Annotated in this window: 49 protein-coding genes (2 of these 49 running past the window's edge); 13 read left to right on the forward strand and 36 right to left on the reverse strand. The window is 60.8% G+C overall.

The features are described 5' to 3' along the window. The 13 genes from rpoS to tilS form a co-directional block, all read right to left on the reverse strand. Positions 1-840, reverse strand: partial view of an RNA polymerase sigma factor RpoS gene (gene rpoS, locus AAE484_RS11320; RefSeq protein ID WP_341938502.1) — the 5' portion only. It extends 174 nt beyond the left edge of the window; 840 of the gene's 1,014 nt are visible here — the first part of the coding sequence; the start codon lies at positions 838-840; its stop codon lies off the left edge, out of view. A gap of 83 nt (positions 841-923) precedes the next feature. After that, positions 924-1,601: a peptidoglycan DD-metalloendopeptidase family protein gene (locus AAE484_RS11325; RefSeq protein WP_341938503.1), complete on the reverse strand. Its 678-nt coding sequence runs from the start codon at positions 1,599-1,601 to the stop codon at positions 924-926. A 301-nt stretch (positions 1,602-1,902) separates the two neighbouring features. Then, on the reverse strand, positions 1,903-2,856 hold the full coding sequence (locus tag AAE484_RS11330) for a DUF368 domain-containing protein (protein WP_341938504.1): 954 nt from the start codon (positions 2,854-2,856) through the stop codon (positions 1,903-1,905). Positions 2,857-2,875: 19 nt separating this feature from the next. Further along, the gene (locus tag AAE484_RS11335) at positions 2,876-3,520 is read right to left on the reverse strand and encodes a protein-L-isoaspartate(D-aspartate) O-methyltransferase (protein ID WP_341938556.1); all 645 of its coding nucleotides are present in this window, start codon (positions 3,518-3,520) and stop codon (positions 2,876-2,878) included. Between the two features lie 111 nt (positions 3,521-3,631). Further along, positions 3,632-4,618 (reverse strand): tRNA pseudouridine(13) synthase TruD, encoded by a 987-nt coding sequence (truD, locus tag AAE484_RS11340; RefSeq protein ID WP_341938505.1) that lies wholly within the window; start codon positions 4,616-4,618, stop codon positions 3,632-3,634. Between the two features lie 79 nt (positions 4,619-4,697). Next, positions 4,698-5,651, reverse strand: coding sequence for a YheT family hydrolase (locus AAE484_RS11345; RefSeq protein WP_341938506.1), 954 nt, complete (start codon positions 5,649-5,651; stop codon positions 4,698-4,700). Positions 5,652-5,706: 55 nt separating this feature from the next. Beyond that, positions 5,707-6,186, reverse strand: coding sequence for a 2-C-methyl-D-erythritol 2,4-cyclodiphosphate synthase (ispF, locus tag AAE484_RS11350; RefSeq protein ID WP_341938507.1), 480 nt, complete (start codon positions 6,184-6,186; stop codon positions 5,707-5,709). Then, positions 6,186-6,914, reverse strand: coding sequence for a 2-C-methyl-D-erythritol 4-phosphate cytidylyltransferase (gene ispD, locus AAE484_RS11355; protein WP_341938508.1), 729 nt, complete (start codon positions 6,912-6,914; stop codon positions 6,186-6,188). The genes ispF and ispD overlap by 1 nt, the downstream gene beginning before the upstream one ends. 9 nt (positions 6,915-6,923) lie before the next feature. Next, on the reverse strand, positions 6,924-7,208 hold the full coding sequence (gene ftsB / locus AAE484_RS11360; protein ID WP_341938509.1) for a cell division protein FtsB: 285 nt from the start codon (positions 7,206-7,208) through the stop codon (positions 6,924-6,926). Positions 7,209-7,371: 163 nt separating this feature from the next. Next, entirely contained in the window at positions 7,372-8,661 is a 1,290-nt protein-coding gene (gene eno / locus AAE484_RS11365) for a phosphopyruvate hydratase (protein ID WP_341938510.1), read from the reverse strand. A gap of 75 nt (positions 8,662-8,736) precedes the next feature. Next, positions 8,737-9,585, reverse strand: coding sequence for a 3-deoxy-8-phosphooctulonate synthase (gene kdsA, locus AAE484_RS11370; RefSeq protein ID WP_445928855.1), 849 nt, complete (start codon positions 9,583-9,585; stop codon positions 8,737-8,739). A gap of 63 nt (positions 9,586-9,648) precedes the next feature. Continuing rightward, the gene (locus AAE484_RS11375; protein WP_341938512.1) at positions 9,649-11,286 is read right to left on the reverse strand and encodes a CTP synthase; all 1,638 of its coding nucleotides are present in this window, start codon (positions 11,284-11,286) and stop codon (positions 9,649-9,651) included. 122 nt (positions 11,287-11,408) lie between these two features. After that, a complete protein-coding gene (gene tilS, locus AAE484_RS11380; RefSeq protein ID WP_341938513.1) occupies positions 11,409-12,791 on the reverse strand; it encodes a tRNA lysidine(34) synthetase TilS in 1,383 nt (460 codons plus the stop codon). Positions 12,792-12,964: 173 nt separating this feature from the next. Between tilS and AAE484_RS11385 the strand changes: the two genes are divergently transcribed. Continuing rightward, a complete protein-coding gene (locus AAE484_RS11385; RefSeq protein ID WP_341938514.1) occupies positions 12,965-14,908 on the forward strand; it encodes a S9 family peptidase in 1,944 nt (647 codons plus the stop codon). Next, on the forward strand, positions 14,905-15,414 hold the full coding sequence (gene greB / locus AAE484_RS11390) for a transcription elongation factor GreB (RefSeq protein WP_341938515.1): 510 nt from the start codon (positions 14,905-14,907) through the stop codon (positions 15,412-15,414). The genes AAE484_RS11385 and greB overlap by 4 nt, the downstream gene beginning before the upstream one ends. A 4-nt stretch (positions 15,415-15,418) precedes the next feature. Here greB and mazG read toward each other — a convergent pair whose 3' ends face one another. From mazG to cysM, 4 genes are all read right to left on the reverse strand, one after another. Continuing rightward, on the reverse strand, positions 15,419-16,222 hold the full coding sequence (gene mazG, locus AAE484_RS11395; RefSeq protein WP_341938516.1) for a nucleoside triphosphate pyrophosphohydrolase: 804 nt from the start codon (positions 16,220-16,222) through the stop codon (positions 15,419-15,421). A 15-nt stretch (positions 16,223-16,237) separates the two neighbouring features. Beyond that, the gene (gene relA / locus AAE484_RS11400; RefSeq protein ID WP_341938517.1) at positions 16,238-18,481 is read right to left on the reverse strand and encodes a GTP diphosphokinase; all 2,244 of its coding nucleotides are present in this window, start codon (positions 18,479-18,481) and stop codon (positions 16,238-16,240) included. A gap of 82 nt (positions 18,482-18,563) precedes the next feature. Continuing rightward, a complete protein-coding gene (rlmD, locus tag AAE484_RS11405; RefSeq protein WP_341938518.1) occupies positions 18,564-19,973 on the reverse strand; it encodes a 23S rRNA (uracil(1939)-C(5))-methyltransferase RlmD in 1,410 nt (469 codons plus the stop codon). Next, positions 19,970-20,869, reverse strand: a complete 900-nt coding sequence (gene cysM, locus AAE484_RS11410) for a cysteine synthase CysM (protein WP_445928854.1) — start codon at positions 20,867-20,869, stop codon at positions 19,970-19,972. The genes rlmD and cysM overlap by 4 nt, the downstream gene beginning before the upstream one ends. A 184-nt stretch (positions 20,870-21,053) precedes the next feature. Between cysM and AAE484_RS11415 the strand changes: the two genes are divergently transcribed. Together AAE484_RS11415 and AAE484_RS11420 are read left to right on the forward strand one after the other, a co-directional pair. After that, the gene (locus AAE484_RS11415; protein WP_341938519.1) at positions 21,054-23,852 is read left to right on the forward strand and encodes a response regulator; all 2,799 of its coding nucleotides are present in this window, start codon (positions 21,054-21,056) and stop codon (positions 23,850-23,852) included. Positions 23,853-24,039: 187 nt separating this feature from the next. Further along, positions 24,040-25,671 carry a sodium:solute symporter gene (locus AAE484_RS11420; RefSeq protein WP_341938520.1) on the forward strand — a complete coding sequence of 544 codons (1,632 nt, stop codon included), beginning with the start codon at positions 24,040-24,042 and terminating at the stop codon, positions 25,669-25,671. A 750-nt stretch (positions 25,672-26,421) separates the two neighbouring features. On the opposite strand, the gene AAE484_RS11425 is transcribed toward AAE484_RS11420, so the two are convergent. The 9 genes from AAE484_RS11425 to AAE484_RS11465 all read right to left on the reverse strand — a co-directional run bounded on the left by AAE484_RS11425 (position 26,422) and on the right by AAE484_RS11465 (position 36,894). After that, the gene (locus tag AAE484_RS11425) at positions 26,422-28,605 is read right to left on the reverse strand and encodes a galactose-1-epimerase (protein ID WP_341938521.1); all 2,184 of its coding nucleotides are present in this window, start codon (positions 28,603-28,605) and stop codon (positions 26,422-26,424) included. Positions 28,606-28,717: 112 nt separating this feature from the next. Next, on the reverse strand, positions 28,718-29,449 hold the full coding sequence (gene recO, locus AAE484_RS11430; protein WP_341938522.1) for a DNA repair protein RecO: 732 nt from the start codon (positions 29,447-29,449) through the stop codon (positions 28,718-28,720). A gap of 23 nt (positions 29,450-29,472) precedes the next feature. Beyond that, entirely contained in the window at positions 29,473-30,393 is a 921-nt protein-coding gene (era, locus tag AAE484_RS11435) for a GTPase Era (RefSeq protein WP_341938523.1), read from the reverse strand. Continuing rightward, the gene (gene rnc, locus AAE484_RS11440; RefSeq protein WP_341938524.1) at positions 30,390-31,103 is read right to left on the reverse strand and encodes a ribonuclease III; all 714 of its coding nucleotides are present in this window, start codon (positions 31,101-31,103) and stop codon (positions 30,390-30,392) included. Before rnc ends, era begins: the two co-directional genes overlap by 4 nt. Next, positions 31,103-31,507: a DUF4845 domain-containing protein gene (locus tag AAE484_RS11445; RefSeq protein WP_341938525.1), complete on the reverse strand. Its 405-nt coding sequence runs from the start codon at positions 31,505-31,507 to the stop codon at positions 31,103-31,105. The genes rnc and AAE484_RS11445 overlap by 1 nt, the downstream gene beginning before the upstream one ends. A 33-nt stretch (positions 31,508-31,540) precedes the next feature. Further along, complete coding sequence (gene lepB / locus AAE484_RS11450; protein ID WP_341938526.1) at positions 31,541-32,419, reverse strand: signal peptidase I; 879 nt, start codon at positions 32,417-32,419, stop codon at positions 31,541-31,543. A 10-nt stretch (positions 32,420-32,429) separates the two neighbouring features. After that, the gene (gene lepA / locus AAE484_RS11455) at positions 32,430-34,229 is read right to left on the reverse strand and encodes a translation elongation factor 4 (protein ID WP_341938527.1); all 1,800 of its coding nucleotides are present in this window, start codon (positions 34,227-34,229) and stop codon (positions 32,430-32,432) included. Positions 34,230-34,397: 168 nt separating this feature from the next. Continuing rightward, on the reverse strand, positions 34,398-35,774 hold the full coding sequence (locus tag AAE484_RS11460; RefSeq protein ID WP_341938528.1) for a DegQ family serine endoprotease: 1,377 nt from the start codon (positions 35,772-35,774) through the stop codon (positions 34,398-34,400). A gap of 205 nt (positions 35,775-35,979) precedes the next feature. After that, entirely contained in the window at positions 35,980-36,894 is a 915-nt protein-coding gene (locus AAE484_RS11465) for a flagellar protein MotY (RefSeq protein WP_341938529.1), read from the reverse strand. A 136-nt stretch (positions 36,895-37,030) separates the two neighbouring features. Between AAE484_RS11465 and pyrC the strand changes: the two genes are divergently transcribed. Further along, a complete protein-coding gene (pyrC, locus tag AAE484_RS11470; protein WP_341938530.1) occupies positions 37,031-38,074 on the forward strand; it encodes a dihydroorotase in 1,044 nt (347 codons plus the stop codon). A 47-nt stretch (positions 38,075-38,121) separates the two neighbouring features. Then, entirely contained in the window at positions 38,122-38,748 is a 627-nt protein-coding gene (gene rnt, locus AAE484_RS11475) for a ribonuclease T (RefSeq protein ID WP_341938558.1), read from the forward strand. A 115-nt stretch (positions 38,749-38,863) separates the two neighbouring features. Here rnt and AAE484_RS11480 read toward each other — a convergent pair whose 3' ends face one another. Continuing rightward, positions 38,864-38,995: a hypothetical protein gene (locus AAE484_RS11480; RefSeq protein WP_341938531.1), complete on the reverse strand. Its 132-nt coding sequence runs from the start codon at positions 38,993-38,995 to the stop codon at positions 38,864-38,866. Positions 38,996-39,266: 271 nt separating this feature from the next. Between AAE484_RS11480 and AAE484_RS11485 the strand changes: the two genes are divergently transcribed. Beyond that, positions 39,267-40,088 carry a universal stress protein gene (locus AAE484_RS11485; protein ID WP_341938532.1) on the forward strand — a complete coding sequence of 274 codons (822 nt, stop codon included), beginning with the start codon at positions 39,267-39,269 and terminating at the stop codon, positions 40,086-40,088. Between the two features lie 24 nt (positions 40,089-40,112). On the opposite strand, the gene AAE484_RS11490 is transcribed toward AAE484_RS11485, so the two are convergent. After that, positions 40,113-40,778, reverse strand: a complete 666-nt coding sequence (locus tag AAE484_RS11490) for a hypothetical protein (RefSeq protein ID WP_341938533.1) — start codon at positions 40,776-40,778, stop codon at positions 40,113-40,115. A gap of 13 nt (positions 40,779-40,791) precedes the next feature. Then, the gene (gene purL / locus AAE484_RS11495; RefSeq protein ID WP_341938534.1) at positions 40,792-44,664 is read right to left on the reverse strand and encodes a phosphoribosylformylglycinamidine synthase; all 3,873 of its coding nucleotides are present in this window, start codon (positions 44,662-44,664) and stop codon (positions 40,792-40,794) included. A gap of 333 nt (positions 44,665-44,997) precedes the next feature. Between purL and mltF the strand changes: the two genes are divergently transcribed. Together mltF and AAE484_RS11505 are read left to right on the forward strand one after the other, a co-directional pair. Then, positions 44,998-46,467: a membrane-bound lytic murein transglycosylase MltF gene (gene mltF / locus AAE484_RS11500; protein WP_341938535.1), complete on the forward strand. Its 1,470-nt coding sequence runs from the start codon at positions 44,998-45,000 to the stop codon at positions 46,465-46,467. Between the two features lie 60 nt (positions 46,468-46,527). Beyond that, positions 46,528-47,160, forward strand: coding sequence for an IMPACT family protein (locus AAE484_RS11505; protein ID WP_341938536.1), 633 nt, complete (start codon positions 46,528-46,530; stop codon positions 47,158-47,160). Positions 47,161-47,207: 47 nt separating this feature from the next. On the opposite strand, the gene AAE484_RS11510 is transcribed toward AAE484_RS11505, so the two are convergent. From AAE484_RS11510 to AAE484_RS11530, 5 genes are all read right to left on the reverse strand, one after another. After that, positions 47,208-47,375, reverse strand: coding sequence for a rubredoxin (locus AAE484_RS11510; RefSeq protein WP_341938537.1), 168 nt, complete (start codon positions 47,373-47,375; stop codon positions 47,208-47,210). Next, positions 47,375-48,607: an MFS transporter gene (locus tag AAE484_RS11515; protein WP_341938538.1), complete on the reverse strand. Its 1,233-nt coding sequence runs from the start codon at positions 48,605-48,607 to the stop codon at positions 47,375-47,377. The genes AAE484_RS11510 and AAE484_RS11515 overlap by 1 nt, the downstream gene beginning before the upstream one ends. 17 nt (positions 48,608-48,624) lie before the next feature. Further along, positions 48,625-50,052: a sodium/proline symporter gene (locus AAE484_RS11520; protein ID WP_341938539.1), complete on the reverse strand. Its 1,428-nt coding sequence runs from the start codon at positions 50,050-50,052 to the stop codon at positions 48,625-48,627. A 116-nt stretch (positions 50,053-50,168) separates the two neighbouring features. Further along, entirely contained in the window at positions 50,169-50,969 is an 801-nt protein-coding gene (locus tag AAE484_RS11525; protein ID WP_341938540.1) for a MipA/OmpV family protein, read from the reverse strand. Positions 50,970-51,017: 48 nt separating this feature from the next. Continuing rightward, on the reverse strand, positions 51,018-52,217 hold the full coding sequence (locus AAE484_RS11530) for an MFS transporter (RefSeq protein ID WP_341938541.1): 1,200 nt from the start codon (positions 52,215-52,217) through the stop codon (positions 51,018-51,020). Positions 52,218-52,406: 189 nt separating this feature from the next. Between AAE484_RS11530 and AAE484_RS11535 the strand changes: the two genes are divergently transcribed. Both AAE484_RS11535 and thpD read left to right on the forward strand, forming a co-directional pair. Continuing rightward, positions 52,407-54,212 (forward strand): ABCB family ABC transporter ATP-binding protein/permease, encoded by a 1,806-nt coding sequence (locus AAE484_RS11535; RefSeq protein WP_341938542.1) that lies wholly within the window; start codon positions 52,407-52,409, stop codon positions 54,210-54,212. Between the two features lie 109 nt (positions 54,213-54,321). Beyond that, positions 54,322-55,317 (forward strand): ectoine hydroxylase, encoded by a 996-nt coding sequence (gene thpD, locus AAE484_RS11540; RefSeq protein WP_341938543.1) that lies wholly within the window; start codon positions 54,322-54,324, stop codon positions 55,315-55,317. A gap of 66 nt (positions 55,318-55,383) precedes the next feature. On the opposite strand, the gene AAE484_RS11545 is transcribed toward thpD, so the two are convergent. Together AAE484_RS11545 and AAE484_RS11550 are read right to left on the reverse strand one after the other, a co-directional pair. Next, the gene (locus tag AAE484_RS11545; RefSeq protein WP_341938544.1) at positions 55,384-55,617 is read right to left on the reverse strand and encodes a DUF5062 family protein; all 234 of its coding nucleotides are present in this window, start codon (positions 55,615-55,617) and stop codon (positions 55,384-55,386) included. 47 nt (positions 55,618-55,664) lie between these two features. Continuing rightward, positions 55,665-56,105, reverse strand: coding sequence for a DUF6491 family protein (locus AAE484_RS11550; RefSeq protein ID WP_341938545.1), 441 nt, complete (start codon positions 56,103-56,105; stop codon positions 55,665-55,667). Positions 56,106-56,386: 281 nt separating this feature from the next. Here AAE484_RS11550 and AAE484_RS11555 point away from each other — a divergent pair, with 281 nt between their 5' ends. Continuing rightward, the gene (locus tag AAE484_RS11555) at positions 56,387-57,076 is read left to right on the forward strand and encodes a substrate-binding periplasmic protein (RefSeq protein WP_341938546.1); all 690 of its coding nucleotides are present in this window, start codon (positions 56,387-56,389) and stop codon (positions 57,074-57,076) included. A 122-nt stretch (positions 57,077-57,198) separates the two neighbouring features. After that, positions 57,199-57,671 carry the 5' end (the start) of a hypothetical protein gene (locus AAE484_RS11560; protein WP_341938547.1) on the forward strand. Its footprint extends 1,237 nt past the window's final position, so only the first 473 of its 1,710 coding nucleotides appear in the window; it begins with the start codon at positions 57,199-57,201; its stop codon lies beyond the right edge, outside the window.

The raw sequence follows: 57,671 nt of genomic DNA on the forward strand, positions 1-57,671 counted from the left end.
CACTTCGCTCTGCTTCTCGCTCAAGTCATCCAGCCAATGATCGAGACTGGCGTTCAGGTCACCGTCCTGCATGAGAAAGGCCGGATCCGAATTCTGGATGTCGGGGATGGTATCCACCACCGCGCGATCTGAGGAGTTGCCAATGGGACTGTCGACCGAAGTCACCCGCTCGTTCAGGCCCAGCATCCGCTCGACATCCGCCACCGGCTTTTGCAGCATAGTGGCAATCTCATCGGACGTGGGCTCGTGGTCCAGCTTCTGGGTCAGCTCACGCGCCGCGCGCAGATAGATATTCAGCTCTTTCACCACATGGATCGGCAGCCGGATGGTGCGGGTCTGGTTCATGATGGCCCGCTCAATGGTCTGCCGGATCCACCAGGTTGCGTAGGTCGAAAAGCGGAAGCCGCGCTCCGGATCGAACTTCTCCACCGCGCGAATCAGCCCCAGGTTGCCCTCTTCGATCAGATCGAGCAGCGCCAGGCCACGATTCACATAGCGCCGGGAGATCTTGACCACCAGGCGCAGATTGCTCTCGATCATACGCTTGCGAGCGGCGGCATCGCCGCGCAACGCCTTGCGGGAGAAGTACACTTCCTCCTCCGCGCTGAGCAGTGGCGAAAAACCGATTTCGTTCAGGTAAAGCTGAGTCGCATCGAGACTCTTCGTGAAAGGTTCGTCGAGATTCTGGGTCTTTTCGGGTTTTCGGGATTTGGCGGCTGTCGCCGTGTTGGTAGGTGTGTCGTCTTCGGCCAAGACGATTGTGTCGTCGTTAAAGTCAATCTCGTGAACAGCGGCCGCAGCCTCACGTTCCAGGTTGCTGTCCCTTATATCCATAGTCATAAATCACCCCTTGCTCTCTAATCGGCCGGAGCGCCACCCCTATGGCACCGTCGACCTTACCCAAGTTATCTTTCTTTGCGCAATCAGCGTTTGGGCAAATACCCTATCGGGTCAACAGGTTTTCCATCGCGCCGAATCTCAAAGTGAAGCTTTGCTTTATCGGTGCCACTTGAACCCATCTCGGCAATTGTCTGTCCGACTTTAACCACATCCCCTTCTGAAACCTTCAGACGGTGGTTGTGGGCATAGGCGCTCAAGTAAGTCTCGTTATGCTTGATGATCACCAAATTGCCATACCCACGCAAGCCACTTCCGGCATAGACGACATGTCCGGCTGCGGCCGCCTCTACAGAGTCCCCCAATTTGCCGGCGATATCAATACCCTGATTCAAACCGGTACTGGCACCAAAGGCACTCAGGACCCGGCCCCGTACCGGCCATTGCCAGTCGGGTGGCCCCCCGACGAGGCTGGGAGGCGAGGACTCACGCTTCGAAGGTGTTGTATTTTTAGAACGCCTTGGGGCCTTCTGATTCTCAGCAGAAGACGCGGTCGTCTCTTGTGTACGGCTCTGGGGCTTTTTCCGGGGTGTGCTTTCGGTCTTGCTCGCGCTTTTACTCGCGCTCATATTGCCGACATCAACCTGTAACACCTGGCCCGGGTAGATGGTAAACGGTGGCTCGATGTCGTTGTACCGGGCGAGTTTTCGATGATCGACGTCGTAGCGCCAGGCAATGGAATAGAGGGTTTCCCCCGGACTCACGTGATGTTGATTCAGCTTGCGACTGGGGGGTTGGTCTCGGTCCTGCACCTGGGCGGGCTGGGAGGAGCAGGCACACAAAGCACACAGAGCGATCAATATATAAATCACTTGTCGGCCGGGGGTGAGTCGGTGAGAGGGGCTCGCCCACATAAACTTGCTCACGAATTCAGTGACCAGAATCACTCTTGTTTATTTACTTTGGCAATTACCGCCGGAAACTTATTAGAAAAAGCTCTAAAATGTGACGCATATCACCCAAATCAGGTGATATGGCTGGCACCAAAACAGGCATTGGCCTTTTTTAAAGACCCGCGTCTGTCGCCCGGCTTGTATTCAGCTTATCGCGACTGGCCCAATATTCCAATCCCAACACCAACGACAGCCCCAGCAGCATCAGCAGGATCACCCAGAGTGTTTGCGGATCCGAGCCCGTCGCCTCGGCATAGGCAAAAGGCAGCAGATTCTCCTGTACCAGAGGTACCGCCTCTCCGTGGCGATTGATGAAGGTTTCCAGGGTGTGTTTCCAGGGCCAGACAATATTGAGCGACCCCACCAGAAAGCCGGTCAGCACCGCGAGGGTCACCGAATGGAAGTGGTGCAGGAGCCAACTCAACAAGTGTGAAAACAGCAACAGTCCAAGTACACAACCCGAGAAAAAACTCATAAGGATCAGAACGTTAAGGTCAGAGACTGCCTGTAGAACCACCGGATACATGCCCATCAGCAGGAGCAGGAAACTGCCGGACACGCCCGGCAGAATCATGGCGCAGATGGCAATACTGCCGGCGATAAAGACCATCCACCAGACCGCCGGCAGCTGTACCGGCTTACCCACCGATATGGCCAGAGCCACCAGCGTACCGATGATCAGGGCGATCCAGATCGCGGGGGAGCGCAGTGGCAATTGCCGACCGATGTAAATAATAGACGCGATGATCAAACCGAAGAAAAAGCCCCAGACCAGTACCGGGTGGTATTCGAGGGCATAGCTGACGACATTGGCCAGCGAGAAGACACTGAACAACACCCCGCCAAAGACGGTCAGGAGGAAGGTGCCATTGACGTGCCGCCAGAAGGCGCCGAACCCCTCCCGATACCAGATGCCGAGGGCGCCGGGCGTGAAGCGCTTGAGTGAATCGAGCAGTTCTTCGTAGATGCCGGAAATGAAGGCGATGGTGCCGCCGGAGACGCCCGGCACCACGTCGGCGGCGCCCATGGCCATGCCCTTCAACCAGAGGAGGAGAGTCTGTCGCAACGGTGAGTCCTTATCCTGTTTAGCGGCTGGTACCTGACATCAAAGGCACGAATCTGACCGGCTCCAACACCTGGGTCACGAATTTGTCACTGTCGCCGTCGCGCACAATGAGGTTCAGGTCCTGCTGCTGATCCCCTACGGGAATCACCAGCACCCCGTTGGGCGCCAACTGATCGAGCAGTACCTGGGGGACGAACCGGGGGGCCGCGGTACTGAGAATACCGTCAAAGGGGCCGTACTCCGGCCAGCCAAAGCCGCCATCGGCATACTTCAGGTGCACGTTGCGCGCGCCCAGCTTGCGCAGGCGCTCCCGCGCCTTGTCCTGTAACGGCTTGATGCGCTCCACACTGTAAACCTCATCCACCAGTTGCGCCAGGATGCTGGTCTGGTAACCGGACCCGGTGCCCACTTCCAGGACTTTGTGCAGCCGGCCGCCGGCCGCGCCGAGCAGGATCTCGGTCATCCGGGCGACGATATAGGGCTGTGAGAGCGTCTGACCATAGCCGATCGGCAGCGCCGTGTCCTCGTAGGCGCGGTGAGACAGGGCTTCATCGAGAAACCAGTGGCGCGGTGTGTTGCGAATGGCATCGAGCACGTGCAGATTGCTCACACCCTTGTCGGCCAGGCGTTGCACCAGACGCTCTCGAGTGCGCTGGGAGGTCATCCCCACCCCTTCCAAAGTCAGACTTGTCACTTCTCTTCCCCAGTGTTAAAGCCATCAGATATAGCCATTACTATACCATATCGACCGGGCTCTCTTCCTCTGCAGGAGCGGCTATTGAGCGATTGTTTCGGCGTCACTCGTCGATAACCCGGACAACTCCCGCAAAACCGCCGTGGCGAAAGTGCCGGGCGGCAGGCTGAAACGCAGCCAGAGGTCCTGCCCCTCCCACTCCCAGGCCAGCCCTTCCGGGCGAAGCCGCAGCGCTCGCCGCTCCTGATTGAGCCCCACATGCTCTAGCCCGGCACACCATTGCTGCCAGGGCGCCAGGACCGTAGCCTCCCGCTCCAGCGCTTCGCCGGACACCAGAGGACGACCCCGTCCCCAGAGCGGACCACTGGCCTCCTCGAGCGGCTCCCCCGGCAGTGGCTCCTGCCAGTCACCCCGGACCACACGCTCGGCGAGCACCTGATTGAACAGCCAGGAGCGGGCGGCAGACATGGCCATGGCCCGTTGCTGGCGGTCGCGAATGCGTTGGTTGTCCACCAGCCAGGCCTGGGCCCGGGTGAGATTGCCCGCTTCCCGGCCAAAACGCTGCTCGCCAAAATAATTCGGTAACCCGTAAGTGGAGAGGGTTTGCAGGCGGGTCTCCAGTGTGGCCAGGCCGTCGGCCTCCAGCGGCGTCACCGAGCGCAGGCGGATGGCAAAGTGATTGGCCCGGTGCTGCCCCCGGCGCAGTTTGCGGTTGTGGCGGGTGACCTTGAGCAGCGTCAGGCTCTCGCTATCGAGTGCCGACCAATCCGGTTCCGGACCTTTCGGTCGATAGAGGCTGAACCACTGGGAGGTCACCGCACGCCGATCCTTCATGCCGCAATAGCCCACATCCCGGATTGAAATACCCGCCAGCCGGCCCAACTGCCCGGCCACCCAGGCGGTATTGTCACCGCGTTTGCGCACCTGCACCAGCCAGTGCTCCCCCTCTCCATCCGGGGTAAACCCCAGATCCTCATCGACCTGAAAATCTTCAGGTTCGGTGCGAAATCCGGCACTCACCGGGGGCGGCCCCCAGGCGCGGGGGAAATTCAGATCGAAATCGGACACAGAGTCTCCAGCAGGTTGGGAATTCGGGGTAAAGTGTTCATGAGCAGGGGTTGAATGCGCCGTGATCAAAGCGCGGCTCTCAGCCCAGATGGCTGAGAAAACGATCTTCCAGCCACCAGCGATTCGGACCGCCCCAGAAGCCGACATGGCCCCCGGTTCGGGGCGCCTCAAAATGCAGATGGTCGCTACTGGCCGCCTGAGCCCGGGGATAGCAACTGGCATTGAAAAACGGATCATTGCCTGCGGTCACCAGCAGGGTCGGGACCCGGATACCGTCGAGAAAATACCGGCCGCTGCAGCGGGCATAGTAATCCGCCGCGTCGCGAAAACCATTGAGTGGTGCTGTGTAGTGCTCATCGAGCTGCCACAGGGTGGAGAGCGAAGCGAGTTTATCCAGGTCGTAATGGTCCGGAAACTGCGTCGCCTTGGCTTTCAAACGCCGCTTCATCGAGCGGACAAAATGCTTGTGATAGAGCCAGTTGACCGGGCGCTCCAGCTCGCGCACGCAGGCGAGCAGATCGATGGGTACCGAGGCTGTGGCGGCGGCTTCGACGCCCCGCTCCCGCGCCTGTTCGCCCTGCTCGCCCAGCCACTTCAGGGTCACATTGCCACCCAGCGAAAAGCCTCCCAGACGCAGGCGGCGCGAGCAATGGGTTCCGGCCCAGCGAATCACCTGGTCCAGATCATCGCTGCATCCAGAGTGATAAATTGCCGGTGTCCGGTTCAGCGTCGGTCCGCAGCTGCGCAGATTCCAGGCGAGCACCGACCAGCCCTGTGCCAGACCAACCCGGGCCATCCCCAGGATATAGCCACTGCGCGCACTGCCTTCCAGGCCGTGAGAGAGAATCAACACGGGAGCCTCCGGATCCCGCGCCCGGTAGAGCTCGGCATGCAGCGAATCGCCATCGGGCAACTCGATCTCCACCGGCTCGCCGGTCAGTTGCGGCCGGCGCAGGTAGCGCGGCACCAGCGTCTGCAGGTGCCCACCAGGCAACCAGAAGGGGGCGCGGTAATCGGACACTTCTAACGGCAAAAGGCCAGTCTCCTTGAGTCAGCTCTCATAATTACTTGCCCCCGGGACAGGGCCCTCACGCTCGCGCCGGGGACAACAGCACCACCGCCTGAGCGGCAATGCCCTCCTCCCGCCCGGTAAAGCCGAGCCGCTCGCTCGTGGTCGCTTTGACATTCACCTGGTTGAACTCACACTCCAGGTCGTCGGCGATGCGTTCGCGCATGGGGGTAATGTAGGGCGCCATTTTTGGCGCCTGGGCGATCACCGTCATGTCCGCGTTACTCAGCTGCCAGCCCAGATTCTTGACCCGGGCGTACACCATGCGCAGGAGCGCCCGACTGTCGGCGTTGTGAAACTGGGGATCGGTATCGGGAAAGTGTCGGCCAATGTCCCCCTCCCCGACCGCGCCCAGGAGCGCATCGCACAGCGCATGCAGCAGCACATCGCCATCGGAGTGAGCCACCAGCCCCCGAGTGTGGGGAATCACCACACCGCCAATCACGATTTTGTCGCCCGCCCCGAAGGCGTGCACATCAAAGCCCTGCCCGATCCGCATCAAGAATGCTCCTGTCGCTGTATAATCATTTCGGCCAGGGGGAGATCTTCCGGCCGCGTGACCTTCATATTGTCGGTTCGGCCTTCCACCACCAGCGGTCGATAACCGGCAAGCTCCAGTGCCGAGGCTTCATCGGTGATGGTTTCCCCCTGACCCAGAGCGCGCGCCAGACACTGATGCAGCAACTGATAGCGGAACAGTTGCGGCGTCTGCGCCTGCCACAGGCCCTGCCGGTCGCGGGTGGCCAGAATTTCCCCCGAGCCATCGACCTGTTTGAGCGTGTCACCCACCGGGACGGCCAGAATGCCGCCCACCGAATGTTGGCGGGTGTGCCGACACAGGCTGGTTATCATGCCGAGGGTGATACAGGGACGGGCCGCATCGTGCACCAGAATCCAGTCATCGGCTCTGGCCTGCAGGGTGAGGTAGTTGAGGGCGTTGAGCACCGATCGACTGCGCTCGCTGCCGCCATCGACCACGGCAATACGCGGGTTTTTACTCAGCGGCAACCGCTCCCAGTGCGAATCCTCGGGACTGATGGCCAGCACCAGACCGGCGAGATCGGGCAACTGCAACAACCGCTCGAGCGTGTGTTCCAACAGTGTTTTACCGTTCAGGGGCAGGTACTGCTTGGGCAGATCCGCCCGCATACGGGTGCCAATACCGGCCGCCGGGACCACCACCCAGTAACGACCACCCGCTACCGGGCGTGATTGTGGTTTTGCCATGGCGCTTGATTATCTCCTTCGCTGTGGTTCGACCACCATAAAGAAGGTCTCGCCTTCCTCGATCATGCCCAGGTCTTCCCGCGCTCGTTCTTCAATACTGTCCAGACCGTCCTTGAGGGCATTGACCTCGACCGCCAAAACCCGATTGCGCTCCTGCAACTGGTCATTGCGCTGTTGCTGCTCGGAAATCTCCCGCTCCAGACGCGCCACATCCGCCCAGCTGCCCTCGGCAATCCAGAGACGATATTGGAGCGCAGTGAACAGGACCAGCAGTGCGATCAATAACCATTTCATGGCGTCGCGGCTCTTTTTGACAGAATTGGCGGACAGTGTGCGCAGAGTTTACACCAAACCGGGGCCCGTGTTCAGCCTTCCACCAGGCATAAAAAAAGGCGCATCTCCCGGGAGATGCGCCCTCTTCTGGATTCAGAATCCGCTAATGCTCAGTGGAGCCTTCTCAGGATTTGAATTCCGCCCGGCCGCGGTAAGGCGCCGAGCCATTCAGTTCCGCTTCGATGCGCAGCAGGCGATTGTACTTGGCCACCCGGTCGGAACGGCACAGTGAGCCGGTCTTGATCTGACCGGCCGCCGTGGCCACGGCCAGGTCGGCAATGGTGGTGTCTTCGGTCTCACCGGAGCGGTGGGAGATGACCGCCGTGTAGCCGGCGTCCTGGGCCATCTTGATGGCATCCAGTGTCTCGCTCAGCGAACCAATCTGGTTGAACTTGATCAGGATGGAGTTGCCCACGCCCTTCTCGATGCCCTCTTTGAGGATCTTGGTGTTGGTGACAAACAGGTCGTCGCCCACCAGCTGGATCTTGTTCCCCAGAATCTTGGTCTGATACGCCCAGCCTTCCCAATCGCTTTCATCCAGACCGTCTTCGATGGAGATGATCGGGTAGCGGTTGCAGAGCTCGGCCAGGAAATCGGAGAATTCTTCGGCGTTGTACGTTTTGCCTTCACCGGACAGGTTGTACTTGCCGTCCTTATAGAACTCGGAGGCGGCGCAGTCCAGAGCCAGGGTCACATCGGTGCCCAGTTTGTAGCCGGCCTTCTCCACGGCCGTGGCGATCACTTCCAGAGCGCCTTCGTTGGAGGGCAGATCCGGGGCAAAACCACCCTCGTCGCCCACGGCTGTGCTCAGGCCTTTTTCGTTCAGCACTTTCTTCAGGGCGTGGAAGATTTCCGCACCGGTGCGCAGCGCTTCAGAGAAACTCTTGGCGCCGACCGGCTGGATCATGAATTCCTGGATATCGACATTGTTATCGGCGTGCTCACCACCATTGAGGATGTTCATCATGGGCACGGGCATGGAGTAGTTGCCAGTGCTGCCGTTGATGTCGGCAATGTGCTGATACAGCGGCACGTTCTTGGCAATCGCCGCCGCTTTGGCGGCAGCCAGAGAAACGGCCAGGATGGCGTTGGCGCCCAGGTTGGTCTTGTTCTCGGTTCCGTCCGCTTCCAGCATGGCCTTGTCCAGCGCTCGCTGATCGGTGGCATCTTTGCCCAGCAGCACATCACGGATGGTGGTGTTGATGTTATCGACCGCTTTGAGCACACCCTTGCCCAGGTAGCGGGATTTGTCGCCGTCGCGCAGCTCGAGCGCTTCGCGCGAACCGGTGGAGGCACCCGAGGGCGCACAGGCGGAACCGATGGCGCCGCTTTCCAGAATGACCTCGGCGCTGACGGTCGGGTTGCCCCGACTGTCCAGAACTTCAAAGGCTTTGATATCGACAATCTTGCTCATGCGTAAATCGCTCCGTTTGCGTCTGAAAGTAAATAGAAAACAGAAAGTCTGTAAACGTTATGCAACTTGAAAAAGCTACTGAATATCCAAAGGGGGAAGCTGTTTTATCACATCGTCCACCGCCTTGATCTGGGCCAGGAACGGCTCCAGTTTGTCCAGCGGCAGAGCACTGGGACCGTCGCACTTGGCGTTGTCCGGGTCCGGGTGCGCTTCCAGGAACAGGCCCGCGAGCCCCACGGCCATGCCCGCGCGCGCCAACTCGGCCACCTGGTGGCGGCGGCCTCCGGAGGCTTCGCCCAGCGGGTCGCGGCATTGCAGCGCGTGGGTAGCGTCAAAAATAATCGGGGCACCGCCACTGACCTCGCGCATGGTGCGAAAGCCGAGCATGTCCACCACCAGATTGTCGTAGCCGAAGTTACTGCCGCGCTCGCACAGAATAATCTGGTCGTTGCCGCACTCCCGGAACTTTTCCACGATGTTTTTCATCTGCCCCGGGCTCAGGAACTGGGGCTTTTTGATATTGACCACCGCCCCGGTTCTGGCCATGGCCTGAACCAGGTCTGTCTGACGGGCGAGAAACGCCGGCAGCTGGATCACATCGCACACTTCGGCGACCGGCTGGCACTGATATTGTTCGTGCACGTCGGTAATCACCGGCACGCCGAACGTCTGTTTGATCTCACTGAAAATCTTCAGACCCTCTTCCATGCCGGGGCCACGAAACGAGTGGATGGAGGAGCGGTTGGCCTTGTCGAAAGACGCCTTGAACACATAGGGGATGCCCAATTTCTCGGTCACGTTGACGTAGGCTTCAGCCACACGCATCGCCATATCCCGGGATTCCAGCACGTTCATGCCCCCGAACAGCGTGAAGGGGCGCTGGTTGCCGACACTCAAAGACCCTACTTTGATCTCTCGATCCATCACAATTCTCTCTTGTTTCAATACTGGCTCTTCTTTCAATACTGGCTCTTTCAATACGGGTTTTTAGCCTTGGGACGTCGATTTCTGCCCGGCCAGTGCCGCGCTGACAAAACTGGTGAACAGCGGATGCCCATCGCGCGGCGTGGACGTAAATTCAGGGTGGAACTGACAGGCGACAAACCAGGGATGATCCGGCAGCTCCACGACTTCAACCAGGGTATCGTCCGAGGACCAGCCACCGATGCGCAGACCCGCCTGCTGGAGGCGATCCACGTAGTTGTTGTTGACCTCGTAGCGATGCCGGTGGCGCTCGACAATCACATCCTTACCGTAAATCTCCCGGGTTTTGGAGCCGGCCACCAGCCGGCTCTCCTGCCCGCCCAGGCGCATGGTGCCACCCAGATCCGAGGCCTCGTCGCGTTTCTCGCGCCGACCGCTGGTATCCACCCACTCGGTGATCAGGCCGATCACCGGGTCCGAGGTATGCTTGTCGAATTCGGTACTGTTGGCGTGTTTGAGGCCCAGCACATTGCGCGCGAACTCAATGACCACCGACTGCATGCCAAGGCAGATGCCCAGATAGGGCACCTTGTTCTCCCGGGCATAACGCACGGCCATCAACTTGCCTTCGACGCCGCGATTGCCAAAGCCGCCGGGCACCAGCACCGCGTCCGCTTCGCGCAGGGGCGCATCGCCCTCCTGCTCAATGCGCTCGGCATCGATGTACAGCATGTTCACTTTGGTGCGGGTGTGGATGCCGGCATGGATCAGTGACTCGATCAACGATTTGTAGGCATCCAGAAGCTCCATGTATTTGCCCACCATGGCAATGGTTATTTCGTGCTCGGGGTGCAGCTTGTTGTCCACCACCCGATCCCACTCGCTCAGGTCGGCCGGGCCACAGTCGAGTTCAAACTGCTCGACGATGATATCGTCCAGCCCGAATTCATGCAGCATGCGCGGAATGGCGTAGATGGTGCCGGCATCCGGCAGCGGTACCACCGCGTGCTCGTCCACGTTGGTGAACAGAGCAATTTTGCGACGCGAATCCGCGTCCACTTCCCGCTCGGAGCGGCACAGCAGAATATTGGGCTGCAGGCCGATCGAACGCAGCTCCTTGACCGAGTGCTGGGTGGGCTTGGTTTTGGTCTCGCCGGCGGTGGCGATGTAGGGCACCAGCGTCAAGTGCATGAGCAGGGAATTCTTGGGGCCCATCTCGACTTTGAGTTGGCGCACCGCTTCGAGAAACGGTTGGGATTCGATATCGCCCACGGTACCGCCAATTTCCACCAGCGCCACATCGGCATCGCGCCCGCCTTCGAGAATGCGGCGTTTGATTTCATCGGTGATATGGGGGATGACCTGCACGGTGCCGCCCAGGTAATCACCACGGCGCTCTTTGCGCAATACGGTTTCGTACACACGACCCGTGGTGAAGTTGTTGCGGCGGGTCATCTTCGAGCGGATGAAGCGCTCATAGTGGCCCAGGTCCAGGTCGGTTTCCGCCCCGTCCTCGGTCACAAACACTTCGCCGTGCTGAAAGGGACTCATGGTGCCCGGATCCACATTGATGTAGGGATCGAGCTTCATGATGGTGACGTTCACGCCCCGAGATTCGAGAATAGCCGCCAGCGAAGCCGAGGCAATACCCTTGCCCAGAGACGAAACCACACCACCGGTTACGAATATATATCGCGTCATGTAAAACCTTGTTCAGTACAATCGAGGGACAGACAAATACCGGGGCTGAGCGCAGTGACACTGCGAAGGTATTTCTCTTCAGGACGGGGCGCCAGAGTACCAGAAAGCCCCCCATGCCTCAATCAAAAACTTCCCGGGGGCCGCCAGATCAGGCGGTGGCCCGGCTCCTCTCCACCGGCTCCAAAGCCCTGGCAGACCCACAGATCCCCGACCGCCACCAGGACATCGCCCCGGTAAACCAGAGGCACCTGCGACCGCCACCAGGGCTCCAGGTCATGCTCCTGAAGCAGCTTTTTGAGCGCTTGCGAGTGCGCCCGCCCGACCGGCTGGCACCGCTCACCCCCTTCGCGCCAACGGACTGTCAACGCCCCCAGACCCGGCCGCAGGATCGGCAGGCCCGGCCCGGCCGCCGAACCGGCCGCCCGTTCAACCTCCAGCCTTCCCCCGTCGGGCAGACTCAGGGCCTCGCCCCGGTCGGGGGTAAAGGCAAGGCCAGTGCGGGGCCGGCTGTCGGACCCCGGATCGAACCACCGGGAACTGAGCAGATACAGCCCCGAGCGAAACCGATGCAGCTCCAGCGCCTCCCACTGCACCCGGGCCCGGCTGTCCTCCCGCCCCCTGATCAGCTGCTGGTCGATCTGTTTCAGGTGTTCCCGGCCGGGCACGGGAAGCGACTTCGAGCGCAGCCAGTGGCGCAACAGGTTGTGTCGACGCGGCGGCGACAGCTCCCTCAGACGGGTGATATCCAGCACCGGTGCCAGGGTCGGACGGGAACTGACCGCCAGACACAAAGCCTGCTCCAGATCTTCCCCGGCCAGTTCCCCGAGCAACTGCTCCGATTCGGCGCACAAACGGGCCGACTCACCCCAGGCCCGGGCCAGACCGGGCCAGCGCTGGCGCAACCGGGGCATCACTTGTGCCCGCAGGAAATTCCGGTCAAATCGCTCATCGGTATTACTGTCATCCTCGACCCAGTGCAGATGATGGGCACGGGCATAGTCCTCCAGTTGAGCCCGGGTCACTCCCAGGAAGGGCCGATGCAAACGACCCCGGCCCAGAGCCCGGGAGTCGGCCATGGCCGCCAGACCGCGTGGCCCCGAGCCGCGCATCAGACGCAACAACAGGGTCTCCGCCTGATCATCCGCGTGGTGCGCGGCCAGCAGACAATGGCCGGCCGGCAGGGTCTGCTCGAAGACCCGATAGCGCGCTTCCCGCGCGGCGTCTTCCAGCCCCCGGCCTCGAGGCTCGACCTTCACCCCCACCGACTCCAGGGGCACCCCCAGATCGGCGCAGAGCGCTTCACAGGAGGCCAGCCAGTGATCGGCGTGCTCCGACAGGCCGTGATGCACATGCAGGGCCCTGATCGATGCCGGGGGCTGCGCCTGAAGCATTGCCTGTACCGTCACCAAGGCATGCAACAGCACCGTGGAATCCAGACCACCACTGAGCGCCACCCAGTAACAGGGTGCGGGCGGCAGCTTTGAGAACGCATCGGCCAGCGGCATAACTCGGTCACTTTTAAACGGATAACAGCCAGCAGACAATCAGCGGACGATTGATAAAACCCGCCGGTTCACTGACAATGAATGAAAGCCGAGATTGTCCCCGCTTCGCCGGGCGTTGTCCACGTTCGGCCGGGCACAACCTCTACCCACGACCAACCAACGACAGGATTCTCATGGCCACCACCGCCGCTTATGGCAGCTGGCGCTCGCCCATCAGCGCCCAATCCCTCACTCAGGGAAACGTTCGTCTGAGCGAACCCCGCATTGATGGAGAGAGTCTCTATTGGCTCGAGTCCCGGCCCAGCGAAAAAGGCCGCAATGCGCTGGTTCAGCTGGACCCGGACGGCGAGCGCCGCGACCGGCTCGCCGCCCCGCACAGTGTGCGCACCCGGGCGCACGAATATGGGGGCGGCAGCTACATCGTGCACGAGGGCGTCATCTACCTGGTGCTCGACAGTGATCAGCGCCTCTATCGGTTGGTGGAAGACACCCTGGAGCCGCTGAGCGACGAGGGCCCCTACCGCTACGCCGACCTCTGTGTTGACGCCCGGCGCAACCGGCTGCTGTGCGTGCGCGAGGATCATACCGATCCATCGAAGGAAGAGCGCAGCGAAATCGTCGCCCTGGCCCTGGATGGCTCCGGTGAAACCAGCGTGCTGATCAGTGGTGCCGACTTTTACAGCAACCCGCGCCTGAGCCCGGACGGGACTCAACTGAGCTGCCTGAGCTGGAACCATCCCAACATGCCCTGGGATGGCACCCACTGCCATCTCGCCGATCTGACTGAAGGCGGCGACATCGATCAGATCACCACCATCGCCGGCGGTCAGGGCGAATCCATTTTTCAGCCTCAGTGGTCCCCCGACGGGCAGCTGTATTTTGTCTCGGATCGCAACAACTGGTGGAACCTCTACCGCTGGCAGGACAACGAAGCCGAAGCGCTCTGTTATCTGGAGGCCGAGTTTGCCACTCCCCAGTGGGTGTTCGGCATGTCCACCTACGATTTTCTGGGCCCCAACACCCTGCTGTGCACCTACAGCCACGACGGCCAATGGCAACTGGCGCGCCTGGATCTCTCCCACGGCACCCTGACCGATATCGACACCGGCCTGACGGAGATAGCGTCAATCCAGTGCACCCAGGGCCGAGGGCTGTTTCTGGGCGCCAATTCCCACCAGAGCACCGGCCTCTGGGCCTTCCGGCCCGACGCCGAGGAAGCCCTGGTCGAGCTGGCGCGCTCCGCCGACAAGGATCCCGCCAGCCGCTACCTGTCCAACCCCGAGCCCATCACCTTTGAAACCAGTGATGGCGAGGAAGCCCACGGCTTTTACTACGCACCGCACAACCCCAACTACCAGGCCCCGGAGGGAGAGTTGCCGCCGTTGCTGGTAACCTGCCACGGAGGGCCCACCGGCGCCACGCAAACGGCACTCAATCTGAAGATCCAGTTCTGGACCAGCCGCGGTTTTGCGGTGCTCGACGTCAATTACCGGGGCAGCACCGGCTATGGCCGCCGCTACCGGGACCGGCTCAAGAGCAACTGGGGCATCACCGATGTGATCGATGTCTGCAGCGGTGCCGAGTACCTGGGTCAGCAGGGCCTGGCCGACCCCGAACGATGCGCCATCCGCGGCAGCAGTGCCGGCGGCTACACCGTGCTTGCGGCGCTCACCTTCCGCGATACCTTTCAGGCGGGTGCCAGTCTGTACGGCGTCGGCGACCTGGAAGCGTTGGCCCGGGACACCCACAAATTCGAGTCCCGCTACCTTGATACCCTGGTGGGCCCCTATCCCGAAGAACAGAGCCGCTACCGGGAGCGCTCACCCATTCAGCACATCGAGCAGCTGCAGTGCCCGGTGATTTTCCTCCAGGGGGAGGAAGACAGGATTGTGCCCCCCAACCAGGCTCAGGCCATGGTCGACGCCCTCACCCAAAAGGGCATTCCCAACGCCCTGGTGCTCTTCCCCGAGGAAGGGCACGGCTTCCGTCAGGGACCCAATATTGAGCGGGCCCTGGAGGCCGAGCTGTATTTCTACAGCCGGGTGTTCGGTTTTGAAGCCGCCGACGAGATCGAGCCGCTGACTATCGCCAACATTGACGGAGATTCAACGGCATGAGCCGATGGCGCCCGCCCAGACCCAAGAGCTCACCCTATATCACGCCCGCCGGTGCCCGGCGCCTGAAAGAAGAGCTGGTACAACTGTGGAAAGTGGAGCGCCCCCAGGTCACGCAGGTGGTCCACGAGGCGGCCAAGAACGGCGATCGCTCGGAAAACGGAGATTACATTTATGGTAAAAAGCGCCTGCGGGAAATCGACAGTCGTGTGCGCTTTTTAACCAAGCGCCTGGAGAGTGTCACCATTGTCGATCGCCTGCCCGAGAACCGCGACCAGGTCTTTTTTGGGGCCTGGGTGACGGTCGAAGATGAGGCGGGAGAGGAACACACTTACCAACTGGTCGGTCCGGATGAATTCGACCTGAGCCGCGGGCAGATGAGTGTGGACTCCCCCCTGGCCCGACAGCTGCTGGGCAAGCGCATTGACGATGAAATCACCCTGCGCACCCCCGAGGAGGGAGAGCAGCTCTATTGGGTCACCGGCATCGAATACCGACCTTACGAGTAGGGCCCTAAGGACTTTTTTCGGTCCGCTTCGCGTCTTCCCAGTAGCCATCCAGTTGCGCCAGCGAATGCTCCGCGAGTTGTTCGCCCGCTTGGCGTTCCACGTACCGAAACCGCCGCTCGAACTTTCGGCTGGCGCCGCGCAGGGCGGCTTCGGGGTCCAGCTTTAAGTGCCGGGCGACATTGGCCACCGCAAACAACAGATCGCCCAGCTCTTCCTGCTGCGCCTCTCTGTCGCCACTCGCCAGTGTCTCTTCCAGCTCTTTCAGCTCCTCGTGCACCTTGGCCACCGGGCCCTCGACGCCCGGCCAGTCAAAACCGACCCCGGCCGCCCGTTTCTGCAATTTGGCGGCGCGACTCAGCGCCGGCAGGTTGAGCGGGACATCGTCCAGCGCGCCGACGGCCCCTTTGTCCGCCCGCTCTTGCTGTTTGATGGCTTCCCACCGGACTTTGACTTCGTCCGGCACCGACCCCTGATCTTCCACCCGGCTCTCCAGGGTCCCATCGGGAAACACGTGGGGATGTCGACGCAGCAGCTTTTCCACCAGACCGTCCACGATACTGTGAAAATCAAAGCGTTCATCTTCCCTGCCCAGCTGACTGTAGAAAATTACCTGGAACAGCAGGTCGCCCAGCTCTTCGCGTAGGTGATCAAGGTCGCCGCGCTCGATCGCATCCACCACTTCGTAGGCCTCCTCCAGTGTGGAGGGGGCAATGCTGGCGTAGGACTGCTTCAGATCCCAGGGACAACCGGAGCCCGGCTCGCGCAAGCGGGCCATGAGATAAAGCAGATCTTCGGTGCTGTAGGGCATGGTCGACTCCCGTCGTTAGTGCTTGCGTCGGGCCGAAGCAATGTTGGGCAACTGATTGAGTCGGGTCAGTATCCGGCTCAGCTCGTCGATACTGCGTATTTCCGCCGTCACCTGCATATCCACGGTATTTTTGCGCTTGTCTGACAGGGTCTGCATGGCGCTGATATTGATGCGCTCACTGTCGAGCATGGTGGTGATATCGCGCAACAGACCGTAGCGGTCGTAGGCTTCAATGATGATGTCCACCGAGTAAGCACTCTGGGGAGTACCACCCCAGGAGACTTTGAGAATACGCTGGGGCTCATCGGCCTGTAACTGCAGGATATTGCTGCAATCCTGCCGGTGGATGGAGACCCCCTTGCCCAGGGTGATATAACCGGTGATGGCATCGCCCGGCACCGGATTACAGCAGTTGGCGATCTGGGTCAGCAGGTTGCCCACGCCCTCAATGTAAAGGTCCGAGTCTTTTTTGTGCCGGGCCGACTTGGCCTTGAACGGAATCTTGGGCTCTTCCGGGCGGGTGGTGTGCACCAGCCGCTGGGCGGCGTTGAGCACATGCCCCACGCCAATATCACTGGCCCCGACCGCCGCGTAGAGGTCGTCCAGGCTGTGCATGTTGAGCTTCCGCGCCAGCTCCTCGAAATCCAGATCCAGCAGCGCCAGGCGCTTGAACTCCCGATCCAGCAGGGCCTGCCCCTCGGCGATGTTCTGATCGCGCGCCTGCACCTTGAACCAGTGCTGGACCTTGGCCCGGGCGCGGGTGGTGTTGACGTAACCGAGCGCGGGCGAGAGCCAGTCGCGACTCGGGGCCTCGCGCTTACCGGTCAGGATTTCCACCTGGTCGGCCGTGTTCAGATGATAGTTGAGCGGCACAATGCGGTTGTTCACCTTGGCGCCGCGGCAGCGATGACCCACGTCGGTATGAATCCGGTAGGCAAAATCCAGCGGCGTGGCGGTTTTGGGAAGGTCCACCACGTGGCCCTCCGGGGTGAAGACATAGATACGATCCTGATCGACCGTCCGCAGTCCTTCACTGAGCGGCTGGCCATCGCCGCCCAGCTCATCGTGCCACTCGAGCACCTGACGGAGCCAGGCAATTTTCTGCTCGTAGCTGTCCTCGCTCGCCTGGGTATCGGTGCCCTTGTAGCGCCAGTGCGCACAGACGCCCAGCTCGGCCTCGTCGTGCATGGCAAAGGTGCGGATCTGGATTTCCAGCACCTTGTTTTCCGGCCCGATCACCGCCGTGTGCAGCGAGCGATAGCCGTTCTCCTTGGGCGAGGCGATATAGTCGTCAAATTCGTGGGGAATGTTGCGCCAGAGGCTATGGACGATGCCCAGCACGGTGTAGCACTCGCGTACCGTGGGCACGAGAATCCGAACGGCGCGAATATCGTACACCTGGGAAAAGCTGATGCCCTTGCGCTGCATTTTGCGCCAGATGCTGTAAATATGCTTGGCGCGGCCGGAGACGTCGCCCTTGATGTCGGCTGTTTCAAGCTCGCCCCGCAACAGCGTCAGGACATTGTCGATGTACTCCTGGCGTGCCAGGCGACGCTCGTCCAGAAGTTTGGCAATGCGTTTGTAGTCCAGCGGTTCAAGGTAGCGGAAGGCCAGATCCTCCAGCTCCCACTTGATATGCCCGATGCCCAACCGGTGCGCCAGCGGCGCGTAGACATCCGCCACCTCCCGGGCAACCTGGCGCCGCCGCTGGGAGCCGGCATCCTTGGCCGCACGGATGGCACAGGTCCGCTCCGCCAGTTTGATCAGGGCCACGCGCACGTCATCCACCATGGCCACCAGCATCTTGCGGATATTCTCCGCCTGCTCCTCGGACTGGCGACCAAAAACCCGCTCATCGCCATCGCCGCGCTGATAGCTGATCGCGGCCATGCGCAGCACACCCTTGATCAATTTGGCCACGGTCTCGCCAAAGTGCTTCTCCACCTCGGCCAGGCGCAACTTGTCTTCGCGCACGGCCCGGTAAAGAATCGCGGCGACCAGGGTATCCTGGTCCAGTTGCAGGTCGGCCAGCAGTTCGGCCATATCCAGACCGATGGTCAGACAACTGCTGTACTCGCCCCAGCCGTAATCCACGCTGGCGGGAACCCGGTCGGCCTCAGTGCTCAGTTCACAGGCCCGGCGCAGTTGCGTGGCACTCTCGACCGAGCGCTCGGCCGCACCGCCCAGACGCTGAATCCAGGCGTCAATATCGATATTGCCGTCTTCGGCAATGGGATGGTCTTCTCGGACTTTTACCATCGGTCTTGTTCACCCTTGGAGCTGGCACGGTCAAACGCCGGCACTCCATCCTTCTGCTCTGTGGTTAACGGCGCATCTGTGGTTAACGACGAATAAATAGCGCCATGGATTCCATATGTTCGGTGTGGGGGAACATATCCAGCACCCCCAGAGATTGCAAGTGGTATCCGGCCGCTGCCAGCTCGGCCGCATCCCGCGCCAGCGTCGCCGGGTTGCAGGACACGTAGACCACCCGGGAAGGGGACAGTTGCCCCACACCGCGAATGAGTTCGCGGGCGCCATCCCTGGGAGGATCCAGCAACAGCGCATCCACCCGACCCAGCGAGCGCTTGAACCGCTTGAGATCTGTATTGTTCAGATCCGCCGCCTCAAACCGGGCCTCCGTGAGCCCGTTGGCCCGCGCATTGTCCCGCGCACGCTCGACCATCGCCTGGCTGCCCTCCAGGCCCAATACCTGGGCACCGCGGCGCGCCAAGGGTAGCGTGAAGTTGCCGATGCCGCAAAACAGATCCAGCACCGTTTCGCCGGGCCCGACGGCGAGCCAGTCCATCGCCTGCTGAACCATACGCCGATTCACGGACGGATTCACTTGCGTAAAGTCGCCGGGATGAGACGCCAGGGTCAGCGCCTCCTCGGGCAATTCTCCATTCAACTCCCCGGACAGATCCGCAGGTAAACAATAGCTCAACCGCGGGTCGACCGGCCGGCCGGAGGAATCCAGCAACGCCGACGCCGCGCCGGGCTGGCGCCAGACCACGCACCCCTGGCCCGCTTCCAGCTGGCGCAGGCGGTCCTGATCGGCCGGGCTCAGCGGTTTTACCTCGCGCAGCACCAGAGCAGGCCCCGGTGCGCCCGTCATGGCCTCTACATGGGTGATGGCACCGCGGGTTTCAAGGGTCGTCAACCACTGCTTCAGCGGTGCCAGCAGTCGATTGAGCTCGGGGGCCAGAACGGTGCAGTGATCGATCGGGGTCAGCTCCCGTCGGCGTTTGCGCCGAAAACCGAGGATGACCTCACCGCTGCGCTCATACCAGACGCCCAGACGGGCCCGGTGACGGTAGCCTTCGCTGTCAGAGGCAATGGGGGCTACCAGATGCCCGGGCTGCAGCCTGGCGGTGCGTTGCAGCTGCTCCAGGAGGCTGGTCTGCTTGGCCTGCAGCTGGGCTTCCGGTGTCAGGTGCTGCAGCTGACAGCCGCCACACTCGTGGTAGTGACGGCAGGGAGGCGTCTGACGATCGGAGGCGGCGTTGTGATACTCCAGCGCTTCACCTTCGGCGTAGCGACTCTGGTTGCCCAGCAGCCGGACCCTGACCTGCTCTTGCGGGAGCGCGCCCTCGACAAACAGGGTCTTGCCCTCCCAGCGGGCAATTCCCCGGCCGTCGTGGCTCAGGCGCTCAATCTCGAACAGTCCGGGCAGGTCTCTCGCGGTAAAAGGCGCGGCGCGCGGGCGGCTTCCCGGACGGGACCTCCCTCCCCTGGGACGGCGGCTCATGGGCGGAACACGCCCGAGGAAAGGTAGCGGTCGCCCCGGTCACAGACGATGGCGACAATCACCGCGTTGCTCACCTCGCGGCTCAACTGCAAGGCTGCGGCCACAGATCCACCGGAGGAAACCCCGGCAAAGATGCCCTCCTCCCGGGCCAGGGCCCGCATGGTCTCTTCCGCCAACTCCTGGGGCATACCGACAATGCGATCCACCCGCGAATCGTCGTAGATTTTGGGCAGGTAGGCCTCGGGCCAGCGCCGGATACCGGGGATACTGGCGCCCTCTTCGGGCTGCAGGCCGACAATCTCAATATCGGCATTGCGCTCCTTGAAGTAGCGCGAGCAGCCCATGATGGTGCCGGTGGTTCCCATGGAGCTGATGAAGTGGGTGATGCGCCCGTCGGTCTGCTGCCAGATTTCCGGAGCGGTGGTTTCGTAGTGGGCCTGGGGGTTGGCCTGATTGGCAAACTGATCGAGCACGCGCCCTTTCCCCTCTGATTCCATCCGCAACGCCAGGTCGCGGGCGCCCTCCATGCCCTCGCTTTTGGTGACCAGGATCAGTTCGGCGCCGTAGGCGGCCATGGCGTCCTTGCGCTCCTGGGTGCTGCTCTCGGGCATGATCAGCACCATTCTGTAGCCCTTGATGGCGGCCACCATGGCCAGCGCGATGCCAGTGTTGCCACTGGTGGCTTCGATCAGGGTGTCGCCGGGTGCGATCAGACCCTGGGCCTCCGCCTGCTGGATCATCCAGAGCGCCGGCCGGTCCTTGACCGACCCGGCGGGGTTATTACCCTCGAGTTTGACCAACACCTGGTTGGAGGTTTTCCCGGGCAGGCGCTGCAGGCGCACCAGCGGGGTATTGCCAACACAGGTTTCTATCGTGGGGAAAGGGGATGACACCATAATCGAACACGCCGGAAAGAAAATGAAGCGGGACAACAGCGGCTCTCTTTCCAGGTATCCAGGGACCGGAGTCCACCCAAAAGCCGCAATTGCCAGGGACCGCAAAAGCCCTCTATTCTACCGCCGAATATGCTAAGGTGAAACCGAATCTGTACACGGACCCCGTAAGACGAAACCCGACCCAATGAGAATAACCGACCTCAAGACGCAGATCTGGCGCCTGGTGCTCTTCCCTGCCCTGGGCGCCACCCTGATCATGGCGGCGACGCTGACCTACCTCTATCTCGGACAACTCAACAAATTTGTCAGCCAGCGCGGCGGCGCCTTGAGTGAAAAGCTGGCCGAGCTGAGCCACGAGACGCTGGCCCGCGAGGATTCGGCCCTGCTGCGATCGATTCTGGACGCCTCCCTGGAGGAGCCCTACATACGGGCAGTGGAGTTGCACCTCAGGGACACCGACGAGACCTTCCACAGCGGCCCGCGAATGCTGCCGCTGGTCAATCCCGAGCCCGTCGATCTAAGCCGACCACAACAGCGCGAAACACCGAAATCCATCCGCTTCGCCCACCCGATTCCCGCCGACGAAGGAGAGCCTTCTCCCGGCTGGATTGAAGTGGAATTGTTGTTATCACCCTTTCTGGTCCTGCGCTACCAGACACTGCTGATCACCCTGGTGCTCGCCGGTCTTTGCCTGGCGCTGTCCGCCTGGTTCGCCACCCGCCTCTATCGCCGGCTCACCGCGCCGCTGGATGAGATCAAGCGCAACATTGAGGCGATGGCGAGAGGACAGATGGATCAGCGGCTACCGGCCATGGAAAGCCGCGAACTGAACGAACTGGCGCTGGCGGTCAACGAGACCGCCGAGTCCGTGGAGCAGGCGCACCGGGATATGCAGGTGCACATCGACCAATCCACCGAAGATCTGCGCGAAACCCTGGAAACCATCGAAATCCAGAACATTGAGCTGAACATGGCGCGCAAGGAGGCGCTGGAGGCCAGCCGCATCAAGTCGGAGTTCCTCGCCAACACCAGCCACGAGATCCGCACGCCGCTCAACGGCATACTCGGCTTCACCAATCTGGCCCTGAAAACCGACCTGGACGAACAACAGCGCGAATACCTGCAGACCATCCGGGACTCCTCCCAGAATCTGCTGACCGTGATCAACGATATCCTGGACTTTTCCAAAATCGAGTCCGGCAAGTTGACCCTGGACTATGTGCCCCTGCCCCTGCGTAAGGTGGTGGAAGAAGCGGTGCACATTCTCGCTCCCGACGCCCACGAGAAGCACCTGCAGCTGGTAACGCTGCTGGACGACGACCTGCCGCTCAACCTGTTGGGCGACCCGCTGCGCTTCAAGCAGGTGCTGACTAACCTGGTCAGCAACGCCATCAAATTCAGCCAGCAGGGCACGATTGTGGTTCACGCCGCCCTGCTAAGCCGCCAGGAAACCCAGCTGACCCTGAAGATCAGTGTCAGCGACAACGGCATCGGCCTGACCCAGGAACAGAAAGAGCGGCTGTTCAGCGCCTTCAACCAGGCCGACACCTCCAGCTCCCGGGAATACGGCGGCACCGGCCTGGGGCTGGTGATCTGCAAAGGGCTGGTGGAGCGCATGGGCGGTGATATCGGCGTGGAAAGCCAGCCCGAGCAGGGAGCGCGCTTCTGGTTTACCGCCCGTCTGGGGATCAACAAGAACCTGCCCGACTCCCCGGCGGAGCGACTGCTGCTGGGCCACCGGGTGATGGTCTGCAGCGATAATCCCCCCTCCTGCCGACAGTTGGAGAAGTTGATTCAACTCTGGCAGGCCGACACCGACGCCGTGCCGAGTATCCACGATGTTTTCCCCGCTCTGCGCAAGGCCCGTGAGGCCAAAGAGCCCTTCTCGCTGGTGTTACTCGACATCGCCCCGGATGAGCGCAAGCTGCAGCCCCCGCTGCTGGAAAAAATCGCCCGGCAGTTGCGCGAGGAATTCGACTGTAAGCTGGTGGCCTGTTGCACCCCCGCCCATCAGCGCCTGTTTCGGCGCGACGGCGACCCGCCGTCCACCGTTTTTGTCAACAAACCCATTGCCCACGACACCCTGCTCGAAGCGCTGGCGCGGCAGATGGGTATTCCCATGGACAGCGGCACCACCGTGCCCGCCAGCCCCCGGGTGAGCGAAGCGCCTCCGGCCGCGCGCATTCTGGTAGTGGACGACAACCCGGCCAACCTGCAGCTGGCCAGTGAACTGCTGCGCGGACTGCACACCGAAGTGCTGTCGGCCAGCAGCGGGCGTGAAGCTCTTGAGCTGTGCGAGCAGCAGACGTTCGACCTGATTTTCATGGATATCCAGATGCCCGGCATGGACGGCATCGAGACCACCCGGCGACTGCGTTCCGAGCAGAGCGGACAGCGGACCCCGATCATCGCTCTGACCGCCCACTCCATGACCGAGCAGAAATCCGAACTCTTGATCGCGGGCATGGACGACTGCGTCAGCAAGCCGGTGAGCGAAGCCCAGCTTGCGCACATCATCAACCGCTGGGTCCACTTGAGCGGACGCAAAAGCGTGGAGGGCCTGCCGGTAGGCGCCCCCACCCAACCCCGAATGCCGGCGATCGAGCTGGAAGAGGACGAGCGTCCCAGCCCGGTGGATATTCCGCTGAGTCTGAAACTGGCCAATAATAAACCCGCCCTGGCGCGCGACATGCTGGTCATGTTGCTGCAGAACCTGGGCACCGAGCGCGACGAGATCAACACCGCCTTCGAACAGGGTGACTATGAGCACCTTGAAGAGCTGGTCCATCGACTGTACGGCAGCTGCTGCTACTGCGGGGTCCCCCGGCTCAAGCGCATCAGCGGGCTGCTCGACAAGATCCTGCAGGCGCGGCAGTATGACCAGGTGCGCGGCCCGGTGACGGCACTCAATAACGAGGTGGACGAAATCCTTCAATGGGGCTTTCAACGGGACATCAGCGCCCTGTTTCAGGTGTCTGATTAGCCGAATCCCCGGTATTTGAGTGCCTGGGTGATTCTCATAGCCGCCAAGTAAGTGTTATGATAATACTTTAAAACACGCCAGCTACCGCGGCCAGCCCCTGCGCAGCACCATCCTTACGCGCAGGAGCCGTCTGTGGGCTGATCATTCATAATGCTAAACTCACCAAAAACCAGGGTGGTAAATAACAATGATCCCATTCAGTGGTCTCGACTGGGCGGTTCTCGCTCTGTTCTTCGTCATCTTACTCGGGGTCGTCGTCTGGTCCTTCATGGAGAAGGAAAAAGACACGGCCGATTACTTTCTCGCGGGTCGCAATGCGGGCTGGTTGGTAATCGGCGCCTCAATATTCGCCTCCAATATCGGTTCCGAACACCTGGTCGGCCTCTCCGGCGCCGGCGCGCAGACGGGCATGGCAATGGCCCACTGGGAGCTGCAGTCCTGGATTATCATCATCCTCGGCTGGGTCTTCGCGCCCTTCTACTGGAGCGCCAAGGTCTACACCATGCCCGAGTTTCTGGAGCGTCGGTATTCCAGCAGTTCGCGCACCTTCCTGTCCTTCATCTCGCTGGTCAGTTACGTTCTGACCAAGGTCTCGGTCACGGTCTACGCCGGCGGCGTGGTACTGAAGACCGTCCTGGGCATTGACACCCTCTGGGGTATCGACTTCTTCTGGATTGCGGCGATGAGTCTGGTACTGATCACCGGCCTCTACACCGTCGCTGGCGGCATGAAGGCGATTCTGGTGACCTCAGTGATCCAGACACCCATCCTGATTTTCGGCTCTCTGGTCATTCTGTTTGTGGGTCTGGACAAGGTCGGCGGCCTGGCCGAGCTGGAGCGTATCAACGGCGAGCGCATGAGCCTGATGCGCCCCATGGATGACCCGGAATTCCCCTGGCTGGGCGTGGTCTTCGGCTCAGTGATCATCGGCTTCTGGTACTGGTGTACGGACCAGTACATTGTGCAGCGGGTACTGACCGCCAAGGGCATCCAGGCCGCGCGCCGGGGTACCATCTTCGCCGGCTACCTGAAGCTGCTGCCGGTATTCATCTTCCTGTTTCCGGGCATGATCGCCTACGCTCTGCACACCCAGGGCACCATCAACCTCGAGAGTGCCGACCAGGCCTTCGCAACTCTGGTCACCGAGCTGCTGCCCTCGGGCATCAAAGGCATTGTGATCGGCGGTCTGATCGCGGCCCTGATGAGCTCGCTGGCCTCGCTGTTCAACTCTTCGGCCACGCTGTTCACCATCGACTTCTATAAGAAGTACAAGCCTGAATCCAGCGAACAGCATCTGGTGAAAATCGGCCGCTACGCCACCATCGCCGTGGTCGCACTGGGCGTTCTCTGGATCCCGGTCATGCAGCTGATTGCCGATGTGCTCTATGAGTACCTGCAGTTGGTGCAGTCTCTGATCGCACCGGGTATCGCCGCCGTCTTCCTGCTGGGTGTGTTCTCCCGGCGCATTACTCCCACGGCCGGTTTCGTCGGCCTGGTGGCCGGCTTCGTGCTGGGCATGTCACGCCTGGTGTTGACGATAATGGAAGACAGCCTGACTCCCGGCACTTTCCTGTATGGCGTGGTGGATATCAACTGGCTGTACTTCTGCTCGTATCTGTTTGCGATAGTGACGCTGCTGGTGATCGCTGTGAGCTTCTTCACCAAGCAGGCCAGTGATGAGCAGGTGTTAGGCTTGACCTACGGCACCATCAGCAAAGAGCAGCGCGCAGAGATCCGCGCGGGCATCGACAAGTGGGATATCATCCACACCGTCATCATTCTGGGTATTACCGCCGCGATCTATATTCGCTTCTGGTAATCACCCCGGAGGCAGGGATTGCCTCGATGCAATAATCAAAAACGGCTCACCAGTGGTGGGCCGTTTTTTTTGCACCGCAGTAGGGAGGAAGATTAATTGGAGCTTCGCATTGGGGTGCACCGACTCCGCGGTTGCCAGATTGACGTCAATGGGAGCTAGCACGCTCTGGCCCCTCCCTGAAGTTACGTAGGGCGGATAAGCGTCAAGCGCATCCGCCATAAATACACGCGACGCCACCGCCCGGCCCATTCAGTTGTGTAGGGCAGGTAAGCGGAAGCGCCACCTGCCGTAAATACACAATATGCCGCACCTTTTCACGTCCGGTCCGTTCAGGGGTAGGTCGTACGAGCTTTGTAGATTGGACCGTGCCGGACGTATTGTTGGGAAATCGGCACCACCCTTTGCGGCAGGTGCGCTGTCGCTTACCAGCCCTACAGTTACACTGGAGGGAACAGAACCCGCTATTTCTAGCACCGTCTAACTCGGCACCAGCGGCGACAGGGTAAACACCTGTGAGACCGTCTGCGGCCCTGGACGCCCCACATGGATGTGGGAAGTGTCCCGAAGCGCCGGGAGCGCGAAGGGGACCGGCCGCAGACGAGCCTACATGAACGTACTCGTGGCGTGTCTCACAGGTGTTTACCCTGTCGCCGCACTCTCTAGTGGCACCTATAAGCCACCCACAAAAAAACCGCCCAACGTTATTCACGCTGGGCGGTTTTCAAAGAGCCATCAATTCAGAGCTACAGATTACTCAGCGCTGAACCGGAAACTCATGCTGGTTTCATACACATCGCCCGGCTCCAGAATCGTGCTCGGGAAATCCGGCTGATTGGGTGAATCCGGGAAATGCTGCGGCTCCAGACAGAAACCCGAGTGCAACTCATAACTCTGGCCCTTGCCCTCAAGTGAACCATCCAGGAAATTGCCCGAGTAGAACTGGATCGCCGGCTCCTCCGTCAGAACCTCCAGCACCCGACCGGTATCGGGCTCATAGGCGCGGGCCGCGAGGAACATCCCCTCATCGGACTCGCGCGACAGCACAAAGTTGTGGTCAAAGCCACCGCCGACACGCTCCAGCTGCGGATGGTCCGCATCGATATCCTCACCAATGGGCTTCGGCTCGGTGAAATCCAGAGGCGTGCCCTCGACCGGCGCCAGCTCACCAACGGGAATCAGCCCCTCATTGACCGGGGTATAGCGATCGGCATTGATCTCCAACTCGTGATCGAGAATCGTGCCCTCACCTTCCAGATTGAAATAGGTGTGCTGGGTCAGATTCACCGGCGTGGCCTTATCGGTCACCGCATGGAACTCGGTGAGAATCGCATTATCATCGGTCACCACATAGTGCGTGGTCACTTCCAGATTGCCCGGGTAACCCTGATCGCCGTCTTCACTGAGCAGAAACAGCTCCACCGCCAGACCGCGCTCGTCGGACACGAACTTCGCATCCCACAGCTTTTTGTCAAAACCGACCACACCGCCATGCAGGTGGTTGTCGCCATCGTTCTGGTCCAGCTCGTACACCTCACCGTCCAGCTCGAAACGACCGCCGGCAATACGGTTACCGTAGCGGCCGATCAGAGCGCCGAAGTACGGAGGGTTCTGTTCCAGGTACTCTTCCAGGGTGTCAAAACCCAGAACCACATCGCCCATCTCGCCATCGCGATCCGGGGTTTTCAGATGGGTGATGATGCCGCCGTAGTTCATCAGTTTGGCTTCCATACCCTGACCATTGTTCAGGGTAAACAGCGTCACTTCGCCCCCATCGGGTAGCTCACCGAAGGACTGCTTGTTGATGAAAGCACGACCGTACTCGGACTCGGCTTCCGTCGTCCCGGTCGCAGATTCTTCGCCCACGTGATAGTTATCGTCGCGATCCTGGTGGAACACCGGGAACCCCTCGGAATCCCAATCGAGCTTGCGCACCCGGGCGTGACGGTTCGGATCGGTCAGGGGCGAGCCCTTCAGCTCCTTGTAGCTGCGGGCATGGTAAACCAGCAGGTCGGTCTCGCCATCTTCAGCCACTGTGAAGCTGCTGTGGCCGGGGCCATAGCGATCCAGCTCCGGGTTGCTGTGAAACACCGGCTCGGGCGATTTCTTCCAGGAGCCCTCGTCCATCAGGTCGGCGTCCGCATCCGCCCACAACAGACCTATGGCGTAGTTGTGGTCCGTGGCGCTGGCCGAATAGGTGATGAAAATACGGCCGTTGCGCTTGATCACCGACGCGCCTTCGTTGACTTCGTGGCCGACTCTTTCCCAGTCCAGCTCGGGCTCGGTGAGGGTGATCACCGGCTCCTTGATTGAGGTGGGGCTGTCCATCTCGGCCATATACAGTGCCGAGTTATAGCGCCCCTCCGGGTCACCCTGGGCCCACACCAGATATCGGGTGTCGTTATGACTGAAGGTGGTGGCGTCCAGCGCGAAGCTGTCCCAGGGCGTTTCAATCTGCCCTTCTTCTTTCCACTCACCGGTCATGGGATTGTCGCTGTCATTGGACAGCACGTGCATCCGGATGCGGAAAGGCTGGTCGGAATCGCCCAACGCCACATGGACGTACCAGACGCCGTCAATCCGATGCAGCTCCGGTGCCCAGACGTTCCCGCCTTTGGGGCCCTCGTCCGGCCGTTCCCAGATCACCTTGGGCTCGGCATCGGCCAGGCCGTTCAGGGTGGAGGCTTCGAGCAGCTCGATCCGGTCAAACTCCGGCGCGGTGGAGATAAAATAGTAGTGACCGTCTTCGGTCCGGTGAATCCAGGGGTCGGCCCCGAACTCCACCAGGGGCACCTGGTATTCGGGCAGTGAGTCCCGCTCGGTGGTTTTGGTTTGCCCGGTCTCTTGCCCGGAGTCAGAACAGGCCGCCAGCCCGAGGCCCGCTGCCGCCAGCAGCCCCCCGGTCAGCCACCCTTTTAGAGAAATCATTGCGCTCATAATCGATACCTTCGGTCGTTTTTCATTATGGGTGTTATTGGTCAGTTCACATTCTACGAAACGCCTTATTATAATACAATAAATCCGTTACGCACCTCTTACGACGATCCTGTTACGCCTGAGGGGTCCTGAACAATTCCCGGCTTTTCAACGGCTTACCGCCCAGCAACGGCTGCAGCATCATCCGGCTGAGGCGTTTGGCGTTGGCCAGCACCCGGGGGTCGGCGAAGTCGGCGCGGGCGCAGGCCTGAAGGTCGGCACCGCTGAATAACTGCGGAGTAAAGCTCGGGTCCCGGGCGCTGTAGGTGGGAATAAAACCGGCTTCCGGATCAAAACGGTAGAGGGTCTCGCGATCGATGGGCTCGCCGGTTTCCGCCTCATGGGTAAAGCTGATGCCGTAGCCCAGCGATTCGAGCAGGCGCCACTCGAACTGACGCAGCAGCGGCTCGGGCGAGCCGGCCGGGTCTGCGCCGTTGCTGGCCAGCGATTCGAGCACCCAGCGGTAGTCTTCAAAAATCCCCGGGTTGGGATCGAGTTCGCCCAGCAGGCGCACCAGCAGTTCGTTCACGTAAAAACCGCTGTAGAGGGCAATGCCCAGGAGGGTGTGACCGGGACCGTTGGCCTCCACGGCCGTGAGGGTTTTCAGGCCGCTTTTGCCCTGCAGGGACACCAGCACCGGGGTAAAGGGGTTGAGCAGCGGGCGGCGCTGGCTTTTACCCCGGCGCACGCCCTTGGCGACCGCCCCCACCCGGCCCAGGTCGGGCGTGAGCAGATCAAGTAACAGGCTGGTGTCCCGATAGGGGCGGGTGTGCAACACATACGCGGGCTGGAACTCGATGCGCATGGACGGGCTCCGCTAGTGGGCTGCTAGAGGTCGTCGTAACCCAGGCTGCGCAGGGCGCGGTTGTCGTCCGACCAACCGGATTTGATCTTGACCCAGAGCTTGAGCATGACCTTCTGTTCGAACAGCTTCTCCATGTCGACGCGCGCCTGCTGGCCGATCTGTTTGATACGCTCGCCCTTGTCACCGATCAGGATGCGCTTCTGCCCATCCCGCTCCACCAGAATCAGGGCGGAGATATGCAGGGTCTTGCCGTCGTCTTTGAACTCTTCAATCTCCACGGCCATCTGGTAGGGCAATTCGTCGCCCAGTTGCCGGGTGATCTTCTCCCTCACCATTTCGGCGGCCATGAACCGCGAGCTGCGATCGGTCAGTTGATCTTCCGGGTAAAAATGGACACCCTCGGGCAGACGCTCAATGATCAGATCTTCCAACCGGTCCAGGTTAGTGTTGCGCAGCGCGGACAGGGGGATGATTTCCGCTTTGGGGAAGCGCTCCCCCAGCTTCTGCAGATGGGGCAGCAGGGTTTCTTTCTGTTCGATTTTATCCACTTTGTTGATGGCCAGGATCAGCGGACACTCGAGGTGTTCCAGACGCTTGGCGACCAGCTCGTCCTCTTCGGTCCAGACCAGCCGGTCCACCAGAAACACCACCACATCCACATCCTTGATTGCGCTGCTGGCGGCCTGATTCATGTAGCGGTTGATCGCCTTGGCTTCGCCCTGGTGCAGACCGGGGGTGTCGACAAAGACGATCTGGGTGTTGCCCTCGGTCTTGATGCCCTGCACATTGTTGCGGGTGGTCTGTGGCTTGCGCGAGGTAATGCTGACCTTCTGCCCCAGCATATGATTGAGCAGAGTGGATTTGCCCACATTGGGACGCCCCACAATGGCCGCGTAACCGCAACGGCTGGGAGTGTCTGTATGCTTTTCAGGGGTGTCGTTCATGGGGTCAACCTTTTACCTTTCGGGGATAGTTCCAGTTTCTGCAGTTTTTCCAGCACTTCGGCCGCTGCCTCTTTTTCCGCCACCCGGCGACTGTTGGCCCGGGCGCGCGCCGATTCCTTCAGGGAGTCAACGCGACACTCGATGGTGAACCGGTGGGCATGGGCTTCGCCTTCGATTTCGACCACCTCGTACTCCGGCAGTGGCAGCTTGTGCGCCTGCATGAACTCCTGCAGACGGGTCTTGGCATCCTTGGCGGGCTGCTCCAGCGAGAGCGCCTCGAGCCGCTTCTGGTACCAGGCATTGACCCGCTCGGCGCAGACGGTGAAGCCCGACTCCAGATAGATGGCGCCAATCAATGCTTCCAGGGTATCGGCCAGGATGGAATCGCGCCGGTGACCGCCGCTTTTCATCTCGCCCTCACCCAGACGCAGGCACTCCCCCACTTCAAACTCCCGGGCAATTTCCGCCAGGGTTTCACCCTTGACCATCTGCGAACGCAAGCGACTCAGCTGCCCTTCGCGCGCCTCGGGAAAGCGGCGAAACAGCGCTTCGCCGACAATAAAGTTCAGAATCGAATCACCCAGAAACTCCAGGCGCTCGTTATTGTGGGCACCGTGACTTCGGTGGGTCAGGGCCAGATCCAGTTGCGCGGGCGCGCGAAATTCGTAGCCCAACCGCTGTTGTAATCGCTGCTTTAAAAGTTCAGACACTATTCTTCCAGGGGCGTGCAGCACTGCTCGGGCGCAGAGCTGTCCAGTTGATTGTTGAAACTGAACACCAGATCGATATTGTGAAAGAAATCGACCCGGGTTTCATAGGCAATGGTGATGATAACGCGGCTGGCGCGCCGATCGATATCGAGGTTCTTTCGGCCCTCGGTGCGCACGTTGTTGACCGTGTAGAACTTGGTCAATTGCGTCCGAATGTCCGTCGATGACACACTGAACAGATCGTCGTTATTGCGCGCCAGGGACTTGAGCGCGGACACGATGTAGCGGTTCTCAGCGTAGGGAGGCACCACCTTGAAGGCGGTGAACACAAAAAACACCCCGATCAGGATCAGAAACACAAACCCCAGAGTGGTTATCCCGCGTTGCGGTTGCTTGAGCTGCATCCCCTATTCCTCTTTTTGGTTGTTTGAATAACGCTATTCAATGGTCCCCACCCGCTCAAAGCTGGGCAGGCTGAACAGTGAATCCCAGTGCATCCAGATCGCAAAGGCCTTACCGACAATGGCCTCCTCCGGAACATAGCTCAGATTGGGTCCGCCGCGATTCAGCTCGTTCCAGCCGCGGCTGTCGTGGCTGCCGTCGCGATTGTCACCCATCATGAAATAGTGCCCTTCCGGGACCTCCCAGGTGCCCTGACGACTGTAGCGGCCGGGGTTCAGGTGCTTACGGGTGATGTAGGTGTTGTCACCCAGCGTCTCTTCCACAATTCGACTGGGCGGTTGAGCCGACGCGTTGGTCTCGACCACTTCCTGCGGCACGGGTTCGCCGTTGATGCTCAGCTGGTGGTCGATGTAGCTGACGGTATCACCCGGCAGGCCAATCACACGCTTGATGAAATAGGTATCGGGTTGATGCGGCGGAAAGAACACCATCACATCGCCGCGCTCCGGATCGCTTACCGGAATGACTTTGGTATTGAGCACCGGCAGACGCAGGCCGTAGGCAAATTTGCTCACCACAATAAAGTCGCCCACTTGCAGGGTCGGCTCCATGGAGCCGGAGGGAATCTGGAACGGCTCGGCGATAAAGGAACGCAGAACGAACACCAGCGCCAGCACCGGGAAGAACGATTTGGAGTACTCCACCCAGATGGGTTCGTTCGCCGCCGCATTGCGTGCCTCTTCGTAAGCCTCCCGCTGGTGTTTATCATCGAGCCTGGCGCGCGCAAACTGTTGGTCCACCGCTTCGAGTTTGCGTTTGCGCGGCTTTGACAGCACGAGCCAGTCGTACAGCCAGATCAACCCGGTGATAAATACCGCGAGGGTGAGAATCAGCGGCAGGTTAATGCTTTCCATGGATCAGTCCTTAATTGTCGACTTTGAGTACGGCGAGGAAGGCTTCCTGGGGGATCTCCACCCGGCCCACCTGCTTCATGCGTTTTTTACCGGCCTTCTGTTTCTCCAGCAGCTTTTTCTTGCGCGAGGCGTCGCCGCCATAACATTTGGCGGTCACGTTTTTGCGCAGCGCCTTGACCGTTGAGCGGGCCACCACGTTGCCACCAATCGCCGCCTGGATCGCGACATCAAACATCTGCCGGGGAATCAGTTCCTTCATTTTTTCCACCAGCGAGCGGCCCATGCCCTGGGCATGATCGCGGTGGACAATCAGCGCCAGGGCATCGACCTTCTCGCCGTTGATCAATACATCCAGGCGCACCAGGGGCGCGGCCTCAAAGCGGTCGAAACCATAGTCGAGCGAGGCGAAGCCACGACTGGCGGATTTGAGCCGGTCGAAAAAGTCCATCACCACTTCACTCATGGGCAGGTCGTACCGCAGCGAAACCTGGGTGCCGGTGTACTGCATATCGCGCTGCATGCCCCGTTTTTCGGTACACAGCGTGATCACATTGCCCAGAAACTCCTGGGGCACCAGAAGATTGGCCTCCACAATAGGCTCGCGCATTTCCTCGATGGTGCCCAGATCGGGCAGTGAGGAAGGGTTGGACACATACAGCGTCTCGCCCTGGGTCGTGATGACTTCATAGACTACCGTGGGAGCGGTGGTAATCAAGTCCAGATCGTATTCGCGCTCGAGCCGCTCCTGGATAATCTCCATGTGCAGCATGCCCAGAAAGCCGCAACGGAAACCGAAACCCAGGGCGTCGGAGCTCTCGGGCTCGTAGAAGAGTGAGGCATCGTTCAACGTCAGTTTGGACAGCGCTTCGCGGAAGTTCTCAAAGTCATCGGCATTGACCGGGAACATCCCGGCATAGACCTGGGGTTTGACCCGCTTGAAACCCGGCAACATTTCGGTTTCGGGAGTATTGGCATGGGTCAGGGTGTCACCCACCGGCGCGCCCAGAATATCCTTGATCCCGGCAATCACATAGCCCACCTCACCAGCTCTGAGCTCTTTGAGCTTGGTGAGCTTGGGGTTGAAGACCCCGACGCTGTCCACCACGTGGGATTTACCGATGGACTTGGTGATGATCTTGTCTTTGACCTTCAGCGTGCCCTGCTTGACCCGTACCAATGAAACCACGCCCATGTACTTGTCAAACCAGGAGTCGATGATCAGCGCCTGCAGGGGCGCATCCACGTCGCCCACGGGCGGCGGCACCAGGCGCACCAGCTCTTCCAGTACGTCTTCGATGCCCTCACCGGATTTGGCACTGCAGCGCACCGCGTCGGTAGCCTCGATGCCGATAATGTCTTCAATCTCCTGGGCCACCCGATCCGGGTCGGCCTGGGGCAGGTCCATCTTGTTCAGTACCGGAATCACTTCCAGCCCCTGCTCAATGGCGGTGTAGCAGTTGGCCACCGATTGCGCTTCCACGCCCTGACCAGCGTCGACCACCAGAAGTGCGCCCTCACAGGCGTAGAGCGAACGGGAGACCTCGTAGGAGAAGTCCACATGCCCGGGAGTGTCAATGAAGTTGAGCTGATAGGTCTTGCCGTCGCGCGCCTTGTAGTGAAGGGTGACGCTCTGGGCCTTGATGGTGATGCCCCGCTCCCGCTCCAGGTCCATGGAGTCGAGCACCTGCTCGGCCATTTCCCGTTCGGTCAGGCCCCCGCACAAGCGAATGAAGCGATCGGCAATGGTGGATTTGCCGTGGTCAATGTGGGCGATGATGGAAAAGTTACGGATATGGCTGAGGTCAGTCACTGGGCGTCAAATTCTTAGGTTATGCGGTTTTCGAAACCGGCGGGGAGTCGGGTGTGGGGACACACCCTGTCGCGCCCCGATGGACGCGGACTGGCCGCCGAGCAAAGCGGCCAGTTTAGCCTATTTGTCAAGGCCCGGCTATGGCGCCGGACCTCCCGATGCGCCCTATCAGTCGATCTGAAGGGTGGTGAAGGCGGGCTGACCCTGGCGCAGGAAACGCACGGCGACCGGCTCGCCTTTGGGCATATCGGCCACAAGCTCTCTATAGCGCTCGACCGAGTCCACCGTGTCGTACCCCAGTTGGGTGATCACATCGCCGGGGCGCAGGCCGGCCCGAGCGGCGGCGCTGTCCCGGGAGACATCGCTGACCAGCACTCCGGCCTCGTCCGCCCCTTCGGGCACCGGCTCGACCTTCAGGCCCAGCGGATCACCCGGGCCACCCGGGTCCCTGGAGGGCGTCGCCTGTGCCTGCTCCACAGGCAGAGTGCCGATTTCCACGTCGAGCGTTCGGCGCTCACCCCGGCGCATCACCTCAACCGGCACCTCGGTGCCCGGCGTGACACGCCCGACCAGGGGCGGCAGATCGCCGGACTGTTCCACTGCCTGCCCGTCAAAGGTGAGAATGATATCCCCCACCCGCAAGTCGGATTGGGCCGCCGGCCCCTCGGGATCCATTTGCGAAATCAGCGCGCCCACAGATTTTTTCAGGCCAAAGGAGCGCGCCAGATCGCGATTGACCTCCTGGATGACAACGCCCAGCCAGCCGCGCTCAACCCGGCCCTTGTCCCGCAGCTGGGCAACCACTTCCTGGGCGAGGCCCGCCGGAATGGCGAAAGACAGACCGATGGAGCCGCCCGAGCGGGTATAAATCTGCGAGTTGATGCCGACAACCTCGCCGTCGAGGTTGAACAGTGGGCCACCGGAGTGGCCGGGGTTGATGGCCACGTCGGTCTGAATGAAGGGCACATAGTTGCTTTCGCCCGCACCGGGGATGCTGCGCCCGATGGCGCTGACAATCCCGGCACTGACCGAATAATCGAGCCCGAACGGCGAGCCAATGGCCAGCACCCACTCACCCACCTTGACGCTGTCGGACTCGGCAAATTCCAGGTGCGGCAGCCGTTTTGCGTCGATTTTGAGCAGCGCGAGATCCGAGCGGGGGTCGGTCCCCACCACATCGGCGCTGAATTCGCGCCGATCAATGAGTCGGACCCGAATCTCATCGGCGTTTTCAACCACATGGTTGTTGGTCAGGATATAACCGTCGTCCGAGATCAGAAAGCCCGATCCCATCGACTGGAAGTCCCGTTCCGGCCGGGAGCGACGCTCAAAGAACTCCCGGAACATTTCGGGAATTTCCTCGCCCTGATGGAAGGATTGGCTCTGATCAATGCGTCCTTCGGTTTCAATTTTGACGACGGCGGGCGATTGCTCTTCCACCAGTTCGGTAAAGTCCGGCAGGTTGCGCGCCTGGGCGGCGGAGGTCGCCAGAAAACAACAGAGGCCGAACCAGTACAACAGGTGTTTATAACCAAACGTGGGCATGCTCTCTCCTCATTGAAAGATGTCAAACACTACCATAGGCGGCGGGTCCGCCAGCATCCGAGTCAGCGCACGGATACTCGATGTGAGCTAATTTGGACTGATCCCGCCGCAATAAATTCCATGATTTAAGCGACTGATACGTCTGAATTGAGGACACTGAAGGGAGAAATCAATACCGATCAGCGGTTCGGGGCGGGAGTCGCCCCTAGCGGGAGGATAGACGGTCGTCGGGACGTTCCAGACGGATGGTCACCCGGCGGTTTTCCGAGCGCCCTTCGGGCTCGCGGTTGGAGGCGACCGGGTAGCGCTCGCCGTGCCAACGAACGGTGATTTTGTCTCGGGGCACACCCCGATCGACCAGATACTGGGCCACCCTTTCGGCCCGCTCCCGCGACAGCTCAAGGTTGTCGGCCCGCAGACCGGAGCCATCGGTATGGCCGTCGATGTAGAAGGCGCTGATGCGCTCATCGGCATTGGCGTAAAGCGCCACCTGATCCAGCTTTTCCTGCTCCTCTCGAGGCAGTTCTTCTCCGCCCTGGGGAAAGTAGAGCGCCGTGCGGGAAACCTGATCGAAATTCACGGGCAGAAGATCCACCAGGCACTCGTGAAACCCATCGATACCGGGGCGGAAGCCGATGGGCTCCAGCACCACCTCTACCGGTTGTTCGCTGCCGTGCCAGGGCTCGCGGGTGAATACCAGCCGCATGCCCTCACCCAGCTCGGCGGCCAGCCGCTGGGATTGCTGCCAGCTGAGATTCAACGCGGTCGACTCCTCCGACACTTCAAAGGTACCCAGAGGGCGCGGCAGTGCATTTTCACGCCAAAGGGGATGCTCGGCGCGCAGCCGTGCCTCCCCGCCGGCGAGGTGGCGATTATCCTGCTGCAGATAGAAACGCTGCTCCTCGCCGGCCCGACGGGAGAAGATGGCCGCGCCAAAACGCGGGATCTCGTGCGACAGGCGACATTCAAACACGGACGATGACAGGCGCCACTGGGCTTCGGCCATGGGGCCGGCAAAGGTCTCGGCCCGCACCGCACTGAAGGCCAGGCTCAGGGCCAACAGCAACAGCACCATTACCCCGCGGCCGCCCGAAAACGGCTCCCGTTGGCTCTTTATCATCGCATTCTCTACCCCGAACGGCTCACATTGGACTTGACTCAACATAGGGGTTGTCGGCTCAGAGCGGCTGCGCTTTAGCGGCAATTTTGGTAGCATGCGCGCTCATCAGACGATCAGCCGAGGCCATTGCGAGCACATGTCCCAGGAAATTACCCTCACCCGCCCCGACGATTGGCACCTGCATCTGCGCGATGGCGATGCCCTGGAGCGCACCGTGGCCGACGCGGCGCACCAGTTTCAACGCGCCATCATCATGCCCAACCTGGTGCCCCCGGTGACCACTGCCGACATGGCCCGGGACTACCGGGAACGGATTCTGGCTGCCCGTCCCGCCGGCAGCCATTTCGAGCCGCTGATGGTGCTCTACCTGACAGATCAGACAACGCCCGAGGATATCCGCCGCGCAAAAGCCGCCGGTGTGGTGGCGGCCAAGCTCTACCCCGCCGGCGCCACCACCAACTCCGCCTCCGGTGTGACCGACATTAACGGGCTCTACCCGGTGCTGGAAGCCCTGCAGAAAGAAGGCATGCGCTTTCTGGCGCACGGGGAAGTGACCGATTCGGACATCGACATCTTCGATCGCGAGCGGGTCTTCCTGGAACGCACCTTCGCGCGCCTGGTCGCCGATTTCCCCGAACTGCATACGGTGCTGGAGCACATCACCACGAAGGATTCAGTGGACTTTGTCGAGGCCGCCGGTCCGCGGGTGGGCGCGACCATTACCGCCCATCACCTGCTGTACAACCGCAACCACATGCTGGTGGGCGGCATTCGTCCGCACTATTACTGCCTGCCGATCCTCAAGCGCAACCGCCACCAGGAGGCACTGGTCAAGGCCGCCACCAGCGGCAATCCCAAGTTCTTCCTGGGCACCGACTCGGCGCCTCACGCCCGCGCCAAAAAAGAGGCCAGCTGTGGCTGCGCCGGCTGTTACACCGCCTATTCGGCCCTGGAACTCTACGCTGAAGTGTTTGAGCGCGCGGGGGCGCTGGACAAGCTCGAAGCGTTCGCCAGCCATTTCGGGCCGGACTTTTATCAGCTGCCGCGCAACACGGACACCATCACCCTGATCAGGCACCCCTGGACGCTCCCGACCGAGCTGCCCATGGGTGACACCACCCTGACTCCTCTCAATGCCGGCGAGACTCTGAACTGGCAACTGAAAACCACCAACGCATAGAGGTATCTGTGAATCAACCCGAGGCAGCAAAAGACCCGGCATCCCCGATGGCCAGCCGTTTTCGCGGCTATCTGCCCGTGGTGGTGGATGTGGAAACCGGCGGGTTCAATTGTGCCACCGATGCCCTGCTGGAAATTGCAGCGGTGACCCTGACCATGGATGAGTACGGCATTCTGACGCCCGACCGGACGCTGGATTTTACCGTGGAGCCTTTTGAGGGCGCCAATATCGAACAATCGGCACTGGATTTCACCGGGATCGACCCCGACAGCCCCGACCGGCCGGCGGAGCCGGAAATGATGGTGATGCCCGACCTGCTCAAAGCCGTGCGCCAGGCGGTCAAGGCAGCCGGCTGCACCCGGGCGGTGATGGTGGCCCACAACGCTCATTTTGATCTGGGGTTTGTCAACGCGGCTGTCGCCCGTTGCAACATCAAACGCAATCCCTTCCATCCCTTTTCCTGCTTTGACACGGCCACTCTCGCCGGGCTGGCCTGTGGCCAGACGGTGCTGGCCAAGGCCTGTCGCACGGCCGGCATCGACTTCAGCAACAGCGCCGCCCACAGCGCCGCCTACGACGCGGAAAAAACCGCCGAGCTGTTCTGCTACATCGTCAATCAGTGGAAATCACTGGGGGGCTGGACGCCGCCGCTGCCGGGAGAGGCGGAGGAGTAACCCGCGCCACGACCCGTGTGGAGTCCTACTCCTCCCAATCAGCGCCGGCGGCTTCTTCTAGATGAAGAGAACCTGCGGCTTCTTCTCAATCAACGCGCCTGCGGCCTCTTCTCAATCAAGAGCGCCGGCGGCGTTCGGCGTACTCGGGCGGCCGATCGCGCCGCTCGGCTTCCTTCTTCTTGCGCGACTCGTGGCTCGCCTTGACCCACTCGTCTGTCCGTCGTTGCCATTCTCGATCATTGGGCATGATTGTCTCCTGCGACTGCCGGTTGTACTCGGGTTGCGATCAGCCTTGGCTGGTCTAACCCACTCATCATAAAGTAAATCGGGCCACTACCCCAGGTTTCAAGGCCGCCGGTCGCCACATACCTGCCCTGGCGCCAATGGTATCGCTTCAGTGAGCCGGGTGGATCCGCGCGATCACCGCCGGTAAATTTCCACTGTAAAAAAAATTCGCTGGTTGCTATGCTACAACATTAATAACAATATACCCGATTTGGACCACAGCAGGAGCCAATATGACGACCGAACAGCCCAAACTCTTTGTCGTAGTCGACCCGAACGACGAACAACATGTTGCCCTGGAGCGCGCGGCCATTACCGCCAAGCTGCAGGACATCAAACCCTATGTCTACGTTTTTGTCGCCGTCGATGGCGATGCGGTAGACACCCGGGCCAGCAACGACAAACTGTTTCGCGACCAGCGCTGGTTCGATGAGGCCATCAAAAAGCCCCTGGAAGACGCCGGTATCGAATACCTGATTGAAGTGACCTGGTCGAGCGAGTGGCAGGCCTCCATCATGCAGTCTGCCAAACGTTTTGGCGCCGACCTGATCTACCTGCCGGTCCACGCCAAAGTCAACTACACCCGCTTCACCTTCACCGAATCCAAGTGGGAACTGCTCAAGGGAGCACACTGCCCCGTGGTTCTGATCCGTCCGGGCGCCAAACCCCAGCGCAAGGTGATTCTGGCCGCGGTGAACTTCCAGGCCTCACGCGATGTGCAGAAAGAGTTGAACAAGCTCATTCTGGAACAGGGACGCCACTATGCCGAACTCTACAACGCGGAATTCCACGTCGTGAACGGTTATCTGGACTCGATGAGCTATCCCGACCGGGGCCGGCTGGTGCGCGAAACCGGCCTGGACCAGGATCGCATCCACGTTCGCAACGGGTACACTTCGGATGTGGTGGCAGAAGTGGCCACCGATATCAACGCCGACCTGGTGGTGATGGGTACTCTGGGCCAGAACGGCATGGCGACCTCTCGCCGCGGCAACACCGCCGAGCGCCTGATCGCCGCTCTGGACGACGATGTGATGGTCATCAACCACGAGTAAAAAGCCACTCGCTTGGGGCAACCCTCAGGGTTGCCCTTCCTCTCTCAGCGCATTCAACTCCGTTTCAAACCACACCGCCCAGCGGCTGAAAGCCCGACTCACCTGCATGGCGGTCAGTGGGCTCGCGCGCTCATTGAGGGTGCGATCGACGGGCTGGCGGCTGGTCATGGTCGCCACCAGTCGGCCGGTCACAGAGTCATACAGCTCCCAGTTGATCAGCATCACAATGTTGCCCCGCGCGGCCTGGCCAGGCTCATCCCCGCCCGACTGAACGCCCTGATGCAGGCTGGCCAGCACCTCCAGGACTGACTCCCCCGGATCGACACTCAACTGGAAATCACCACGCTGGGTCACATAGTGAACCATGGCCTGGGTGTACTGTTCGGTCATGAAGGCCCGGTCATTGCGATTGAGGTCCTGCAACGGCAGCGCCCGCCCCGCCGGCCGCCACTGGGCCAGATCCAGCTCGGTCAGGATGATCGAGTCGTACCGGCTGAAGTCCGTGCCCGGCACCACGAACACCCCATCAAGGGCCGGATCCGCCAGCAGGGTCTCCTCAAAACTCGGCGCCTGGGTCTCCGGCTGGTCCTCCGACTGCGCCTCGGCCCGCGCCTCTTGTTCCCGCTCGTCCAAGCTGACGCAGCCGTGTAGCAGCAGTGCGATTACGATCCCGACGGTCAGTCGTCTCATCAACAGGCCTCGCTTACTCGACAAAAACCCGCGCGTTGCGGAACAGGCGCAGCCAGGGACCATCATCTCCCCAGCTATCCGGGTGCCAGGAGTTGGTCACGGTGCGGAACACCCGCTCCGGGTGCGGCATCATGATGGTGGCCCGACCATCGCGGCTGGTCACGCCGGTCAGGCCGGCCGGTGAGCCATTGGGGTTGGCCGGGTAGCGTTCGGTAACCTGAAGATTGTTGTCCAGATACCGCAGGGCCACCAGGCCACTGGTATCGACGCTCGATTGGGCGGCTTCGTCGGCAAACTCCGCCCGACCTTCGCCGTGTGCCACCGCGACCGGCAGGTGGGAGCCGGCCATGCCCGAGAGCAGCACCGAGGGCGACTCCTCAATCCGTACCAGACTGAAGCGGGCCTCGAATTGCTCCGAGCGGTTGCGCACAAAGTGCGGCCAGTGTTCGGTGCCGGGGATCAGCGATTTGAGGTTGGACATCATCTGACAGCCGTTGCACACACCCAGACTGAAGGTGTCATTGCGCTCGAAAAAAGCGGCAAACTGGTCCCTGGCGCGCGGATTGAACAGCACCGTTTTGGCCCAGCCCTCGCCGGCACCCAGCACGTCGCCATAAGAGAAACCGCCACAGGCCACCAGACCCTTGAACTCCTCCAGGGACCGACGTCCCGAGAGAATGTCGCTCATGTGGACATCCACGGCATTGAAGCCGGCACGGTCGAAGGCGGCCGCCATTTCCACCTGGCCATTGACGCCCTGCTCGCGCAGAACCGCCACGGACGGGCGTTTGCCCGTCTGGATATAGGGCGCGGCGACATCCTGGCTCGGGTCAAAACTGAGCTCGGCGCTCAGACCCTGATCAGTGCTCAGCAGCGTTTCAAACTCCTGACGGGCACACTCGGGATTGTCGCGCAGCGCCTGCAGGCGATAGCTGGTTTCCGACCAGAGCGTCTGCAGAATCGCCCGGGACTGATCAAAAATCAGCTCACCGCTCTGGTTGATACGCACCCAGTCGTCTTCGTTGGGCGCACCGATGACCGAGGCGGGCACACCGGCCCGCTCGAAACGCGCCAGCACCGCGTCGCGATACTCGCGCGCCACCTGAAGGACGGCGCCGGGCTCTTCGCTGAACAGAGCCGCCAACGGGTCCTCTCCCAGACCAGTGACACTCACATCCAGACCACAGTGACCGGCGAACGCCATTTCCGTCAGGGTGGTAAACAGGCCCCCGTCGCTGCGATCGTGATAGGCCAGCAGCTGGCCCTCCGCCAGGGTGGCCTGGACGGCGTTAAAGAAGCCTTTGAGCTGATCGGCGCTGTCCAGATCCGGGGATTCCTCGCCCAGTTCGTTGTAGACCTGAGCCAGAATGGACCCGCCCAGGCGGTGCTTGCCGTTGCCCAGATCCACCAGAATCAGGTCAGTGGGGCCGCACTCGGTCTGCAGCTGGGGGGTCACCGTCTGGCGCACGTCTGTAACCGGTGAGAAAGCGGTAATCACCAGTGACAGGGGCGCGGTGACCGCCTTGTCCTGGCCCTCTTCCTGCCAGGCGGTACGCATGGACATTGAGTCCTTGCCCACCGGAATGGTGATGCCCAGCGCCGGGCACAGCTCCATACCCACTGTCTCAACGGTACGGTAGAGCTTTTCATCCTCGCCCTTGTGGCCGGAGGCGCACATCCAGTTGGCGGAGAGCTTGATGTCGGAGAGCTTCTCGATTCGGGTGGCGGCCAGATTGGTGATGGCCTCGGCAATGGCCAGCCGACCGGAGGCCGGTGCATCCAGCAGCGCCACCGGGGTGCGCTCGCCCATGCTCATGGCCTCGCCCTTGAAGCTGTCATAGCTGACCGTGGTCACGGCGCAGTCCGCCACTGGCACCTGCCAGGGGCCGACCATCTGGTCGCGCGCCACCATGCCGGTCACCGAGCGGTCGCCAATGGTGATCAGAAAGCTCTTGCTGGCCACCGCCGGGTGCTTCAACACCCGCTCGGCGGCTTCGTTAATATCCAGTTCGGCGGTGCCGAAGGGCTGGGTGGTGGCCTGGTAACGCTCGGCGCTGCGGTGCATTTTCGGCGGCTTGCCGAACAGCACCGACATGGGCAGATCGACCGGGCAGGCATCAAAGTGGGTGTCATTGACCCGCAGATGCTGCTCGCTGGTGGCCTCGCCCACCACGGCATAGGGGCAGCGCTCGCGTTCACACAGCGCCTCAAAGCGGGCCAAGTCGTCCGGCTGGATCGCCAGCACATAGCGCTCCTGGGATTCGTTGCACCAGATGGCCAGGGGGCTCATGCCGGGTTCATCGTTGGGCACATTGCGCAACTCGAAATTACCGCCGCAGCCCCCGTCCTTCACCAGCTCGGGGAAGGCGTTGGACAGGCCGCCGGCGCCCACATCGTGGATGAACGCGATGGGGTTGTGCTCGCCCTGCTGCCAGCAGCGATCAATCACTTCCTGACAGCGACGCTCGATTTCCGGGTTCTGGCGCTGGACCGAGGCAAAATCCAGATCTTCCGTGGAACGGCCGGAATCCATGGAGGAGGCGGCACCGCCCCCCAGACCGATGAGCATGGCGGGGCCGCCCAGCACCACCAGCTTGGCGCCGGCGCTGAAGGGCGGCTTATCGACATGCTCGGACTTGATGTTGCCGTAACCGCCGGCCAGCATGATGGGCTTGTGATAACCCCGACGCTCACCGTCAAAATCGTCTTCAAAGGTGCGGAAATAGCCGTTGATATTGGGACGGCCGAATTCGTTATTGAAGGCCGCGCCCCCGATGGGCCCCTCCAGCATGATATTCAGCGGGCTGGCGATACGCCCGGGACGGCCGTAGTCCTCTTCCCAGGGCTGCTCGAAATCGGGGATCTGCAGGTTTGAGACGGTAAAGCCCGAAAGCCCCACTTTGGGCTTGGAGCCGCGACCCACAGCGCCCTCATCGCGGATTTCGCCCCCGGCCCCGGTGCCCGCACCGGGAAAAGGCGCAATGGCGGTGGGGTGATTGTGGGTTTCCACCTTCATCAGGAGGTTGATGGGCTCCTGATGGTAGCCGTAACGCTGGTCTTCCGGATCGGGATAGAAGCGCCCCGCTTCGTGCCCCGCCACTACCGCCGCATTGTCGGCGTAGGCGGACAGCACCTGCTCCCCGCCCTGCTCGTAGGTGTTCTTGATCATTTTGAACAGGCTGCGCGGCTGGTCCTCGCCATCCAGTGTCCAGGAGGCATTGAAGATCTTGTGGCGGCAGTGCTCCGAGTTCGCCTGGGCGAACATCATCAGCTCCACATCCACTGGATTGCGACCCAGCCCCTGGAAGCTCTCGACCAAGTAGTCGATCTCGTCGTCGGCCAGCGCCAGCCCCAGCTCGCTGTTGGCCCGGGCGAGCGCCTCGCGGCCACCACCGAGTACATCCACGCTGGTCTGGGGCGCAGGCTTCTGGCGCACAAACAGCCGCTCAGCCTGCTCCAGGTCATCCATGACCGTCTCCACCATCCGGTCGTGCAGCTGCTCGGCAATGGCCGATCGGTCATCGGCGCTTACGTCACCCTCTATATAGAAGGCCGTACCACGCTCCAGGCGGCGTACCTGGGTGAGGCCGCAGTTACGGGCGATATCGGTCGCCTTGGAGGCCCAGGGGGAGATCGTCCCGGGACGGGGAACCACCAGAAACAGCTGACCGCGTTCGGCGGCCGGGCCGCCTTCGGGCTTGGGACCATAGGTCAGCAACTGCGCCAACACCGACTCCTGGTCATCGCTGAGCGCCTGCTCCAGGTCGGCAAAATGCACGTACTCAGCGCTGAGGCCAGTAATGGCGGGGACTCGGCTTTTGAGGCCAGCCAGGAGTTTTTCACATCGAAAAGAGGAAAGAGCGGGGGCGCCGCGCAAAATCAGCATGTCAATCAGGACCTCAGTGGTTCGGAGGGTTTTGAAGAGGGCGCAATTGTACTTTATTCGAACGCTCAAGGCAGCTGTTTAGCGCCTTCTCTTGCGACGGTAAGGCCGATAAAGGCCGGGGCCACAACACCTCGAGTGGCACCCAAGTCGACAACAATCTGGATTTCGGTTAAAATGCGACCAATTGGCCAATCCTCTACCCTAAAATTGGTCAAAATACAAGCTAGCGGTTCACAGCCACAAGCATTAGAATCGCACAAATTTTGCACGGGTCAGATGAGTTAAGGAAGGATCTGACTCCACATCCGTAACATCGGTGAGGAGCTACCCTAAATGGATGTCAGCAAAGCACAGGGCTTTATCCGGGCGCTGTCATACACTTCAATCTGTCTGGCGTTGATCGCCGTCAGCCTTCTGTTGGTCGGCAGCAAGCCACCGACCACGCTGGAGCGGGTCATCGCTCTGGGGGAGCTGCGGGTTGTCTCCCGCAACGGTCCCACCACCTACTATCAGGGCCCCCACGGGCAAACCGGTCTCGAGTATCTGATGCTGCAACAGTTCGCCAACGAGCTGGGCGTCAAGCTGGTCATTGAAGATGAAGAAAACCTGCAGACCATGCTCGCCAAAGTCCAGGAAGGCCAGACTCACCTGGCGGCCGCCGGCCTGACCATCACCGACAGTCGCCAGAAGAAAGTCAAATTCAATGAGCCCTATCTGACCATTACTCAGCAGGTACTCTATAACAGCCGCACACCGGCCCCCGAGTCGATTGAAGACCTGATTGGCGAGGATATTCTGGTCATCGCCGACTCCTCACACGCCGAACGTCTGCAAGAGCTCCAGCAGAAGCACCCGGAACTGACCTGGCGGGAAGAAACCTCGGTCGAGATGATCGACCTGCTGGAAATGGTGCATAGTGGTCAGGTGGATTACGCTGTGGTCGACTCCAACGCCTACGAGCTCAATCGCCACGTTTTCCCCCGCGCACGCGCCGCCTTTGCCCTGGGCGAACCCCAGGAGCTGGCCTGGGCTTTTCCGCAAAGTCAGGATGAGAGCCTGTACCGGGCTGCGCAGGACTACATGAAGCGGATCAAAGCCGATGGCACCCTGGCGGGTATCGAAGAGCGTCTGTACGAACACATCAACGAAGTCACCACCGGTGGTGCCCTGCTCTTCTCCTACCGCCTGGAAAAGCGCCTGCCCCAATGGGAAGAAGCGCTGAAAGCGGCGGCCGAAGAGTTTGACCTGGATTGGCAGCTGCTGGCCGCCATCAGCTACCAGGAATCGCACTGGAACCCGGAGGCCCGTTCCTATACCGGTGTCCGGGGGCTGATGATGCTGACCATGGCGGCGGCCAAGGACATGGAGATCAGCAACCGGCTCGATCCTGCCCAGAGCATCTACGGCGGCGCAAAGTACTTTCACAGCCTCTACCACCGCTTACCCGAACGTATTCAGGGTGAGGATCGCACCTGGCTGGCGCTGGCCGCCTACAACGTGGGCATGGGACATCTGGAAGACGCCCGCAAAATCACCCAGGCGCTGGGCCACAACCCGGACCGCTGGGAAGACGTGCGCGAGCACCTGCCCCTGCTGGCCAAGCGCGGCTATTACAAATACACCCGCTACGGCTATGCACGCGGATGGGAACCGGTCACCTACGTGCGCAACATTCGCAACTTCTACAGCATCATCGCCTGGAACAATCAGCAGGAGCAGCGGCGCATGGCTGAAACCCAAAAACAGGAAGAGCAACACAGAATCAGCCACCGGGCTTTGAACATGCCACTGTCGGTGCTGTAAGCTTCACCGCCAATCATCAGACAGGCGCGACACCCGGTCGCGCCTGACGCCAGGCCGATCATGGAAAATACCCCGTCGCCGCAAGTCCCCTACACCGCACTGGCCTCCCCCACCGAGGCGGTAGTCGAAGAAAAGCGCAGCACTTTTACCGCCCTGCTTTTTCCTGTGAATAACCGCGAGCAGGCCATGGCGGAACTGGAGAGGATCAAGTCACGCTACCCCGATGCCTCGCACCACTGCTGGTCCTACCTGCTCGGACCGGCCGATCAGCCGCGAAGTCAGGCCTTTAACGACGACGGCGAACCTTCCGGCACCGCCGGCAAACCCATCCTGCATGTCCTCACCCAACGCGGGGCCAGCGACTGCCTGGCGATCGTGGTGCGCACCTTCGGCGGAGTCAAGCTCGGGGCTGGCGGGCTGGTACGGGCCTACGGTGCATCGGTTTCGCAGGCACTGGATCGGGCCCAGTGGCGACAGGTAACTCCCACGCAGAACATTCTTATCGATGTAGACTTTGCCCATGAAGAGCGGGTCCGGCACTGCCTGGAACAACGACAGATCGCAGTCATCAGCGCCGACTATGCCCAGTCTGTGACCCTGTCCGTCGACGTTCCTCTGGATCAACGGCTTGAGCTGCAAGCGGAGGTACAACATTTGACCAGCGGAAATTTTTACTGGCATCCGGCGCTTTGAGCGAATCGTAGAGCCTTCCAAAAAGGGGCGATCAACGAGCGCTTTGTCTAGTCGACTTCAACCATTTCAAAATCGCTTTTACTGGCACCACAATCGGGGCAGACCCAGTCATCGGGCACATCTTCCCAGGCAGTGCCGGGCTCAATGCCGTCTTCCGGCCAGCCCTCTTGCTCGTCGTAAATGAACCCGCACATCATACATTGCCAGCGTTTCATCAATCGGTCTCCTTTAACTGAACGACCCGTCGAAAGGGCAGAAGTAACAGGGTAACGGCTATCACGGCCAGACTGAACCCCACCAGTACCGGAGCGAAGCCCCAGCCGTCGGCCAGCGCGCCCATGACAAAGGCCCCGATCGCCGGAACCCCCATGGCCAGCACGGTCCAGAGGCTCAGCACCCGCCCCCGGTATTCGTCTTCTACCGTCAACTGGATCAGTGCCTGACAACCGGTGCCCACCACGGTGAGGCACAGACTCAGCGCAAAGATCATCAGACTGATGGCCACCACCTGATTGAACCAGTGCACCGGCAGCAACGCTGCGGCGCCCAGCGCGAGCGACAGATACACCAACCGGACGAGACGACGCTCACTGCCGCGCTGACGCGACATGATCAACCCGCCCAGGATAGAGCCGAACCCCGCCAGCGCGGTCAACAGAGCCAGAGTGTTGGCACTCCCGTTGAGCAGCTGCCCGGACAGTGCCGGCAACAACTCGATCAGGGTCCGACCGTGCACACCGTTGATGACCACCAGTAAAAAAATCAGCCGGATGGAGGGGCTGGCCACCGCAAAACGAAAGCCCGCGCCGAGATCCTGGGCCATGGTTTTGGGCTCATCCACGGTCTGGGGCCACAAGGGGGGTAACCGGAACAGTAGCGCAAAAGCCACAAAAAACAGCAGTGCCGACACCCAGAACACCACCCCACTTGAAGTCAGCGACAACAGCCCCGCGCCCACCGCCGGCCCGATAATGCGCGAAGAGTTGAACATCATGGCCGAAAGGCCGATGCCACTGGGCAGCAGGGAGCGATCGATCAAGCGCGGCATCATGGACAGGCGCATGGGTTGATGGGCGGAAGTCACCATTCCCTTGAAGAAGGTCAAGACCAGCAACCACTCAATGGTCAACCAGCCCGCCCAGTAGGTACTGCCGGCGGCAACCCCCACCAGCCCCTGACAGAGCGTGGTGGTCAGCAGCCCGGTGCGCAGCTTGATGCGATCGGCCACCACCCCGAAAATGGGAGACAGCAGAAAGGTCGGAATCAACATGGCGGTGCTCACCAGCCCCACCCAGAACGCCGACTCGGTCAGGGACCAGGCAGTCCAGCCGAGCATGAAGCGCATGATCCAGAGCCCGAAGGTGGAGCAGGAGCTGGCCGCGTAGTAGCGCCGGAATTCCGGCGAGGAAAAGGCCGACCGGCGGCGGGCTTTGAAAGAATCAGACAACCTGAGATTCACCTATTTCATTGAGCGTCATTGGAAAAAGAAGACGGAATCCGCTCCACCGGTGATACCGCATTGATAAGCGCATAGGTGATGAACGCCACCAGCATGGAGGGCATCAATTCATAGACGTAATCAGACACCACCGTGTAGTGGGAAACCAGATAGGCGACCACGCCCGCGAGCATGATGGTGATGCACTGTGGCTCCGAGGGCAACCGCCGAAATCGATAAATCAGCAGCAGTGGCGCAAAAGCGGACGCGAGCAGCCCCCAGGCCAGAACCACCAGCTCAAAAACGCTGTCGTTGCCGTACAGGGCCAGTATCAACGCAATACCGATCACCAGCAGCGTCGCCAATTTTGTCTGCAGGAAGCCAAGCGGCCGGTCGGAGCGCAGGTCCCGGGAGATGGCCCCCGAGCAGCTCAGCACCAGTGAATCGGCAGTGGACATGGTCGCGGCAAACAGTCCGGCCAAGACCACACCGGCGAGAATCGCGGGCATCAACTCCACCGCCATGGTCGGTAGCGCCAACTCGCTGTCGAATTCCGCCCGATCGGTGATGATCAGGCGCGACAACAACCCGACAATGATGGTGGCTCCATAAAAGAAGGTAAACCAGCCATAGTAGTAGACCCGCACCTGATTCATCAACGAGGCGTCGGTCAGGCTCATATAGCGGACCATGACATGGGGCTGGCCCACCACACCAAAGCCAGCAAAGAACCAGCCCACCACAAACAGCAGGGCCGACCAGACCGTGCTGTCGGGCTGGAACCAGTTCATGTAGCCGCCCTCAACCGAGTGCAGCCCCTCCATCATCGCACTCCAGCCGCCAACCTCCTGCACGGCCATCCACATCATCAAGGGCATGGCCACCACCATCACCACCGATTGCGCCGCATCGGTCCAGATGGAGGCGCGAATACCGCCGGCGAAGCTGTAAATCAGTACAATGATGGCCCCGATCCAGGCGCCCGTGGCCAGATCCCAGTCCAGAGCCACGTGCAGGGCTTTGCTGCCGGCGTTGAGTTGGGCCCCGGCGTAGGTGCCCAGAAACAGCAGAATCAGCACACCCGACAAGGCCCGCAGCCGCCGATAGTGCTGCCCCCACCAGCGGGTCACCAGCCCGCTGAAAGAGTGCAGGTCGCGCTTTTCCGTGGTATCACGAATGGCGCGCCACAGGGTGATAGAGCCGATAAAATCACCCAGAATCCACCCGATCATCAACCAGATGGACGACAGACCGTTCACATAGGTGAAGCCGATCATGCCGGTAAACATATAGCCGCTGTTATTGGTGGCCACCGCCGAGAGCGCCACCAGCCAGGGCTTGATGCTCTGCCCCGCCGTCAGATAATCCGCCGTTGTACGCTTGCTGGCCACCACCGACCAGGCGCCGATGGCAACAAAAATCAGCAGAAAAAACACGAAGCTGGCAATCATCATAACCTGGGCCCTTGGTTTTGCGGATTGTTCCCGGAGTTTAGCCCAGCATCAGGGTCGATGACAAAATCCGGGGTGGGCGCATCGCGACGCTGAGCCCCCGTCCGAACCACATTGAGCTAGAAGAAGATGCGGCTGATACCGCCACCGACATTGAAGACGTGCTTTGTCTCCAACAAGGGGCTCTTCTCGAACACCGCGCCACTCAGGTTCTCGTAACGCCCGTAGATACCAAACCACCAGTCGCCCCGGCGCTGGCTGAACACCAGTTGGCTACTCCAGCCACTGTACCCCGCTCCCACATCAAACGTCGGACGGTCTTCCCGAGCATATTGGGACTCAACCTGATAGTAATACCGGTGGTAGCTTTGATCGGCAAAGTAAGGGCCTGTGCGAAAAGTGAGTGTTCTTTCCTCATTACGCCAGCGCCGCACCACTTGCGGACTCACCGCCCAACCAACCCATTCAGGATTGGCACTGATGGCGACAACGCCGCGCAAAGGCAGGCTCAGCATCCAGCCGTCATTGATACGCTCACCGGTCAGATTGATGTTCAACGCAGGCCCCAACTCCAGGGTGGAATACAGGCTCGGCATACCATCGCGCCGTGGGGTGCGATGGCTCTCGGGTGTCAGGGTCGCACTGGCGCTGAAGTTGATTTCAAACGACTCGCCCTGAAACAGATCGCTACGCATCCCGTCTCGGTCCGCCTTGAAGAAGCGACCCGTGTACACAAAATAGGGAATGGGCGAAATTGTGCGTTGATACTCACCCGAACCCCGATAGTCTGGCGCGATCACGCCGCCAAGCCCCAGACCCACGGAGAGCTCGTGCTGTACCTCGTCCGCCATGACAGGCGCATTCAGGATCGCCATGCCGCCCAGGACGACACAGGCACATTGCCACCAACTTCGTTTCATAAACCCTCTCAATCCGCGTGCGCACCCTGGGTTCAGGCGGGCGTACTTTTATGGTTGGCGTTGACGTAGGGCCTCTGTAAACCTGACACCGACAACGCCAAAAGCTATCAATACCGAGGCGGGCAGCATCGCTGCATTGAGCCCGCTCCAGCCCAGATGATGAAACAACGTGCCCGCCATCAGCGAGCCAATTGCCACCAGCGAGAGCACGACCAAATCGTTCACTCCCTGCACCTTGCCCCGCTCGGACTCGCTGTGGGTACTGGCCAGGAGCGCGCTGCCACCAATGAACGAGAAATTCCAGCCCACGCCCAGCAATAACAGCGCCAGCCAGAAATGAGGCAGGCTCTCCCCGAGAAACGCGACCAGAGAGGCTGCCGCAAGCAGCACGGCCGCGCACAGCAGTATTGACAGGACGCCAAAGCGCGCAATCAGACTGCCGGTAAAAAATGAGGGCACAAACATCCCCAGCACATGCCACTGCATGATGAACGCTACCTGCTCCATCTCAAAGCCCGAAGCCCGCATGGCAAGAGGTGTGGCGGTCATCACCAGAATCATGATGGCATAGCCGACCGCACTGGTGAGCACTGCGAGCCGAAAATGCCCGAGACCCGCTATCTCACTCAAACGGCGCGAACGCTCGCCGGGATGCGGCTCCCCCGCCGCCGGCACACGCAGAAAGTGCAGGAAAAAGACAGAGAGCAGCGCCATGACAGCGATCATCACGTAGGGGCCGCCATCGCGCACCGCGGGAATCCAGGTGTTGGTCAGGCTCGCATTCCAGGGACCGAGAAAGGCCGCCGCGACACCGCCGGCCAACACCAGCGACATGGCACGACTGCGAAAGCCGGGACTGGCCACATCCACCGCCGCAAACCGGTAATACATGGCGAAGCCCTGATAAAGCCCCAACAGCAGGTTGCCGGCGCAAAACCACCAGAAGGAGTCAAGGGCAACCGCGACAAACGCCAGCAGGCCGCCGCCAATCCCCCCGACGCCGGCACCCACCAGAAACCCGACACGCCGCCCTACCCGCTTCATAAACAGCGACGCCGGCAGAGTGGACACCACGGCCCCCACCATCATCATGGCAATGGGCAGGGTTGCCAGTCCCGGCTCCGGGCTGAGACGGTACCCCACCACCCCGCTCAAGGTCATGACGGTAATCGAGACGATCATGAACAGGGTCTGGCTGAGCGCCAGAATGGCGATATTGCGCTTTTCTGTTGATTGAACCTGATCCATAGGACTCCCAGAGGCGACAAAGAACGAAAAGGTCATTATAGCGGATCGAAATCCGGGAAAGCCCGCGCGCGAGCTTCGGCTGACCGGATCCACTGAGATTTTTACGGTTCAAACTGGCATCATGGCACTTCTGGTGTCACAAGCATTGGCGCCATTCCTGACTGGCCACACCCCAACATTGAGGATTCTATGCGCGGAATGTCCAGCCGGCTCCCACCTGCGGCGCCCGATCCCTCGGTGCCGCGCATCAACCTGCGTCAGGTATGGGGCTACATCTGGCCCTACCTCTGGGATTTCAAAGGCCGCGTGTGCCTGGCCATACTCGCGCTCTTGGCGGCCAAGGGCGCCACTCTGGCCATGCCCTGGGCGCTCAAGCATATCGTCGACGGCGTCGATCGCAGCCTGCAGCCCGAGCTGGTACTGCCCATCACCTTCGTTCTGTTCTACGGCTTTTTACGCTTTGGCTCCGTGTTTTTCGGGGAGCTGCGCGATGCCATCTTCAGCCGCGTGACCGAGCGGGCCATGCGCCGCATCGGCCTGCGTGTGTTCGAGCATCTGCACCGGCTGGAGCTGGATTTTCACCTGAGCCGACAAACCGGCGGCATCAGCCGGGACATCGAGCGCGGCACCAATGCCATCAACTTCATGATGCGCTCGCTGATGTTCAACATCGTGCCCACGCTGTTTGAAATATTCATGGTCGCCGCCATTTTTACCCTGGCCTTCTCGGTCTGGTACGCGCTGATCATCCTGGCCGCCGTCTCGGTCTATATCGGCTTCACCGTCTGGACCACCGAGTGGCGCACGCGCTTTGTGCGCGAAGCCAATCAGGCCGACTCCTCCACCAACACCCGCGCCGTCGACAGTCTGCTCAACTACGAAACCGTCAAATACTTCAACAATGAACAGTTTGAAGCTCACATCTATGACGACTTTCTGGCCCAATGGGAAAAAGCCAAACTCAAAAACCGCCTGTCCCTGTTGGCACTCAACTCCGGGCAGGCACTGATCATTGCCGCCGCCATTACGGGCATGATGTTCATGGCGGCTCAGTCGGTCATCGACGGATCCATGACCCTGGGTGATCTGGCCATGATCAACGCCTATATGATCCAGCTGTTCATCCCCCTGAACTTTCTCGGCTTTGTCTATCGGGAAATGCGCCGGGCGCTGACCGACCTGGAAAACATGCTCGGGCTGCTTCAGCGCGAGCCGCGCATCGAAGACGCGCCCGAGGCCCGACCACTGATTGTGGAAAGCGGCGAGATTGAATTTCGCGATGTATCATTCGGCTACCATGCTGAACGACCCATTCTGAACCGCCTGTCATTTCGGGTAGCCGCGGGCGAGCGCATCGCCATCGTCGGGGCCTCCGGCGCCGGCAAAAGCACCATCGCCCGGCTACTCTACCGCTTTTATGACGTCGACGGTGGCACCATCACCATTGACGATCAGGACATCCGCCAGGTCACACTGGAGAGCCTGCGACGCGCCATTGCCGTGGTCCCCCAGGACACGGTGCTGTTCAACACCAGCATTCGCGAGAACATCGCCTACGGCAACCCGGAGGCCTCCGATGCGGCGATCGACCGGGCCATCCGTATGGCCCACCTGGACGGCTTTATCGCCGCCCTGCCCCAGGGCGACCAGACCATCGTGGGCGAGCGTGGCCTCAAGGTCTCCGGTGGCGAGAAGCAGCGCATCGCCATCGCGCGGGTTCTGCTCAAGGGCGCCCCCATCCTGGTGTTCGACGAAGCCACCTCGGCGCTCGACTCCAACTCCGAGGCCGCCATCCTGGCTGCCATGCGCGAGGTATCGGCGGGCCATACCAGTCTTGTCATTGCTCACCGGCTCTCCACCATTGTGGATGCCGACAACATCCTGGTACTCGATGAAGGCCAGCTGGTCGAGCAGGGAAACCACCCGCAGCTACTGGCACAGAATGGACGTTACGCACAGCTGTGGGAGCTACAGCAGCAGTCGCAGAAGTCCTGACCAGGGGTTGAAGTTAAGCGCCACGTCCGCACATTGGTTACCAGCCGCCGTTTTTTACAATGAAAACCCAGCGGCCGTAAAACTGATAGACGCACGTAAGGAGGTTACAATGGCCGGACACGCCGAACCGCTCAACATCAAAAGTTACGATCCGTTTCCCACACGACTATCCCAGGATTCGCTGTCGCACTCCTACCCGGAGCCGATCAAACGCTTGGACCCGGTGGTTCACGCCCGAACCTATCGGCGCTGGGAAGGCCCACTGGACGAGGTGGCCCTGTCCCGCTACGAACGCGATGGTTTCCTGTGGTTTGAAGGTTTCTTTTCCGAACATCGCGTTGCGCCCTTCTTTGATGAGCTCAAAGAAATGGCCGCCGACGAGTCGCTGATGCGCTCGGACAAAGTGATTACCGACCCGAACAGCGGCGATATCCGCTCGGTGTTCGGCATGCATGAAATCTCGGAGAACTTCGACCACCTGACACGCGACCCCCGCATTCTGGGCATGGTGCGCCAACTGCTGGGCAGTGATGTCTACATTCACCAATCGCGCATCAACGACAAGTTCGGCTTTCAGGGCAGTGGCTTTCAGTGGCACTCGGACTTTGAGACCTGGCACGCCGAAGACGGCATGCCCCGCATGCGCGCGGTGAGCGCCTCGATCATGCTCACCGACAACAACGAGTTCAATGGCCCGTTGATGCTGATTCCCGGCTCTCACCAGTGGTTTATCCCCTGTGTGGGCGAGACACCCGAGGAAAACTGGAAGCAATCACTGAAACACCAGGCCACCGGTGTACCGGACAAAGACGCGCTGGCCCGGCTGGTCAATCGTGGCGGCGGCATAAAGGCGCCCAAAGGCCCGGCCGGCTCACTGTTGCTGTTTGAGTGCAACACGCTTCATGCCTCGAATGAGAACATGTCGCCCTGGCCGCGCTCCAACCTGTTTTTTGTCTACAACAGTATTGATAATACGCTAGAGGAGCCCTACGCGGCACCCGGTCGGCGCCCGGAGCATCTCGGCGCCCGCGAGAATACCCGCGTGCTGGACATGCACGACGACTTTCCCGAACTGGCCGGCCAGGGGGTCAGCCCACTGCGCTAACGGGCCGTTTGACTGTCAGAGCCCTGCGACTTCCGCCGGGCTCTGGTCTCCGGGATATCCGGCTCGCTATTGCTTGGAAGCCCAGATCGCGAGCTTGTGCTGAATGGACTTCTGGGACACCTGATCCTCCGGCAGCGGTTGGATCACTTTATCGTGCACCAGCAGCCGATAGATATACTCACACTTCTCGTGGGCCGAATCGGTCGGCTCAAATTCCACCACGCCCCGCTTTTCACCGTACTCGACGCCCAGCGCGATCGCTTTTTTGATCAGTTCCTTTTCATTCTTCAGCTTCTTCATAACTGTCCCAAATCTGTCGTAGAGTACGCTTCAAAACGGCCCACGTATTACTCTTCCGCTTCCGCTCTCAGCTCATCGCGCTTTTCAATCGCCTTGCGGTGTGCTTCAAAGGCCGCTTCGCGATTCTCAAACTCGAAAATCTGGCGGATGGTGCAGTGGCCATCTTCCACGTGGACCCGGTCGCGGCCACCGCCGCACACCTCGCTGAAGCGCTCCTCAAATATCGCACGAGGCGAAGTCTCAAGCGCGTGACAGCCGGGCAATACGGTCGCGAGGTAGTACTCGCGGCGGGCATCAATGGAAATCACCTCTTCGTCCAGCACCCCGTAGCCGCGAATATCACTGTGCCTGATGCAGGCGCGACCATCCTGACCGGTGGTGTCTTTCAGGATCTGGTGAAAGCGCGGAACCGAGTCGTTGCCCCATTGGGCACAGCCGGACACCAGCACCGCCAGGCCCACGCCTGACAAAAGGGATTTGATCATCATAAAAACCTCCTGGGATTAATACTTGTTCCATTCTGTGACAGTAACGCCGCCATCTGGTTCGATCAAGCACCATAACGGAAAACACGCTCACGCATCACGCCCTCCGGCTCCGCGCCGACTCTGAAATCGGGCCTCACCGCCAAGGATAATAATACATCTCATTCGCAGGCCCTGCCGCAAGCGGTCAATAACCACTGACTTCAACCCGGCACTGAGCTCTACTCCCACGATCGATCTAATGAGCTACACTTCCTTGGGTATCTCACTGTAAAGGAGTTGGCGTGAAGAAGATCGGATTTACCATTTTCACCCTTCTGGCGGCCTGCCTGGCCTTGCCGGTTCATGCCGAAGAGAAACAGGAACTTGTTTTCACCACCATTGAAGACGTGCCCGCCACCGGAGTGGCTGTTCGCATTCTGGCACGAGCCTACGGCCGGATCGGTCGCCAGTTCAGCACCCTGAAAGTCCCATCCAATCGCGCGCTGATGATGGCCAACAGTGGCACCGTGGACGGAGATCTGTTCCGCATTGGCGATATTGAAGACGACTACCCCAACCTGATCAAAGTGCCAACCCCGCTGTTGTTAGGCACACTACACGCCGTTACCCTCAACCCGGACTTGGGCCAATGGAACAAAGAGCAGCTCGGCTCGATGCGAATCGGTGTGCGCCGGGGCGTACTGGTCGCCGAGATGGCCGCCGAGGGGATGAATGTCATTCTCGTTGATCGGTACGAGCAGATTCTGAGACTCCTGGAATCGGGCCGTATCGAGGTCGGTCTGATTTCCGATATCGAAGGCTCTTCTCCCATTCACAGCCAATCCTGGTCTCATGTGCGGATACTGGAAGAACCGGTGCGGTATTTTACGTTGCACCACTACCTCAACCACAAGCACAGCGATCTGGTGCAACCACTGTCCCGGGCGTTGCAGCAATTACACAACAGTGGCGAGACGGCTGACATAAATTGACGTCCAGGCTCAGGCCTACTTGTTCTTAAACAAACTCCACTTAGGCCAGAACTATAATTGACGCAGCGACCCGAGCGGCGTAATTTAAATAGCCCCTTAGACGGACTTGAGAGGTATCCATCATGCGACGCTTCCGCCCTCCCTGGTATATTTGTCTGACGCTCATTGCTCTACTGGCCACCGGTTGCCAACGCGAAACGAACGACCGCACCGCCGCTCCCGACGACTCCCCCGATAACTACCTGCCTGAAATTGCCCCCGTTGGCGCCACTCTTCTCGATGGCCTGGGTGACTACCACTTCCCCATCAGCCACCAACACCCCGACGCCCAGGTATGGTTTGATCAGGCGCTGATGCTGACCTACGGGTTCAACCATCAGGCCGCCGAGCGGTCCTTCCTCAAAGCGGTAGAGCTGGACCCGGAATGTGCCATGTGCTGGTGGGGTGCGGCCCTGGTGCTGGGACCCCATGTGAACGCCGGAATGGACCCGGCCAACAATCAGGCCGCCTGGGAACGCCTGCAGGCGGCGGAGGCTCTGGCAGACAACGCGACTCCACGTGAACAGGCCTATATTCGCGCTCTGGGGGAACGCTA

It is taken from the genome of Marinimicrobium sp. C2-29 (assembly GCF_038419845.1).
Lineage (GTDB): Bacteria > Pseudomonadota > Gammaproteobacteria > Pseudomonadales > Cellvibrionaceae > Marinimicrobium.

Coding starts and splice junctions, on each gene's coding strand:
- AAE484_RS11335 (WP_341938556.1), bottom strand. CDS start 3,520: ATGACCTCCCAGCGCACTCGAGAGCGTCTGGTGCAACGCCTGGCCGAC.
- ispF (WP_341938507.1), bottom strand. CDS start 6,186: ATGCGGATCGGGCAGGGCTTTGATGTGCACGCCTTCGGGGCGGGCGAC.
- ispD (WP_341938508.1), bottom strand. CDS start 6,914: ATGGCAAAACCACAATCACGCCCGGTAGCGGGTGGTCGTTACTGGGTG.
- ftsB (WP_341938509.1), bottom strand. CDS start 7,208: ATGAAATGGTTATTGATCGCACTGCTGGTCCTGTTCACTGCGCTCCAA.
- eno (WP_341938510.1), bottom strand. CDS start 8,661: ATGAGCAAGATTGTCGATATCAAAGCCTTTGAAGTTCTGGACAGTCGG.
- kdsA (WP_445928855.1), bottom strand. CDS start 9,585: ATGGATCGAGAGATCAAAGTAGGGTCTTTGAGTGTCGGCAACCAGCGC.
- AAE484_RS11375 (WP_341938512.1), bottom strand. CDS start 11,286: ATGACGCGATATATATTCGTAACCGGTGGTGTGGTTTCGTCTCTGGGC.
- tilS (WP_341938513.1), bottom strand. CDS start 12,791: ATGCCGCTGGCCGATGCGTTCTCAAAGCTGCCGCCCGCACCCTGTTAC.
- AAE484_RS11385 (WP_341938514.1), top strand. CDS start 12,965: ATGGCCACCACCGCCGCTTATGGCAGCTGGCGCTCGCCCATCAGCGCC.
- greB (WP_341938515.1), top strand. CDS start 14,905: ATGAGCCGATGGCGCCCGCCCAGACCCAAGAGCTCACCCTATATCACG.
- mazG (WP_341938516.1), bottom strand. CDS start 16,222: ATGCCCTACAGCACCGAAGATCTGCTTTATCTCATGGCCCGCTTGCGC.
- relA (WP_341938517.1), bottom strand. CDS start 18,481: ATGGTAAAAGTCCGAGAAGACCATCCCATTGCCGAAGACGGCAATATC.
- rlmD (WP_341938518.1), bottom strand. CDS start 19,973: ATGAGCCGCCGTCCCAGGGGAGGGAGGTCCCGTCCGGGAAGCCGCCCG.
- cysM (WP_445928854.1), bottom strand. CDS start 20,869: ATGGTGTCATCCCCTTTCCCCACGATAGAAACCTGTGTTGGCAATACC.
- AAE484_RS11415 (WP_341938519.1), top strand. CDS start 21,054: ATGAGAATAACCGACCTCAAGACGCAGATCTGGCGCCTGGTGCTCTTC.
- AAE484_RS11420 (WP_341938520.1), top strand. CDS start 24,040: ATGATCCCATTCAGTGGTCTCGACTGGGCGGTTCTCGCTCTGTTCTTC.
- AAE484_RS11425 (WP_341938521.1), bottom strand. CDS start 28,605: ATGAGCGCAATGATTTCTCTAAAAGGGTGGCTGACCGGGGGGCTGCTG.
- recO (WP_341938522.1), bottom strand. CDS start 29,449: ATGCGCATCGAGTTCCAGCCCGCGTATGTGTTGCACACCCGCCCCTAT.
- era (WP_341938523.1), bottom strand. CDS start 30,393: ATGAACGACACCCCTGAAAAGCATACAGACACTCCCAGCCGTTGCGGT.
- AAE484_RS11445 (WP_341938525.1), bottom strand. CDS start 31,507: ATGCAGCTCAAGCAACCGCAACGCGGGATAACCACTCTGGGGTTTGTG.
- lepB (WP_341938526.1), bottom strand. CDS start 32,419: ATGGAAAGCATTAACCTGCCGCTGATTCTCACCCTCGCGGTATTTATC.
- AAE484_RS11460 (WP_341938528.1), bottom strand. CDS start 35,774: ATGCCCACGTTTGGTTATAAACACCTGTTGTACTGGTTCGGCCTCTGT.
- AAE484_RS11465 (WP_341938529.1), bottom strand. CDS start 36,894: ATGATAAAGAGCCAACGGGAGCCGTTTTCGGGCGGCCGCGGGGTAATG.
- pyrC (WP_341938530.1), top strand. CDS start 37,031: ATGTCCCAGGAAATTACCCTCACCCGCCCCGACGATTGGCACCTGCAT.
- rnt (WP_341938558.1), top strand. CDS start 38,122: ATGGCCAGCCGTTTTCGCGGCTATCTGCCCGTGGTGGTGGATGTGGAA.
- AAE484_RS11480 (WP_341938531.1), bottom strand. CDS start 38,995: ATGCCCAATGATCGAGAATGGCAACGACGGACAGACGAGTGGGTCAAG.
- AAE484_RS11485 (WP_341938532.1), top strand. CDS start 39,267: ATGACGACCGAACAGCCCAAACTCTTTGTCGTAGTCGACCCGAACGAC.
- AAE484_RS11490 (WP_341938533.1), bottom strand. CDS start 40,778: ATGAGACGACTGACCGTCGGGATCGTAATCGCACTGCTGCTACACGGC.
- purL (WP_341938534.1), bottom strand. CDS start 44,664: ATGCTGATTTTGCGCGGCGCCCCCGCTCTTTCCTCTTTTCGATGTGAA.
- mltF (WP_341938535.1), top strand. CDS start 44,998: ATGGATGTCAGCAAAGCACAGGGCTTTATCCGGGCGCTGTCATACACT.
- AAE484_RS11505 (WP_341938536.1), top strand. CDS start 46,528: ATGGAAAATACCCCGTCGCCGCAAGTCCCCTACACCGCACTGGCCTCC.
- AAE484_RS11510 (WP_341938537.1), bottom strand. CDS start 47,375: ATGAAACGCTGGCAATGTATGATGTGCGGGTTCATTTACGACGAGCAA.
- AAE484_RS11520 (WP_341938539.1), bottom strand. CDS start 50,052: ATGATGATTGCCAGCTTCGTGTTTTTTCTGCTGATTTTTGTTGCCATC.
- AAE484_RS11525 (WP_341938540.1), bottom strand. CDS start 50,969: ATGAAACGAAGTTGGTGGCAATGTGCCTGTGTCGTCCTGGGCGGCATG.
- AAE484_RS11530 (WP_341938541.1), bottom strand. CDS start 52,217: ATGGATCAGGTTCAATCAACAGAAAAGCGCAATATCGCCATTCTGGCG.
- AAE484_RS11535 (WP_341938542.1), top strand. CDS start 52,407: ATGCGCGGAATGTCCAGCCGGCTCCCACCTGCGGCGCCCGATCCCTCG.
- thpD (WP_341938543.1), top strand. CDS start 54,322: ATGGCCGGACACGCCGAACCGCTCAACATCAAAAGTTACGATCCGTTT.
- AAE484_RS11545 (WP_341938544.1), bottom strand. CDS start 55,617: ATGAAGAAGCTGAAGAATGAAAAGGAACTGATCAAAAAAGCGATCGCG.
- AAE484_RS11550 (WP_341938545.1), bottom strand. CDS start 56,105: ATGATGATCAAATCCCTTTTGTCAGGCGTGGGCCTGGCGGTGCTGGTG.